The sequence below is a fragment of the Flavobacterium sp. I-STPP5a genome, from assembly GCF_009764685.1.
Lineage (GTDB): Bacteria > Bacteroidota > Bacteroidia > Flavobacteriales > Flavobacteriaceae > Flavobacterium.
In genome coordinates, this window is record NZ_VHLM01000014.1 from 1 (window position 1) to 57,671 (window position 57,671).

General features: G+C 34.2%; 51 protein-coding genes and 1 other RNA gene. 33 read left to right on the top strand and 19 right to left on the bottom strand.

The annotated features are described in order from the left end of the window. From FJV36_RS03535 to FJV36_RS03560, 6 genes are all read left to right on the top strand, one after another. The coding region (locus FJV36_RS03535; protein ID WP_158980836.1) for an MBG domain-containing protein at nt 1-3,347 on the top strand (3,347 nt) is incomplete at its 5' end. A gap of 165 nt (nt 3,348-3,512) precedes the next feature. Further along, nucleotides 3,513-4,346 (top strand): outer membrane beta-barrel protein, encoded by an 834-nt coding sequence (locus tag FJV36_RS03540; protein WP_158729336.1) that lies wholly within the window; start codon nt 3,513-3,515, stop codon nt 4,344-4,346. 598 nt (nt 4,347-4,944) lie between these two features. Further along, nucleotides 4,945-8,394 (top strand): T9SS-dependent choice-of-anchor J family protein, encoded by a 3,450-nt coding sequence (locus tag FJV36_RS03545; protein ID WP_158729337.1) that lies wholly within the window; start codon nt 4,945-4,947, stop codon nt 8,392-8,394. A gap of 178 nt (nt 8,395-8,572) precedes the next feature. Next, the gene (gene rmuC / locus FJV36_RS03550; RefSeq protein WP_158729338.1) at nt 8,573-9,943 is read left to right on the top strand and encodes a DNA recombination protein RmuC; all 1,371 of its coding nucleotides are present in this window, start codon (nt 8,573-8,575) and stop codon (nt 9,941-9,943) included. A gap of 5 nt (nt 9,944-9,948) precedes the next feature. Next, nucleotides 9,949-10,314, top strand: a complete 366-nt coding sequence (locus FJV36_RS03555) for a 6-phosphogluconate dehydrogenase (protein ID WP_158729339.1) — start codon at nt 9,949-9,951, stop codon at nt 10,312-10,314. After that, on the top strand, nt 10,315-10,869 hold the full coding sequence (locus tag FJV36_RS03560; RefSeq protein ID WP_158729340.1) for an acyl-CoA thioesterase: 555 nt from the start codon (nt 10,315-10,317) through the stop codon (nt 10,867-10,869). Nucleotides 10,870-10,967: 98 nt separating this feature from the next. Here the strand turns inward: FJV36_RS03560 and FJV36_RS03565 are convergent, their stop codons facing one another. Next, nucleotides 10,968-11,882 (bottom strand): TIGR01777 family oxidoreductase, encoded by a 915-nt coding sequence (locus tag FJV36_RS03565; RefSeq protein ID WP_158729341.1) that lies wholly within the window; start codon nt 11,880-11,882, stop codon nt 10,968-10,970. Between the two features lie 119 nt (nt 11,883-12,001). Here FJV36_RS03565 and FJV36_RS03570 point away from each other — a divergent pair, with 119 nt between their 5' ends. The 9 genes from FJV36_RS03570 to FJV36_RS03610 all read left to right on the top strand — a co-directional run bounded on the left by FJV36_RS03570 (nt 12,002) and on the right by FJV36_RS03610 (nt 20,102). Next, complete coding sequence (locus tag FJV36_RS03570) at nt 12,002-12,661, top strand: TetR family transcriptional regulator C-terminal domain-containing protein (protein WP_158729342.1); 660 nt, start codon at nt 12,002-12,004, stop codon at nt 12,659-12,661. Then, nucleotides 12,661-13,968 (top strand): AarF/ABC1/UbiB kinase family protein, encoded by a 1,308-nt coding sequence (locus FJV36_RS03575; RefSeq protein ID WP_158729343.1) that lies wholly within the window; start codon nt 12,661-12,663, stop codon nt 13,966-13,968. The genes FJV36_RS03570 and FJV36_RS03575 overlap by 1 nt, the downstream gene beginning before the upstream one ends. Beyond that, nucleotides 13,968-14,102 carry a DUF2256 domain-containing protein gene (locus FJV36_RS03580; RefSeq protein WP_144888895.1) on the top strand — a complete coding sequence of 45 codons (135 nt, stop codon included), beginning with the start codon at nt 13,968-13,970 and terminating at the stop codon, nt 14,100-14,102. Before FJV36_RS03575 ends, FJV36_RS03580 begins: the two co-directional genes overlap by 1 nt. Then, on the top strand, nt 14,078-15,382 hold the full coding sequence (locus tag FJV36_RS03585) for a DASH family cryptochrome (RefSeq protein ID WP_158729344.1): 1,305 nt from the start codon (nt 14,078-14,080) through the stop codon (nt 15,380-15,382). The genes FJV36_RS03580 and FJV36_RS03585 overlap by 25 nt, the downstream gene beginning before the upstream one ends. Nucleotides 15,383-15,387: 5 nt before the next feature. Further along, nucleotides 15,388-16,875, top strand: coding sequence for a cryptochrome/deoxyribodipyrimidine photo-lyase family protein (locus FJV36_RS03590; protein WP_158729345.1), 1,488 nt, complete (start codon nt 15,388-15,390; stop codon nt 16,873-16,875). Nucleotides 16,876-16,905: 30 nt separating this feature from the next. Beyond that, on the top strand, nt 16,906-17,190 hold the full coding sequence (locus FJV36_RS03595) for a TIGR03643 family protein (protein ID WP_158729346.1): 285 nt from the start codon (nt 16,906-16,908) through the stop codon (nt 17,188-17,190). Nucleotides 17,191-17,239: 49 nt separating this feature from the next. Beyond that, nucleotides 17,240-17,923: an SDR family NAD(P)-dependent oxidoreductase gene (locus FJV36_RS03600; RefSeq protein WP_158729347.1), complete on the top strand. Its 684-nt coding sequence runs from the start codon at nt 17,240-17,242 to the stop codon at nt 17,921-17,923. Between the two features lie 52 nt (nt 17,924-17,975). Beyond that, nucleotides 17,976-18,575: a GTP cyclohydrolase I FolE gene (gene folE, locus FJV36_RS03605; RefSeq protein ID WP_086453577.1), complete on the top strand. Its 600-nt coding sequence runs from the start codon at nt 17,976-17,978 to the stop codon at nt 18,573-18,575. Between the two features lie 108 nt (nt 18,576-18,683). Continuing rightward, nucleotides 18,684-20,102, top strand: coding sequence for an SDR family oxidoreductase (locus FJV36_RS03610; RefSeq protein WP_158729348.1), 1,419 nt, complete (start codon nt 18,684-18,686; stop codon nt 20,100-20,102). A gap of 63 nt (nt 20,103-20,165) precedes the next feature. Here the strand turns inward: FJV36_RS03610 and FJV36_RS03615 are convergent, their stop codons facing one another. The 7 genes from FJV36_RS03615 to FJV36_RS03645 form a co-directional block, all read right to left on the bottom strand. Next, entirely contained in the window at nt 20,166-21,461 is a 1,296-nt protein-coding gene (locus tag FJV36_RS03615) for a deoxyribodipyrimidine photo-lyase (protein ID WP_158729349.1), read from the bottom strand. Next, nucleotides 21,461-21,922 (bottom strand): SRPBCC family protein, encoded by a 462-nt coding sequence (locus tag FJV36_RS03620; protein WP_158729350.1) that lies wholly within the window; start codon nt 21,920-21,922, stop codon nt 21,461-21,463. Before FJV36_RS03620 ends, FJV36_RS03615 begins: the two co-directional genes overlap by 1 nt. A gap of 163 nt (nt 21,923-22,085) precedes the next feature. Then, entirely contained in the window at nt 22,086-22,526 is a 441-nt protein-coding gene (locus FJV36_RS03625) for a sterol desaturase family protein (RefSeq protein WP_144888901.1), read from the bottom strand. Nucleotides 22,527-22,571: 45 nt separating this feature from the next. Beyond that, nucleotides 22,572-23,411 carry a phytoene/squalene synthase family protein gene (locus tag FJV36_RS03630; protein WP_158729351.1) on the bottom strand — a complete coding sequence of 280 codons (840 nt, stop codon included), beginning with the start codon at nt 23,409-23,411 and terminating at the stop codon, nt 22,572-22,574. Nucleotide 23,412: 1 nt separating this feature from the next. After that, nucleotides 23,413-24,888: an NAD(P)/FAD-dependent oxidoreductase gene (locus FJV36_RS03635; protein WP_158729352.1), complete on the bottom strand. Its 1,476-nt coding sequence runs from the start codon at nt 24,886-24,888 to the stop codon at nt 23,413-23,415. Between the two features lie 36 nt (nt 24,889-24,924). Then, on the bottom strand, nt 24,925-25,821 hold the full coding sequence (locus FJV36_RS03640) for a MerR family transcriptional regulator (protein ID WP_158729353.1): 897 nt from the start codon (nt 25,819-25,821) through the stop codon (nt 24,925-24,927). 87 nt (nt 25,822-25,908) lie between these two features. Further along, nucleotides 25,909-26,853, bottom strand: a complete 945-nt coding sequence (locus FJV36_RS03645) for an ion channel (protein ID WP_158729354.1) — start codon at nt 26,851-26,853, stop codon at nt 25,909-25,911. A gap of 198 nt (nt 26,854-27,051) precedes the next feature. Here FJV36_RS03645 and FJV36_RS03650 point away from each other — a divergent pair, with 198 nt between their 5' ends. From FJV36_RS03650 to FJV36_RS03660, 3 genes are all read left to right on the top strand, one after another. Then, nucleotides 27,052-27,945, top strand: a complete 894-nt coding sequence (locus FJV36_RS03650; RefSeq protein WP_158729355.1) for a dienelactone hydrolase family protein — start codon at nt 27,052-27,054, stop codon at nt 27,943-27,945. A 133-nt stretch (nt 27,946-28,078) separates the two neighbouring features. After that, entirely contained in the window at nt 28,079-29,368 is a 1,290-nt protein-coding gene (locus FJV36_RS03655; protein ID WP_158729356.1) for an amidohydrolase family protein, read from the top strand. A gap of 156 nt (nt 29,369-29,524) precedes the next feature. Beyond that, a complete protein-coding gene (locus tag FJV36_RS03660) occupies nt 29,525-30,133 on the top strand; it encodes a YkgJ family cysteine cluster protein (RefSeq protein ID WP_158729357.1) in 609 nt (202 codons plus the stop codon). A 65-nt stretch (nt 30,134-30,198) separates the two neighbouring features. Here FJV36_RS03660 and carB read toward each other — a convergent pair whose 3' ends face one another. Both carB and rpmH read right to left on the bottom strand, forming a co-directional pair. Further along, a complete protein-coding gene (gene carB, locus FJV36_RS03665; RefSeq protein ID WP_158729358.1) occupies nt 30,199-33,051 on the bottom strand; it encodes a carbamoyl-phosphate synthase large subunit in 2,853 nt (950 codons plus the stop codon). 151 nt (nt 33,052-33,202) lie between these two features. Next, nucleotides 33,203-33,364, bottom strand: a complete 162-nt coding sequence (rpmH, locus tag FJV36_RS03670; RefSeq protein WP_008464848.1) for a 50S ribosomal protein L34 — start codon at nt 33,362-33,364, stop codon at nt 33,203-33,205. Nucleotides 33,365-33,527: 163 nt separating this feature from the next. On the opposite strand from rpmH, the gene FJV36_RS03675 reads away from it, so the two are divergent. Beyond that, entirely contained in the window at nt 33,528-34,043 is a 516-nt protein-coding gene (locus tag FJV36_RS03675; RefSeq protein ID WP_158729359.1) for a DUF2892 domain-containing protein, read from the top strand. 152 nt (nt 34,044-34,195) lie between these two features. Next, complete coding sequence (locus tag FJV36_RS03680) at nt 34,196-34,888, top strand: thioredoxin family protein (protein WP_158729360.1); 693 nt, start codon at nt 34,196-34,198, stop codon at nt 34,886-34,888. Nucleotides 34,889-34,913: 25 nt separating this feature from the next. Here the strand turns inward: FJV36_RS03680 and FJV36_RS03685 are convergent, their stop codons facing one another. Beyond that, nucleotides 34,914-35,582: an alpha/beta hydrolase gene (locus tag FJV36_RS03685; protein ID WP_158729361.1), complete on the bottom strand. Its 669-nt coding sequence runs from the start codon at nt 35,580-35,582 to the stop codon at nt 34,914-34,916. A gap of 115 nt (nt 35,583-35,697) precedes the next feature. Here FJV36_RS03685 and FJV36_RS03690 point away from each other — a divergent pair, with 115 nt between their 5' ends. Beyond that, nucleotides 35,698-36,417 (top strand): pirin family protein, encoded by a 720-nt coding sequence (locus FJV36_RS03690; RefSeq protein WP_158729362.1) that lies wholly within the window; start codon nt 35,698-35,700, stop codon nt 36,415-36,417. 13 nt (nt 36,418-36,430) lie between these two features. Beyond that, a complete protein-coding gene (locus FJV36_RS03695) occupies nt 36,431-36,715 on the top strand; it encodes a GNAT family N-acetyltransferase (RefSeq protein WP_158729363.1) in 285 nt (94 codons plus the stop codon). 55 nt (nt 36,716-36,770) lie between these two features. Here FJV36_RS03695 and FJV36_RS03700 read toward each other — a convergent pair whose 3' ends face one another. The 3 genes from FJV36_RS03700 to FJV36_RS03710 all read right to left on the bottom strand — a co-directional run bounded on the left by FJV36_RS03700 (nt 36,771) and on the right by FJV36_RS03710 (nt 40,299). Beyond that, nucleotides 36,771-38,405 carry an ABC-F family ATP-binding cassette domain-containing protein gene (locus tag FJV36_RS03700; protein ID WP_158729364.1) on the bottom strand — a complete coding sequence of 545 codons (1,635 nt, stop codon included), beginning with the start codon at nt 38,403-38,405 and terminating at the stop codon, nt 36,771-36,773. Nucleotides 38,406-38,613: 208 nt separating this feature from the next. After that, the gene (locus tag FJV36_RS03705; protein ID WP_158729365.1) at nt 38,614-39,789 is read right to left on the bottom strand and encodes a GlmU family protein; all 1,176 of its coding nucleotides are present in this window, start codon (nt 39,787-39,789) and stop codon (nt 38,614-38,616) included. A 258-nt stretch (nt 39,790-40,047) separates the two neighbouring features. After that, entirely contained in the window at nt 40,048-40,299 is a 252-nt protein-coding gene (locus tag FJV36_RS03710; RefSeq protein ID WP_086455156.1) for a type B 50S ribosomal protein L31, read from the bottom strand. Nucleotides 40,300-40,541: 242 nt separating this feature from the next. Between FJV36_RS03710 and FJV36_RS03715 the strand changes: the two genes are divergently transcribed. From FJV36_RS03715 to FJV36_RS03745, 7 genes are all read left to right on the top strand, one after another. Next, nucleotides 40,542-41,072 (top strand): DUF4199 domain-containing protein, encoded by a 531-nt coding sequence (locus tag FJV36_RS03715; RefSeq protein WP_158729366.1) that lies wholly within the window; start codon nt 40,542-40,544, stop codon nt 41,070-41,072. A gap of 6 nt (nt 41,073-41,078) precedes the next feature. Further along, nucleotides 41,079-42,035: a glycosyltransferase family 2 protein gene (locus tag FJV36_RS03720; protein WP_158729367.1), complete on the top strand. Its 957-nt coding sequence runs from the start codon at nt 41,079-41,081 to the stop codon at nt 42,033-42,035. 129 nt (nt 42,036-42,164) lie between these two features. Beyond that, the gene (locus FJV36_RS03725; protein ID WP_158729368.1) at nt 42,165-43,892 is read left to right on the top strand and encodes a phospho-sugar mutase; all 1,728 of its coding nucleotides are present in this window, start codon (nt 42,165-42,167) and stop codon (nt 43,890-43,892) included. After that, complete coding sequence (locus tag FJV36_RS03730; RefSeq protein ID WP_086454838.1) at nt 43,892-45,727, top strand: ABC transporter ATP-binding protein; 1,836 nt, start codon at nt 43,892-43,894, stop codon at nt 45,725-45,727. Before FJV36_RS03725 ends, FJV36_RS03730 begins: the two co-directional genes overlap by 1 nt. 110 nt (nt 45,728-45,837) lie before the next feature. Then, nucleotides 45,838-46,485 (top strand): hypothetical protein, encoded by a 648-nt coding sequence (locus tag FJV36_RS03735; RefSeq protein ID WP_086454837.1) that lies wholly within the window; start codon nt 45,838-45,840, stop codon nt 46,483-46,485. A 2-nt stretch (nt 46,486-46,487) separates the two neighbouring features. After that, a complete protein-coding gene (locus FJV36_RS03740; protein ID WP_158729369.1) occupies nt 46,488-47,624 on the top strand; it encodes an aspartyl protease family protein in 1,137 nt (378 codons plus the stop codon). Nucleotides 47,625-47,676: 52 nt separating this feature from the next. Continuing rightward, complete coding sequence (locus FJV36_RS03745) at nt 47,677-48,378, top strand: hypothetical protein (RefSeq protein ID WP_158729370.1); 702 nt, start codon at nt 47,677-47,679, stop codon at nt 48,376-48,378. A 9-nt stretch (nt 48,379-48,387) separates the two neighbouring features. Here FJV36_RS03745 and FJV36_RS03750 read toward each other — a convergent pair whose 3' ends face one another. The 3 genes from FJV36_RS03750 to FJV36_RS03760 form a co-directional block, all read right to left on the bottom strand. Continuing rightward, a complete protein-coding gene (locus tag FJV36_RS03750; protein ID WP_158729371.1) occupies nt 48,388-49,110 on the bottom strand; it encodes a hypothetical protein in 723 nt (240 codons plus the stop codon). Between the two features lie 106 nt (nt 49,111-49,216). Then, nucleotides 49,217-51,685 (bottom strand): TonB-dependent receptor, encoded by a 2,469-nt coding sequence (locus FJV36_RS03755; RefSeq protein WP_158729372.1) that lies wholly within the window; start codon nt 51,683-51,685, stop codon nt 49,217-49,219. 11 nt (nt 51,686-51,696) lie between these two features. After that, the gene (locus FJV36_RS03760) at nt 51,697-53,394 is read right to left on the bottom strand and encodes a M23 family metallopeptidase (RefSeq protein WP_158729373.1); all 1,698 of its coding nucleotides are present in this window, start codon (nt 53,392-53,394) and stop codon (nt 51,697-51,699) included. A gap of 174 nt (nt 53,395-53,568) precedes the next feature. Between FJV36_RS03760 and FJV36_RS03765 the strand changes: the two genes are divergently transcribed. From FJV36_RS03765 to rny, 4 genes are all read left to right on the top strand, one after another. Continuing rightward, complete coding sequence (locus tag FJV36_RS03765; protein ID WP_158980838.1) at nt 53,569-53,859, top strand: hypothetical protein; 291 nt, start codon at nt 53,569-53,571, stop codon at nt 53,857-53,859. Between the two features lie 5 nt (nt 53,860-53,864). Beyond that, nucleotides 53,865-54,158: a cell division protein ZapA gene (locus FJV36_RS03770; RefSeq protein ID WP_158729374.1), complete on the top strand. Its 294-nt coding sequence runs from the start codon at nt 53,865-53,867 to the stop codon at nt 54,156-54,158. A gap of 51 nt (nt 54,159-54,209) precedes the next feature. Next, a non-coding RNA gene (ssrS, locus tag FJV36_RS03775) (6S RNA) lies at nt 54,210-54,316 on the top strand. Between the two features lie 49 nt (nt 54,317-54,365). Next, the gene (rny, locus tag FJV36_RS03780; protein WP_158729375.1) at nt 54,366-55,931 is read left to right on the top strand and encodes a ribonuclease Y; all 1,566 of its coding nucleotides are present in this window, start codon (nt 54,366-54,368) and stop codon (nt 55,929-55,931) included. A gap of 79 nt (nt 55,932-56,010) precedes the next feature. Here the strand turns inward: rny and xerD are convergent, their stop codons facing one another. Next, nucleotides 56,011-56,907, bottom strand: coding sequence for a site-specific tyrosine recombinase XerD (gene xerD, locus FJV36_RS03785; RefSeq protein ID WP_158980840.1), 897 nt, complete (start codon nt 56,905-56,907; stop codon nt 56,011-56,013). A gap of 81 nt (nt 56,908-56,988) precedes the next feature. Further along, nucleotides 56,989-57,519: a DUF3575 domain-containing protein gene (locus FJV36_RS03790; protein WP_158980842.1), complete on the bottom strand. Its 531-nt coding sequence runs from the start codon at nt 57,517-57,519 to the stop codon at nt 56,989-56,991. Between the last annotated feature and the right edge of the window lie 152 nt (nt 57,520-57,671).

Consider the following 57,671-nt stretch of genomic DNA (forward strand, 5'->3'; position numbering starts at 1 on the left):
TTACCCCAGCTTCACAAACCAATGTATCTTGTTTTGGTGGATCTAACGGTGCAGCTTCTGTTAATACGCCTACTGGAGGAACTGCTGGATATACGTACAACTGGACTCCTGGAACTCCTACTGGAGACGGAACAACTAGCATTACTGGATTAACTGCTGGAACATGGACTTGTACTGTAACCGATGCCAACAGTTGTACTACTACTCAATCATTCAATGTTACTGGACCTGCAGCAGCTTTAGCTGTTACCCCAGCTTCACAAACCAATGTATCTTGTTTTGGTGGATCTAACGGTGCAGCTTCTGTTAATACGCCTACTGGAGGAACTGCTGGATATACGTACAACTGGACTCCTGGAACTCCTACTGGAGATGGAACAACTAGCATTACTGGATTAACTGCTGGAACATGGACTTGTATTGTAACCGATGCCAACAGTTGTACTACTACTCAATCATTCAATGTTACTGGACCTGCAGCAGCTTTAGCTGTTACCCCAGCATCACAAACCAATGTATCTTGTTTTGGTGGATCTAACGGTGCAGCTTCTGTTAATACGCCTACTGGAGGAACAGCTGGTTATACGTACAACTGGACACCTGGAACACCAACTGGTGACGGAACTACTTCTGTGACTGGATTAACTGCTGGAACATGGACTTGTACTGTAACCGATGCCAACAGTTGTACTACTACTCAATCATTCAATGTTACCGGACCTGCGGCGGTTTTAGCTGTTACAGCCGCTTCACAAACCAACGTATCTTGCTTTGGCGGATCTAACGGTGCGGCTTCTGTTAATACGCCTACTGGTGGAGCTGGTGGATATACCTACAATTGGACTCCAGGCAACCCAACAGGTGATGGAACCACGTCTGTTACAGGCTTAACATCTGGAACTTGGACCTGTGCTGTGACGGATGCTAATGGTTGTACCACAGAGCAAAGTTTTACTATTACACAGCCAACTGCTCTTGTGGCAACTGCTGCTGCACAAACGAACGTATCTTGCAATGGAGGTTCTAACGGATCTGCAACTGTAAACGTATCAGGAGGAACAAGTGGATACTCGTATGCATGGGCTCCGTCTGGAGGGACAGCTGCTACTGCAACTGGATTAAGTGCTGGCACATATACAGTAACAGTTACAGATGCTAATGGTTGTTCAACGACTCAAGGTTTTACCATTACACAGCCAACAACAATTGATTTCACAACAACTGTTTTATCTGGGTATGATTACAATACTGGATATAGTCAGAGTATTGTAGCTTCAGGAGGAACAGGTACTAAAACGTATGCAGTTATAGCGGGAAGTTTGCCTTCTGGTTTTTCACTATCAACAGCTGGACAGGTAACAGGTATTTCAACTCAAATTGCTGATAGTAATTTTACCGTTAGTACTACTGATGCTAATAATTGTACTGCTACATTTAATTATGTATTGAAATTAAACCAAATCCCAGTTACTGTAACTGCAACACCTTCTCAAACTAAAGTATATGGTGAAAGTGATCCTGTTTTAACATATACAGTGTCACCAAGTTTGCTTTCTGGAGATTCTTTTACAGGATCTTTAACAAGAGTTAATGGTGAAAATATTGATAATTATGCCATTAATCTAGGTTCGCTTTCAGCTGGGTCTAAATATTTAATTACTTATGCTGGTGCTAACTTTACTATTACCGCAAAACCAATTACAGTAACGGCAACTGCATCACAAACAAAAGTTTATGGGGAAATAGATCCTGTTATTGCTTATACCGTTTCACCAAATTTAGTTGGTAGTGATTCTTTTACAGGAGCTTTAACAAGAGTTGCTGGAGAAAATACAGGAACTTATGGCATTAACCAAGGAAGTTTGAGTGCGGGATCTAATTATACCATTAGTTATGCAGGTACTAATTTTACTATTACTGCAAAACCAATTACCGTAACAGCAACTACATCACAAACGAAAGTTTACGGAACAACAGATCCTTCTTTTGCGTACACACTTTCACCAAGTCTAGTAGGTAGTGATGCCTTTACAGGAACTTTAACAAGAACCGCAGGAGAGAACATTGGGAACTATGCTATTACACAAGGAAATTTAAGTGCAGGTTCCAATTATGATATTTCGTATGTAAGTAAAGATTTTAGTATCACAGCCAAACCTATTACAGTTACGGCAGATGCTTCACAAACTAAAGTATATGGAACTGCAAACCCAGTTTACTCTTATACTGTTTCGCCAAGTTTAGTAAGTGGCAATTCTTTCACGGGAGCTTTAACGAGAGCCGCTGGAGAAAATATTGGAAACTATGCTATCACACAAGGTAACTTAAGTGCAGGAGCTAATTATAACATTACTTATGTAAGCAAAGACTTTACTATTACGGCAAAACCGATCACAGTAACTGCAAATGCTTCACAAACCAAAGTATATGGTACAACGAATCCGGTTTACTCTTACACTGTTTCACCAAATTTAGTTAGTGGCGACTCTTTCACTGGAGCGTTAACAAGAACTGCTGGAGAGAATGTGGGAACGTACACCATTGCACAAGGTACCTTAAGCGCCGGTGGAAATTACACCATTACGTATAACGGTTCTAATTTCACTATTACGAAAGCAGATCAGGTAATTACATGGAATCAGACTTTAGGATTTGGTTGTAATGGAGAAACTAGTATCGTTTTGACTGCTGTTTCAAATAGTGGTTTAGCAGTAAATTATGCTTCTTCTAACGCAAACATTGCTTCTGTTTCTAATAATTCATTATTTTTCCAAAATTATGGTTCTGCAACTATTACAGCATCGCAAGCAGGAAACATGAATTACAACGCAGCTCCGGCAGTTATTTTACCAGTAGTAGCTAGTCAGCCCAACCTAATCAGAAAACAATTTGAAAATATTATATTCTTTGACAACAGTTCGAAGAATTTCAAATCGTACAGCTGGTATAAAAATGGGATTTTAGTTCCAGGACAAACTTCACAGTATTTTAAAGAAAATAGTGCTTTGAATGGAACTTATTACGCAGTAGCAACAAAACTGGACGGAACATTAATTACAAGCTGTCCGTTAACTCTCTCTCCAACAATAGAAGAAGAATACATGAGAATTGTTCCAAACCCTGTTAGAAGCAATACGACTTTCCAATTAATGACTAATATTAGTGCAAGTAGAATACAGAATGCACGTGTTGAGGTTTTTAACTTAACAGGGAACTTGTTAACTACTTTAAATACAAGTCAAAACAATATTGACATGATAGCTCCGATTGTTGAGGGAATTTATATTGTAAAAATAACCTTAGCAAATGGTACCTATTTTACTAAAAATCTTTTAGTAAGAAAATAAAATAATTTACAGAATATGACATCCTCATTTTTAATGAATGGGGATGGATTATTCTAATTTAAAAAACAAGTATAAAATCGCCATTATCAACAAGTTTGCGTGAGCAATAACCAATAAATTAAAGGCGATGAAATATAGAAACGCTAAAAAATAAATTTTATATCTATGAAATTCAATATTAAAAACATAATAGGAACTATAGCTTTCTTAATTTCACAAGGTATAGCTGCACAGTTTTATGTAGGCATACAATCGGGAATCGGAAATATTCAGAGTGACATTACTGGTATACAAACCGGTAATCGCCTTGGTGGAGCTATAAAGGCAGGTTATATTTATTCTTTAAATAGTCATTTTGGAATTGGTACCGGGTTAGAGTTCTCGCAATACAAGCAAGAAGTTTCTTTTTCTAGGCCTACCGCAACGCTTTCAAATTTTGAAGTTGATGCTTCCACCTCGGCATTTGTATATAACATGACTACAAACAATTATAGAGAAAAACAAACTTTACAGGCTGTGCAAATTCCTCTTTTTGTGCAGTATAAAAAAAACATAAATACTGGTATTGACTTTAATTTTAGAGCTGGTGCTAAATATTTTTTACCTGTAAACTATGAAATTGATGCAACTGCCGATTATGCAAATGGTACTGCTTATTATCCTGATGTCAACCTTACTATTGGTGATTTACCAGAATATGGTTTTGGTAAACAAAATAATTATTCCGCATCAGGAGAATATAAAACAAAAGGAATTATAATGAGTTCTTTCGAGTTAGGATTTACATTTGATATGGGAAAAAAGAGTTCATTATATGCAGCCATGTTTCTGGAAAATGGATATGGTACAATTTTAGACCAAAACAAGAATGAATCTTATATTGGTTACAGCCCAACATCTTCAGCTGATAGGAAAGCTAATGGCTTGTATAGTACTAATAAAGATGCTGAAATAAAACCGGTAGCTTTTGGTGTAACACTAGGATGGAATTTTAAATAATCTCATTTTGAAAATAATACAAAAGGTCTTGACTCAAAATCAAGGCTTTTTTTTTGCAAAAAACATCTTTTCAAAGTGGTTAAAATGTAATTAAAATTTGCAGAGGGTATTACCATCACTTCGGCCTCTATTCATGTGAGATTTCTTAGTATTAATAATTTTGAAGAGACCCCTGAAGTGGAAATTACCCAAATCCAAGTCAAAGAATTATTACCTTTATATCGGCTATGAATTCTGAATTTCAAGTAATCAATCTTTCTGATCAAGTACTAAAAACTTTTTAAACAGATGCTGGTGTCAACAATATAATTGAATTGCAAAACTTGAGTATTACCATTTATTTTATAAAACAAATTAGTATTCTTAAAGCAAAAACACACCGAATTATAATTAAAAAAAAACTCTATTTTCAATTTAAGTTGTTTAAGAAAATCTTGAACAGCTTTTTTTATTATAAGGAAACCTCACTAATTGAAAAAGATCTGATACTTTTAATAACTTTCTAAATACTCCAAAATTTAATTAAAAACCTGTAACATATAATATTGGCTTAACTTTGGGAATTGTAAATTTGCAGGCTAATTACAATTGTAACCCAATGAAACACAATTACACATGGAACCATATTATGGTTTTATTTATTTTTTTTATGGGCTTCACGCCAAATCTTGAAGCACAAGTAACCCAACCTACACCTCAAGACTTACCTTTTACTCAAAACTTCTCTACACTTGATGCCACATCAACTACCTATTCAGCAGGATTTCAGGGGTGGAAAACAGCTACAGCTCCATCAGGAAGCAGTTTACCCGGAGGTACAACGGCATACCTTACTACTGGTGTTTTACTTGCAGATCAACAGTTAGTATCAAGTAGTAGTGCTAGCAACTCTTCTGGCAGTACTCATAACTATAATGGAAAGATTGGTATATTAAACACTGGTAGTAATGACTTTGCCATTGGTTTAGCTATCAACACAGCTGGCAAATCAGGCATTGAAGTGCAATACAATGCTATGACAATTCGTAATCCGTATAGTGTTCCCCCATCCACGACAAATACAAGGATCAATGAAATGTCCTTACAATATAGAGTAGGCACGACTGCCGATTTTATAACAGTGCCAAATAGTGCTTATCAAAATAACTCCACAACACAAATTACTACTGGAGTAACTACACCACAAAATCCGCAACTTATAAAGGTCATTCTCCCTGATGTATGCAATAACCAAGCTTTAGTTCAAATCAGGTGGATTTCAAGACAAGTTTCAGGAGGAGGTGCCCGTCCATCTTTTGCAATTGATGACATTAGCATTCAATATGACAACATCCCTCCGGTATACACCACTGGATTCCCAAAAATAAGTGCTATTCTGGCAACAGGTTTTGATTTTGTAACTAAAATCAATGAACCTGGTAAAACTTTTTATGTAGTTCTTCCTGCTGGTAGTGCTACACCTAGTATAGCGCAAATAAAAGCTGGAACAGACGCTACCAATACTGCTGCTACAAAAGCTGGATTTATAAATATTATTGATGCAGCGACTGAATATACACAAAGTATAACCGGTTTATCTAGTGGTACATCCTATGAGTTATATGCCATTTCAGAAGACAAATATGTCAACGCACAAGCAAATAGTACGATATTAAATGCAACAACATCTACAGTGGCTGTGCCTTCAATAACAATAACTGAAAGCAATTTGAATTTTGGTTTGTTTGACCAAAACACAAGCAGTACACCATTGCATTATGAGCTACAAGCTCAAAATCTTAGTAATGATGTAACTCTTTCGATAACTGGAAATTTCTTAATTTCAAAAACAGAAACCGGTACTTATCAAAATAATTTAAGCTATACCGTAACTGAGTTTGATAATGGGGCTGCGCCAAAAGTCTTTGTAAAATTCACACCAACAGCTACAGGAACGCTAACAGGAACCATTACACATCAAACAACTGGTGGATCTAATAAAACAGTTTCGTTATCAGGGATTGGAATCAATCCTTATTCCCAAGATTTTAATGATCCAAATGTATTTACCAATAGCGGATGGACTTCCTATAGCGTAGCCGGCGATAAGGTGAAATGGAGCAGTACAACAACTCGCTTTAACAGTTCTCCTGCAGCAGTAGAAATAAATGGTTTTACAGAAAATGGAGCAAGTAAAGATTGGTTGATTTCGCCAGCCATGCGTTTAAATACATTTGATAAGTTCCCATTATTATCTTTTTATAGTCGAAAATTCTTTGCGGGAACCACTTTAAAACTAATGGTATCTACCAATTATGATGGAAAAAGCAATCCTGAAACTGCGACTTGGACTCCATTAAATGGTGATTTTCCAACGACAACAGGAACTTTCAAACAGTCGCAATTTATCAATCTAGAGGCCTATAAATCCAACGCAACTTATGTGGCATGGGTTTATGAAACAGCATTTAATGGCACCGGAGAAAGCGCTGAGTGGACTATTGACGATGTGAAAATTACAAATGAAACTGCGTTTGTTTCTGCACTACCCTCTCTAAATTTTGGCGCAGTATCGCAAAACACGGTATCAGAAAGTAAATCATTTAACTTTATGGCCGGCGGTTACGGTGCCATTACATTGACCGCTCCAGTATTTTATCAGTTAAGTATAGATAACACCAACTTTCAAAGTACAACAGCTCTAACTGCTGAACAAGCACTTGCCGGGACTACAATTTACGCTCGATTTGCACCTACAACAAAAGAATTGAATAGCGCTGGAGTATTACAAATAAATGGTACAGGATTGAATACCCAATCAGGAATGTTAATTGGATCATCTTATCCTAAAGACGAAACTTTTGATATTGTAACTTACAATTTGGAATTTTTTGGAACGGATATAAAAGACGATAAAGGAACTGAATTTGGTCCAACAAATGATATCCTTCAAATAGATAATGTTGCAAAAGTAATGAACACAATGAACGCTGATGTTTACGCAGTTCAAGAAGTGTCAGATGATGCCGCATTAGAAACTTTGATCCAAAAAATAAGCATCAACGGGAAAACTTTTGCAAAATCAGTTTCTCCTGTATGGTCTCGTTCCTATCAAGCACCAGATCCTAACTTTCCTCCACAAAAACTGGTAGTACTATATAATACACAAACTACAACCGTAAAGAAATCTCGTGTCATGTTTAGCAAACTTTACGACGAAGTACGTGCTGGAACTAAAACGTTACCTAACTACCCAAGTACAGGTGATAGCTTTTATTCTTCAGGTCGTTTGCCGTATATGGTTGAAATAGAGACAAACATCAACGGAATTAAAAAAGATCTTACCATTATCAATCTTCATGCTCGTGCAAACAGCGGTAGCGATATTGCTAGATACAACATGCGTAAGTATGATGTAGAATTGTTAAAAGACAGTCTTGATGTAAATTATCCTGATGCAAATATTATTCTTCTTGGCGATTACAATGATGATGTTGACCAATCTGTAATTGCAGGAAATCCATCTTCTTATCAAAAATTAGTAGAAGACACCGCAAGATATAATACACTAACATTAGATATTAGTAAAGCTGGTGCATTTAGTTATTTGTCATCTGGAGGATTTTTAGATCATATTTTAGTATCTAATGAACTCAGTGATGAGTATGTTACAAATTCTACCGTAGTATATGATCCTAGAAATGATGTTACTAATTATGTTAATACAACTTCAGATCACGGTCCTGTGATAGCTCGTTTTGAATTAAAAGCTGATCCTGTATTAAGTCTAAATGATGTTTTACCAACGAATAAAACAATCATAAAAATGTATCCAAACCCAGTATCTGATATATTAAACGTTTCATTAGATTCATTTGAAAATGAAAACGTGAAACTTCAACTTTATGATGTTTTAGGAAGAGCCATTGGAATGCCAATACAATTGAGTCCAAAATCAACTAGAGATAATTCCTCTATTGATGTATCTCAATTACCTACAGGTATTTACATCTACTCGCTTTCGGTTGGGAATAAAATTATTCAAACTGATAAAATCATAAAAAAATAATCTAAAGTAGACCCATAGAAAAAGCCAGATTTCATGTATTTGAAATCTGGCTTTTTTGTTACAATGAAACTAAAAACAAGTTAATACAATTGCGAATTATTTTGAAACAGTTATTTGATTTTGTATCTAAATAGCTAGAAAGTTTTTCTTAATTTTACAGTCTTACAAAAGAAATTTTATGTCAACTTTACTTCCTTTTTTAATTATTTTTTTGGTTGCATTAGGTCTCGGAATTTTTCTGGGAAAACTCATTTTTTCTGCTCGATTTCAGTCTGAAAAAATTGGATTAGAAGAAAAACTAATTACATACACCAGCCAATTCAATCAACTTAAGGAGCAAGTTCAAGTAGACAAAGTAACTTTTGAAAAACAACTGGAGAGCGCCACAATTGCTAAAGAAGCAATTCGGAATGAAAAAGACAGTTTAGCGATTCAACTTTCAAAAAAAGAAGTAGATTTTGAAAATCTTTGGGAACGAAATAAAGAACAAAAAGACGAAGTAGAAAAACTACAAGAAAAATTTACCAAGGAATTTGAGAACCTTGCCAATAAAATATTAGACGAAAAATCGAATAAATTTACGGAGCAAAACAAAGAAAACATGAAAAACATCTTGTCTCCGCTACAAGATAAAATTCAGTTATTCGAAAAGAAAGTAGAAGATACACATAAAGAAAGTATTGATTATCATGCAGCTTTACGCCAACAAATTCTGGGCTTACGCGAAATGAATATTCAAATGAGCAAAGAAACCATCAACCTTACCAAAGCATTAAAAGGCGATAGCAAAATGCAAGGAAATTGGGGCGAATTAGTTTTAGAACGCGTTCTAGAAAAGTCAGGCTTAGAGAAAGGTCGTGAGTATGAAGTACAACAAGCCTTTACCACCGAAGATGGAAACCGCGTTTTTCCTGATGTTGTAATTAATTTGCCCGACGGTAAAAAAATGATTGTCGACTCTAAAGTGTCCCTTACGGCTTACGAAAAGTACATAAATGAAGAGGATGATGCAGTAAAATCTGGATTTTTACGCGAGCATGTCAATTCTATTAAACGTCATGTGGAGCAACTAGGAAACAAAAATTATCATGACCTATACCAAATGGAAAGTCCTGATTTTGTTCTGCTTTTTATCCCCATAGAGCCAGCCTTTGCAATGGCGCTTAATGAAGATACTACGCTATACAACAAAGCATTCGAAAAAAACATAGTCATTGTCACTCCAGCCACTTTATTAGCTACTTTACGAACTATTGATAGTATGTGGACCAACCAAAAACAACAAGAAAATGCACTTGAAATTGCGAGACAAGCTGGTGCACTTTATGATAAATTTGAAGGTTTTGTTGCCGATTTAATAAAAATTGGTAAAAAAATAGACGAAAGTAAAACTGAATATTCAGGTGCTATGAACAAGCTAGTTGATGGAAAAGGTAACTTAATTGTCAGCGTCGAAAAATTAAAGAAAATGGGAGCCAAAGCTAAAAAAGCACTTCCAGAAAGCATAATAAACAGAGCCGAAAAAAACGATAATCAATTACTAAACTAAATAAAATGAGAAAATTTTTAATGATAACTTTAGCGGTTATACTACTAGGTCTTGTATCCTATTTTACTTTTTTATACACAGCAACATATAGTGAAGGTGTACGATCTGGTGAATTAATTAAAGTTAGTAATAAAGGAGTGGTTTTTAAAACTTGGGAAGGAGAAATCAGTCAAGGTATTTCTGGAGCGCAAATTTTCACCTTTTCTGTATTAGATAGTAATGACAAGGTTATAACTGACTTACAAGAGTTTGAAGGACAATATGTTCAAGTAAATTATGTAGAACGTTACCGTACTTTTCCGTGGTGGGGAGACACGCGCTATTTTATTACTGAGGTTAAAAAAGTCAACTCGCCATTTAAAATAAAATAAATGGATCAGACTTTTAAAACTGTTGCTTCCTCAAACATAACTATTTCTGAACTCATGTTACCATCGCATACCAATTTTAGTGGTAAAATACATGGTGGTTATATATTGTCGCTTTTAGATCAAATTGCTTTTGCTTGCGCCTCAAAATTTTCAGGAAATTATTGCGTAACTGCATCAGTTGACACCGTCAATTTCTTAAAACCCATTGAAGTTGGTGAACTAGTGACCATGAAAGCTAGTGTAAATTACGTGGGTAAAAGTTCTATGATTGTAGGCATCAGAGTAGAAGCAGAAAACATTCAAACCGGAAAAATAAAACACTGCAATTCTTCTTATTTTACTATGGTTGCTAAAAATAGTACAGGGGAAAGCGTGACCGTTCCAGGCCTTATTTTGTCAAACCAAAATGATTTGAGACGCTATTTTAATTGCGTCAAGCAAATTGCCTTAAAAAAAGAAAAAGATTTACACGAAGAAGTTTTTGATCATAATTCTCCAGCAGCCATTGCTAGCCTTGATGGCCACAATGTAAAACTCAATATAAAACTTCACTGATAAGCTTCTTAAAAAAAAGATCAATCAGAATTTCAACAATGAAACTATCTTAAATAGGGAGTAAAATATTTAAACAAAAAAAATGTTAACTGATTATCTTATTTTGTTAAACAATTCCTTAAAGCGCCCTCAAGATTTTTAAATTGAAATTGAAAACCAGTTTGCTCTATTTTTTCAGATGAAACTCTCCTGCCGGTAAGTACTATTTTAGACATTTCGCCCATAACAAGTTCAAGAACAAACGTGGGTACATTGGGCAACCAAATAGAATATCCGTAAACACAGGCAAGTGTTTTTGAAAAAACAGTATTTGTAGTATTATCCTGGATAGCTGCATTGTAGGCTCCGTTCATGGCTTCATTTTGCATGGCATGAAAATACATCTCACACAAATCATCTACATGAATCCAAGGCATATACTGTTTTCCTGTTCCAAGTGCAGATCCTAACCTCAACTTAAAAACCGTGGCAAGCTTGTTCAAGACACCATCGTTTTTTCCTAATACGAGTCCGGTTCTTATTTTTACCGTTCTTATATTTCTATTTTCAATAAAATCTATCGCATCTTCCCATTTTTGACAGGTATAACCCAAAAAATCATTTGCAGGATTCATGGTTTCTTTGCAAATCTCCTCTCCATTAATAGCACCGTAAATACCAACTGCAGAGGCCGATATAAATGCGTCAAGCTTTTTATTGTGTTTCTTGATCGTAGTGTATAATAATAAAGTAGATTGTTCCCTACTTTCAATTATGGCAGCTTTACGTTTTGCAGTCCATCTTTTCTCAGCGATGTTCTCTCCAGCAAGGTGTATGATAAAATCTGCTCGCAGTACTGCTTGTTCATCAATGGTTTGATTTTCAACGTCCCACTTATAATAAAAAACCTTTTCAAGGTTAGGTCTTAAAGTCCTCGTCAAAATAGAAACTGTAAACCCTTTAGATAAAAGCAAACTTGTCAATTGTTTTCCTATAAAACCTGTTCCGCCACTTAATAATACGTTCTTTTTCATAATAGTGTAAAGCTAATGTTTTTTTGAAGATATAAAATTATAATAAATTTTGTTTAACTTTATTAATATATAGTTAAACATTCACTACCTTTATACCTTAATTTGAAATACACACTAAAATGGCTACTAAGAAAACAGCAATTACAAAAGATAAAATAGTTTCATTGTATATGGATTATGTACTAGAACACAGTGAAAAACCTAAGTCCGTATATACTTTTAGCAAATCAAATGATTTTACCGAGACTGATTTTTATGCCTACTTTGGGACAATTGAAAGTATCGAAAAAGAAATTTTCAAAATGTTTATAGAAAAAACAGTCGAACTTCTGCATAAAAACAAAGAATACGAAATGTATGATATGAAAACTAAAATGCTTAGTTTCTATTTTACTTTTTTTGAGATACTTACTGCTAATAGGAGTTATGTAATTTTAGTTTTAAAAGAACATAATGACCAACTTAAAAAAGTAATGCAACTCTCTGGATTGAGAAACAGCTTTAAAAATTTCTTAACAGAAATTATCGCTGATGATTTTAGAACTCAACAAGAGCGTTTGCAGAACTTTCAAGAAAAAGCTTTTCAAGAAACGTCTTGGATACAACTTTTATTAACCTTAAAGTTCTGGCTTGATGATGCTAGTCCAGCATTTGAAAAAACAGATATCTATATTGAAAAGTCCGTCAAAGTGACTTTTGAGTTAATGAATATTGCTCCAATAGACAGTTTAATCGATTTTGGAAAATTTATTTTCAAAGAAAAAATATACAACAAGTAATGAAAACAATAGACTATATCCCCACCTCAAAAATTGAGCGGGCAACAAAACTGGTACAAACAGGAGCAAAAGTTGGTGTAAACTACCTAAAATATTATGGTGGTAAAATGGTCAACTCTGATATGACTCGTGATCAATTGAATGAAGATAATGCCGAGGATATTTATGATGGACTTAAAAGCCTAAAAGGAAGTGCACTTAAAGTAGCCCAAATGTTAAGCATGGATAAAAGTTTTTTACCACAAGCTTATGTTGAAAAATTCTCATTATCTCAGTTTTCAGTTCCGCCATTATCTGCTCCATTGGTTTTAAAGACATTCAAAACTAATTTTGGTAAAACACCTTATGAAATATTTGATGAATTTAATGCTAACTCTGTAAATGCAGCTAGCATAGGACAAGTACACGTTGCGGTTAAAGACGGTAAAAAATTAGCGGTAAAAATTCAGTATCCTGGTGTGGCCAATAGTATATCATCTGATTTGTCTATGGTAAAACCTATAGCTATACGAATGTTTAACCTGCAAGGGAAAGATTCTGATAAATATTTCAAAGAAGTAGAAGATAAATTGATTGAGGAAACTAATTATTTATTGGAACTAAAACAAAGCCAAGAAGTAGTTGAGGCCTGTCAAAAAATTGAAAATTTAGTTTTCCCTAGCTATTATCCTGAGTTTTCATCAGAGAAAATCATAACCATGGATTGGATGACCGGAAAACACTTATCTGAGTTCACAAAAATAAACTCAGATCAAGTAGCAGCTGACAAAATAGGTCAAGCTTTATGGGATTTTTACATGTACCAAATTCATATTCTGAAAAAAGTACACGCAGATCCACATCCAGGAAACTTCTTGGTAGATGAAAACAACAATCTTGTAGCGCTCGATTTTGGATGCATGAAAAAAATTCCTACGGAATTCTACATCCCTTATTTTGAGCTTATTGATAAAAAAGTAATCAACGACCCTACGATATTTAATGCTAAATTATTTGAACTTGAGATTCTAAGAACCGATGATACCGCTGAGGAAATCGCTTATTTTACAACCATGTTTCATGATTTGTTATCCTTATTCACTCAGCCATTTCAAGCATCAACATTTGATTTTTCTGATGTAACATTTTTTGACAATATAGCTGCATTAGGCGAGCGTTTTTCTAAGGATACTAACTTGAGAAAGATGAATGGAAACAGAGGTTCAAAACATTTTATATACATGAATAGAACTTTTTTCGGGTTGTACAATTTAATGTTTGACTTAAAGGCTACAGTAGTTGTCAATGAGTTTGAAAAATACAAATAGTGAAAAAAGAGCATTTACCCTCAAAGATGTGTCTAGTTTGTAATAGGCCCTTCAACTGGCGGAAAAAATGGGAAAAGGTTTGGGAAGACGTAAAATATTGTAGTGAAAAATGCAGAAGAAACAAAAAGGTTTAGTTTGGTTTAGAAATGATTTAAGAGTTCAGGATAATGAATCACTTAAGAATGCCATTGATACTAATGAGACAGTTGTTGCTGTATATTTTTTTGACCCAAGACAGTTTGAAGAAACGCAATTTGGATTTAAAAAAACAGAAAAATTTAGAGCCAAATTTTTAATTGAATCTGTGGTTGCTTTACGCAAAAATCTAGAAAAACTAGACATTTCATTATTAGTTTACCAACAAAAACCTGAAGATGTAATTCCAGATTTAGTTCAAAAAAAAGAAATTAATTCCCTTTACTTTCAAGAAGAATGGACTAGTGAGGAAAAGCAAGTAGAACTAAATATTAGAGAAAAAACAGAGGCTTCAGTAGAATTTAGAACTTCTTACAACCAATTTTTATTTCATCCTGATAGCATTCCGTTTGATATTGAATCGATACCCAATGTTTTTACACAATTTAGAAATAAATGCGAAAAATCAGCTCGGATAAAATCTTTATTCGTTCCAAAAGCAAAATCAAAAGAAAACTTGGTGCCAAATGACACTAAGATTCCTACTCTACAAGACTTGGGATTAGAAGATTTTGAATTAGATTCAAGAACTGCTTTTCCGTTTTATGGCGGTGAAGATGCAGCTTTGTCTAGATTACAAAGCTATTTTTGGGATAGCGAAAAGTTAAGTGTGTACAAACTCACTCGCAATGGATTGATAGGCGCCGATTTTAGTTCGAAATTTTCACCTTGGTTGGCCAATGGTTCTATTTCGGCTAAAACCATTTATTGGGAAATTCAACAATATGAAAAAGAGGTGGAGAAAAATGAGTCTACATACTGGTTAATTTTTGAGTTGATTTGGAGGGATTATTTCAAATACATTTCATTAAAAAACGGGAATTCTATATTTAAACTTGGTGGGATTTTAAACCGAGATTATGAATGGAAAAATAATAAATATGCAATTACTAAATGGATAAATGGTACTACCGAAGAGTCATTTGTAAATGCAAATATGATTGAACTAAAAGAAACGGGCTGGATGAGTAATAGAGGCCGACAGAATGTTGGGTCTTATTTTGCCAAGGAACTATGTTTGGATTGGCGTATTGGAGCTGCCTATTTTGAATCGCTACTACTTGATTACGATGTCCACAGCAATTATGGTAACTGGATGTATGTTTCTGGAGTGGGTAACGATCCTAGAGATCGAAAGTTCAACATCAAGTTACAAGCATCAAATTATGACGGACAATCCAAGTTTCAAAATTTATGGTTGCAAAACAAACTATTCTAATATAAATGAATACCAATAAAAAAAATATCAATGTAGTCTGGTTGAAAAGAGACCTTCGTTTGCAAGATAACGAAGCTATTTTCAATGCAACAAAAACGGAAATACCTACTTTGTTGTTATATGTATTTGAAAAATCATTAGAAAATGATACGCATTACAGTACAAGACATTGGAATTTTATTAAACAATCTATAGTAGATTTAAACAAGCAATTAGAAAAATCTAACACAAAAATATTAGCAGTTTCGTCAGAGGTGATTCAAGTATTCAATTTTCTTGAAGAAAATTATAAAATAATAACTGTCTATTCACACCAAGAAACAGGAATTAAAATAACCTATGAACGAGATAAAACCTTCAAGAGATATTGTAAAAACAACTTTATTCAATGGGAAGAAAATATCAATAATGGTATTTTTAGAGCTTTAAAGAATCGTTCCAACTGGGTACAAGACTGGGAACAGTACATGAATTCACCTTTATATCATTTTGATTTTGATCCTGACAAATACATATCTGCAGAGGAAATTAACGAAATAGAAAAAACATTAGAAAAACAAAATCTAGAAACCGTACCAGATACCATTTTTCAAAAAGGAGGTACCACAATGGGGCGTAAATATCTAGAAACATTTTTTAATGAAAGGTATTTTAATTACGGTTCACATATTTCCAAACCATTATTGGCAAGAAAAAGCTGTAGTAGGTTATCCCCTTATATTGCATGGGGAAATTTATCAACACGTGAAGTATTGCAAAAAGCTGCTACTTTTAGATTACAATGTAGTGAACCTAAACAAATAGACTCGTTTGTATCACGATTAACATGGCAAGCTCATTTTATTCAAAAGTTTGAAATGGAGGAAATTATGGAGTTTGAGAGTGTAAATAAAGGTTTTCATTCTTTGCAAAAAAAGGTGAATTTGAACTATATAGAAGCGTGGAAAACGGGTAACACTGGATTCCCACTTATTGATGCATGTATGAGGTGTTTAAATGAAACTGGTTATTTAAATTTTAGAATGCGCGCCATGTTGGTTTCGTTTTTTACACATAATTTATGGCAACCTTGGCAAGAAGCTACGCATCATTTATCACAAATGTTTTTAGACTTTGAACCGGGGATTCATTTTCCGCAATTGCAAATGCAAGCAGGAGAAACAGGTATCAACATGCTACGCATTTACAACCCAATAAAAAACAGTTATGAACACGATCCCGAGGGAGAGTTTATAAGAAAATGGGTTCCTGAATTGCAAAACATTCCGCGTAGCTTTATCCATGAGCCATATAAAATGACATATCTTGACCAAAAGTTTAATGATTTTGAAGTTGGTGTTGATTATCCAAAACCAATCGTAAACATGGAGAGAACTAGAAAATTTGCAAGTGATTTTTTATGGAAGATGAAAAAAAATCCGCTTGTAAAAGAAGAAAGTTCTCGCATTCTAAAATTGCATACTATGGCCGATATAGGCGAAAGTGAATCCTAGACTAAAAGATATTAACAAAAATATTCTATCGTGACTGAAAAAAAAGAACTTACTGATTTAGAAAAAGACCGAGTTATAGAAATGGCTTGGGAAGACCGAACTACGTTTGACGCTATTTTATTGCAATTTGGACTCAAAGAACAAGAAGTAATTAACTTGATGCGCACCGAAATGAAACCCTCAAGTTTTAAAATGTGGCGTGAAAGAGTGCAAGGAAGAAAAACGAAGCATGAAAAACTAAGAGATTTTAGAGAAGGACGATTTAAATGCACCATGCAAAGACAAATCAACAACAATAAGATTTCAAAACGATAATTTACATACAACTACAAAAATATATTTTAATAACTGATTGATATTACACATGAAAAACATAGTAATCATTGGGGGAAGCAAAGGTATTGGTAGTGCTATACTATTACAACAATTAGAAAGCAATATCATATACAACATAAGTAGAAACAAACCTGAAATAACCCACCCCAACTTGAGACACTTTTCAATAAATGTTCTACAAGATACTTTGCCTGATATAGAAAACGTAGATACTTTAATCTATTGTCCTGGTTCTATAAATTTAAAACCAATAGGAAGTTTAAGTATTGACGATTTTAGAAATGATTTTGAAATAAACGTAATAGGGGCAGTAAAAGCTATTCAAAAATACTTACCCGCTTTACGAAAAGGAACTAATCCGTCGATTGTTTTATTCAGTACGGTTGCTGTAAAACTAGGAATGCCGTTCCATGCGAGTATTGCAACGGCCAAAGCAGGTATTGAAGGCCTTGTGAAATCATTAGGAGCTGAATTAGCATCTGTGATTAGAATCAATGCTATTGCGCCTACAATTACCGAAACGACGTTAGCAGCTGGAATATTAAGAAACGATCGTTTGAAAGAAAATATGGTAGAACGCCACCCCATGAAAGGATATTTAAAACCTGAAGAAGTTGCGAATATGGCTAACTTCCTGATTTCTGAAAATGCAAAATCCATATCAGGCCAGATATTCGAAATGGATTACGGCATCGTATCTTTTAAAATCTAAAAATAATTCACCCAAAATAAAAATTGAAACCCAGAATAGAATGATCAAAGAAATGAAAAGTTACGAAAAAATTGAACAGTACGATACCGAAATAACAAACGCATTGGCGGATAATTATAAAGTAATAATCGAAAATTTAGGTGAGGATGTGACTCGCGAAGGTCTAGAAAAAACACCTGAACGCGTTGCAAAAGCAATGCAATATTTAACACATGGGTACGGCTTAGATCCTTTAGAAATTCTAAAATCTGCTATGTTTACTGAAGATCACCAGCAAATGATTGTTGTAAAAGATATTGAAGTATACTCTATGTGTGAGCACCACATGCTTCCGTTTTTTGGAAAAGCGCATGTTGCTTATATTCCAAACGGTAAAATTGTAGGTTTGAGTAAAATACCTAGAGTTGTTGATGCGTTTGCTAGAAGAATGCAAGTACAAGAACGATTGACGGACCAAATTAAAAACTGTATTCAAGAGGCCTTAAATCCGCTAGGAGTTGCCGTAGTGATTGAAGCACAACATATGTGTATGCAAATGCGTGGAATTCAAAAACAAAATTCTGTAACAACTACTTCTTCTTTTACAGGTGCTTTTGAAAAAGACAAAACTAGAAAAGAGTTTATCAGTTTGGTATCTAATAAACTAAGTTAATTGTATCTTTATATAAAAATTACAGTTCTACCATAAATTCACAAAAGGAAATTACAAGATTTAAATATTGCGTAGTTTCCTTTTTTTGTTAACCTAATTTATAAAGCCATGAAAATTCTCTTAACTGGTGCCACAGGATACATAGGAAAAAGACTTTTACCCTTATTAGTAGAACAAGGTCATGAAGTAATATGTTGTGTACGAGATAAGAATAGGTTTTATTGCCCTATTGAATTTCAAAGTAAAATTACAGTAATTGAAGTTGATTTTTTAGACGAACTCTCGGTTCAAAATATTCCTAATGCCATAGATGTAGCGTATTATTTGATACACTCCATGTCAGGATCTGCAACAAACTATGACGAATTAGAAAGTTTATCAGCAAGAAACTTTGTTTCTAAGTTAAACCAAACTAGCGTGCAGCAAGTGATTTACTTAAGTGGTATTGTAAACGACCAAGCCTTGTCAAAACACCTTTCTTCCCGAAAAAAAGTAGAAGATATTTTGACCACCGGAACATTTGCTACCACTACCCTACGGGCTGGAATTATAGTAGGATCTGGTAGCGCCTCATTTGATATCATCAGGGATTTAGTCAATAAACTACCTGTAATGATCACTCCAAAATGGCTCAATACAAGATGTCAACCCATAGCTATCACAGATGTGTTGGATATTTTAATGCGATCCTTATTGAATCCAAAAACGTTTGATCAAAGTTTTGATATTGGTGGACCAGATATTCTAACGTATAAAGAGATGCTTTTAGGTTTTGCTGCAGCCAAAAATTTAAAAAGATGGATTTTCACAGTACCCGTAATGACTCCTAAGCTTTCCTCCTATTGGTTATATTTTGTAACTTCTACATCCTACAGATTGGCATCGGCACTGGTGAGTAGTATGAAAGTGGAAGTGGTGTGCAATGACAATAGAATTAATGACATCGTGCAAGTAAAACCTATGACGTACCAACAGGCATTAAAACGAGCTTTGATAAAGGTGGACGAAGATAAAGTAGCTTCCAGCTGGAAAGATTCTATGATTAGCGGGCGTTTCAACACCAATCTTTCTAATTATTTAAAAGTCCCCAAGAAAGACTGCTTTATTGATCGTAGAAAAATGGAAATCATTGACCGAGAATTTACCATAAGTAGAATTTGGTCCATAGGAGGCGAAACAGGTTGGTATTATGGAGATTGGCTCTGGGATTTACGAGGTTTTATTGATAAACTATATGGTGGTGTAGGTTCCAGACGTGGACGAACCAACAGACATGACATACATGCTGGTGATGCTCTTGATTTTTGGAGGGTTTTGTATGCCAATAAAAAAGAGGGAAAACTAATCTTATTTGCCGAAATGAAACTTCCAGGTGAAGCTTGGCTCGAGTTTAAAATAATTGGAAATACCTTATATCAATCGGCAACATTTAGACCTGATGGAATATGGGGTAAATTGTATTGGTACAGCGTTGTTCCTTTTCATGGATTTATATTCAAAGGAATGCTTCAAAAATTAATTTACTAATTCTGTCAAAAATCAAAAACAATACGCGCTTAAAAACTTCAAACACGTATTGTAAAATGTAAACTATTTTAAAATTCCTGCTTTGTAAGTAGCAATAGCTCTATCTCTAGCCATAGCGTGCTCTACCATAGATTTTCCGTATCCTAAATCAAATTCTTTAATCCATTTTCTAATGTAAGCTCCTTCCTCATCAAACTTTTTTTGTTGAATATCTGGATTAAAAACTCTAAAATATGGCGCTGCATCACAACCAGTTCCAGCGGCCCATTGCCAGTTGCCTACATTTGCAGACATGTCGTAATCTAATAATTTTTGTGCAAAATAGGCTTCGCCCCATTGCCATTCAATTAATAAATGTTTGCATAAAAAACTAGCCACAACCATACGAACTCTATTGTGCATGTAGCCGGTCTCATTAAGCTGACGCATCCCTGCATCAACCATAGGATAACCTGTTTTTCCTTCGCACCAACGCTTAAAATCGGCTTCGTCATTGCGCCATTCAATACCGTCATACGCTGACTTGAAATTACGATTGACAACTTTTGGGAAACTGTAAAGAATTTGCATAAAGAATTCTCTCCAAATCAATTCACTTAAAAAAACATCATTTTTATGAAAAGCCCAATTGACTAATTTGCGCACACTAACAGTCCCAAAACGCAAATGAGGAGACAAATAAGAGGTTTTATCCATAGCCGGAAAATCTCTTGTATCCTGATAATTTGATATAAACTTGAGATTATGCGGCTTAACAGTGATAGCGCTTTTTTCAAAACCAATTTCGGCCAAAGAAGGCATTGCATAGGTATTCTTATGAAAATTAGAATACAATGATTCCGTATCATACTCCACAACGGGCGCCATCGTTTTGTATTTTTCTAACCATTTATTTTTAAACGGTGTATATACGGTATAAGGCAACCCATCAGCTTTTGTGATTTCTTTTTCTTCGAAAATTACTTGGTCTTTAAAAGCTTGTGCTTTTACGTTACTTTGTTCAAGCAACTCACAAATGGCGGCATCACGCTCTAGTGCATACGGCTCATAATCTTTGTTATAAAAAACATTTTGAATATCGTATTCTTCTAATAGCGATTTCCAAACGACATGAGTTTGTCCTTTTTTTACAAGAAGTGAACTCCCTATTTGCGCTAATGCATCCTGAATGGTACTTAATGATTGATGTATAAAGTTGACCCTTGCATCATTAACTGGCAGTTTATCCAGAATAGCTTCATCAAAAATAAACAAAGGAATTACAACATCGCTTGACTGTAAGGCCTGAAATAAGCCTGCGTTATCGTCTAGTCTTAAATCCCGTCTAAACCAAAAGAGAGATACTTGTTGCTTGCTCATTATTTTGAATTAAAAATTTCATCAACCTTTGTTACACGGTATTCAAAAATTGATTTTAATTTATTTTTCACTACTAATGCGTTCATGATGCGACCTAAAATGCCTAATGGCAAGCCATAATGCACCACATCAGTCATTTTTGTTCCTGTTGGGGTTTCCTCAAAAAAATGTTTGTGGTGCCAAAAGCTGTAAGGTCCAAAACGCTGCTCGTCTATGAAATAGCTATTTTCTTTAACTTGAGTTATGAGGGTCATCCAAGATAATGTAATACCAAAAAGTGGTGTTACTCTATATTGTATAACTTGTCCGGCATACATTGATTTTTGATCAAAATCAGTGATTTGAAAACCCATTCCTTCGGGTGTAATTTTTTGAAGGTTTTTTGGGTTCGAAAAAAAAGTCCAACATTCAGCAACAGATGCATTGACATGCTGAACGGTTTCTTGTTTGTATATTTTCATAATGGCTTTGTAAAAGAAATTGGTTTTTTTGTGCGCGTGAGGGATAGTAGTGGAGCTCTTTTTTTGGGTTGACTTTTTTTGTCAAGCCAAAAAAAAGCGGGAACGGATATCCCGACCCCGCTGTAACGCTAGTGGAAGCGAGGTCACGCCCCAACGATTTTTATTAGATTTTGTAGTATTTGAAGGGTACAAAAAGCATCCCGAAACACTCTCCGTGTTCTTTACCTAAATGCTTGTGGTGTACTTTGTGTGCTTTGCGCAAACCTATTAAATACTTATTGTTTGTGTGTTTGAACCACTTAAAACGCTGATGAATAAGGACATCATGTATTAAAAAATAACACAAACCATAAAACATAATCCCTAGACCTATGAAAAATCTATAATTCAATCCGCCTTCAACTCCGTAATAAAAAAGAGCAATGCTTGGCGCTGCAAAAATCACAAAAAAGATGTCGTTTCTCTCAAAGATGTTTGCGTATTTTGGCTGATGATGATCTGCATGAAAATACCACATGGAACCGTGCATTACATACTTATGGGTACACCAAGTAATCCCCTCCATGGTTAAAAAAGTACCAAGAAAAATCAAAAAAAATATCATTTTATTATGTATTTAAGTGTAACAATTTTTTATTAATGCTGAAAATTATACTAGTTTTAATTTATAAGACACAAAAGATTTGGCTAGTAAACCTGCTTTGGTGTAGTTAGAAACCCTAATACGAGCGCTACCAATTTCGTGATACGGCGTATTTTCAAGTTTTTTTAATAATTTTTTGTAGTAAACAAATGCGGTGTAAACACCAAACTTAGCTTCGATTGGCAATTTCACAATCCCTTCGTAAGCCACTCTGAAATCTTCTTCAATTTCAGTAATGATGGCTGTTTTTGCCTTTTCGTCAAATGAATTTAGGTCTACTCCTGGAAAATAATTTCGGTTCAATACCAAATTATCATCTTTTAAGTCCCGTAAGAAATTCACTTTTTGGAAAGCCGATCCTAATCGCATGGCTTCATCCTTGAGTTGATCATAACGCTCGTTATCTCCGGCTACAAACACTTTGAGGCACATGAGGCCTACTACATCTGCTGATCCGTATATGTAAGCATCATATTCTTCTTTACTATCATAATCAGATTTGATTAAGTCCAATTTCATGCTACGTAAAAAGGCCTGAATTAAATCGTCAGTAATATTATATTGCTTTACGGTTTGTTGAAATGAATTCAAGATGGGATTCAGACTTATACCCCGATCAAAGGCTTTATAGTATTCGTCTTCAAACTCTGTGATTAAACTTTCCTTGTCAAAACCATGAAAGGTATCTACAATTTCATCTGCAAAACGCACAAAACCATAAATGCTATAAATGGCGTCCCTAATGCTTGGTGACAACATGTACACCGCTAGTGAGAACGAGGTGCTATAATTTTTGGTAACTAACTTGCTACATTTGAAAGATACATCGTCAAATAATTGCTTCATACTATTGATCTGAAAATTGCTTATTAATTAATTCCGACACTAATTTTCCAGAAATTAATGCGGGCGGAACACCTGGTCCAGGAACGGTCAACTGGCCTGTAAAATATAAATTTTTAACCTTTTTACTTTTTAACTTTGGTCTCAAAAACGCTGTTTGCAAGAGTGTATTTGCCATTCCATAGGCATTACCTTTATATGAATTATACTCTGAAACAAAATCATTTTTACAAAAAGACTCTTTAAAAATAATACTTTCTCTAACATTTTGCTGTGTTAAAGTTTCAAAACGCTTGATAATTATTTCAAAATATTCCTCTCTTAAAGCTTCAGTATCATTTATCCCTGGTGCTAAAGGTACAAGAAAAAATCCAGATTCCATACCTTCAGGCGCAGCAGTCTGATCTGTTACCGATGGGAAATTTGCATAAAACAAAGGCTCTTTAGGCCATTGAGGTTCATCATAAATATCCTTGGCATGCTGATAAAAATCAACATCAAAAAATAAAGCATGATGCGATATGTTATCTAATTTTTTGTTAAAGCCTACATAAAATAATAATGATGATGGGGCAAAAACTCTACTGTCCCAATATTTTTCTGAATACCCTCGGTATTTTTGATCTAATAATGTCTCTGTGTGGTGGTAATCAGCACCACTCAAAATTAAATCAGATGCTATGCGCTCTCCGTTTATTTGAAGTGCAACTGCGGTTCCGTTTTCAACTATTATTTTGTCAACTCCCGCATTGGTTACAAATTGTACTCCTTGTTCTTTTGCAAGATTTACCATGGCTCTCACCACATCAAACATTCCAGTTTTTGGGTGCCAAGTTCCCAATCCGAAATCAGCAAAATTCATAAAACTGTAAAAAGAAGGCGTATCTGATGGTTTTGCACCGAGGAATAAAACAGGAAACTCTAAAATCTGGATTAGCCTTTCGTTTTTAAATTTCTTGCGTACATCTCTACTTATGTTACTAAAAAATTCACCTACTTTTAATGCCGTTTCGGTAGTGATTAACTCTAGAGCAGAAACTCCTGGACGATATACTAAATCTTTAATAGCGATATCATAGTTGCTTTTGGCGCGAGCCATAAATTTCTGCAACTGTTCTCCGCTTCCCTTTTCGATGGAATCAAAAGTGGCAACAATTTCATCTAAATTATCAGCAATAGTAATGAAATCATTGATTCCGTAGTATACCCTATATGCTGGTGCTAGTTTTATTAACTCATAATAATCAGTAGTTTTTTTGCCAAAATCAGCAAAAAATCGCTCAAATACATCAGGCATCCAGTACCAACTTGGCCCCATGTCAAATGTAAAACCGTCTATTTTAAGTTGTCTGGCTCTACCCCCTAATGAATCATTTTTTTCATAAACGGTAACATTATGACCACTTTGTGCTAAATAGGAAGATGCAGCCAAAGCCGAGAAACCTGATCCTATTATTGTTATTTTTTTTATATCTTTCATTTGTCTAGCAAATATAATAATTGTTTGAACAAAATATTAAATCCAATCAACTAATTCTGAAATAGAATTAAAAATTGTTATTTGTTCTGGAAGTTCGTCCTTTTTTATAAACTCAACCATTCTACCAATATACCATAATTCTGTGGAGTCATCTAACAATTCTTCTGACATTTTCTGGATATAATTATCCAGAATATCTCGTTCCGGCTGCACCGTCATGTAAGACACGTATACTATCGAGTTAAAGTGTTTTTTCAAATCTTTAAGGTTTTCAATAGGCATACTTTCGCCAAGATAAATCGTCTTGTACCCGTGCAATAGTACTTCATAGTTTAAATACATCAAACCTAGCTCATGAATCTCGTTCATAGGCAAAGACAAAACAAAAACTTTATCGTTCTTGGTTTGCTTCAAAACTTGAAGTTTCTCTGTATTAATTAGCAATTTTTGTTTAATTAAATAACTAATAAAATGCTCGTGAGCAGGTGTAATGGTATCTGATTGCCATAAAAGTCCTAATTCATTCATCAATGGAATAAAAACCTGATGGAAAATCTCCTTGAACGATTTTTCAGCAATTAACCAATTATATGTATTAAAAAACAACTCTTGATCAAAGTTCATCATGGCCATCTTAAACTCGCTGATGGCGTGGCTTTTCGCAGTTTTGCTAGAAATTATTTCACGTACAAGCGACGGGATTTTTTCCTGAGGATAGGTTGCAATTTTTGATATCTTGTACCCATAATCATGGAGCAAGGTTATATTTAAAAGTTTTTGTAAACTAGCCAAATCATACAAACGAATGTTAGTATCTGTACGCATGGGCTGAAGAATATCGTAACGTTTCTCCCAAATTCGTATCGTGTGAGCTTTTATCCCCGAAAGGTTTTCAAGATCTTTGATACTGAATACATTTTTTACATTGTTCATCGTTTTTCAATATTTATTGAACAAATGTAAAATAAATTTTATTATAAACGGCACTAAATAGATCAAAACAAGCAAAAACAGTCGTATTTACTTTAAACTTACGTGCTTTACTGCATTCAAAAGGTCTAAATGAAGAATTGTCTTAGAATTATCTTCATTTCTAGTATACATAGGTTCAAATTTAGCCCCATATATTACCTCATCAAAAGTGTACGAGGTTCGAATTGCAACAGTGTTACTAAACATATCATCAAATGCGGTAACCATTACAATAAGTTCTCCATTAATTTCTTGAAAATCTTCTTTTACATATTGAAATAAGGGGCTGCTCTCCGTGATTGGATGCACAATGGTCCAACTTAAAGTTAGTACATTTATTTTCTCTAATTCTAAGTCAAGCGCAAAGAATTTATTAGTAAGAACACCATTTTCATGAATACTTATACCAAGTGTCATCTTAGCCTGCGCATCAGTAAGGTTTGTATTTTTAAAAGGCGTTACCCTAATCATCAAAGCTGTGCCATCGCGATAAGGTGCAATAAGAGCATTGTGCGAAAATTTCAAAAAAGCAGTTGGTTTACTAAAACGTCCAAAAAACAAACCTGTAGCAATAGCAAAACTTAGCAAACCAATTAATGCCTCGGCTGCAGCTAATAAACTACTCAAAAAACCCACAGGACTAATATGACCATACCCTACAGTGGTAAAGGTTTGAGCACTAAAAAAATAAGCTTGACCAAATTTTCCCCAATCAGATCCTGCAACATCAATACCGTTTAAGTGTTCGATACCAATTGCATAATATAAAAGTGCAAAAACAAGATTTATTCCAATATAGAATAACAAAAGTATGGAAAGAAACCGCCAACGTGGCATATCAATCATGGTGTGGTACCAGCTGATTCGGCTCCAGAAAAACATTCCGCTTTTTACCACATTTGCAGTTCCATCTTTATTAATAAAACGACCTCCGTAATTATTAGCATTCGTACCAAAACCAGTATTTTGTTGTGCTTCACCCTTTAATTTCATAGCTTGTGGTCTAAAAATAGACAAGAAAACCTCTTGAAGAATTTCCTTGAATATGTTATTGAAACACCAAAAATAGAAATATTAAAAATAAGTAAGTAGCTGTAGCGTGTAAAAACATTTTTTATCAATTAATCCACTAAGATTTACAACGGTAATTCTATACCGCTTTTTTTATACATTAGTGCAAACTAAAAAACTATGACAAAAATAACCAAAGACGATATTAGTCAAGAAATATTTGACTTGGATGACGATTACGCACACAACAAAATTGACCGTCGCGGATGTGTAGAAAAACTATCCTTCTTTGCTGTTGGTACCTTAACGCTTCCATCATTATTGAGTTTCATGTCGCCTAATTATGTGGATTCAATTTTGATACAACCCGAAGACCCCAGAATAAAATCGGGATTTATTACTTACAACTCAGATAAAGGTGGCGGACCAATAAAAGGACTTTTATCTCAACCTACAGGAACAAAAAAGAAATTACCCGGAATTATTGTAGTACATGAAAACCGAGGACTTAATCCTTACATTGAAGATGTAGGCCGTAGAGGAGCAGTTGACGGATTTATTACGCTAGCGCCAGATGCTTTATCTCCATTAGGTGGTTATCCTGGTACTGATGATGCAGGACGCGAACTTCAAAAGAAACGTACGCGAGAGGAAATGCTTGAAGATTTTATTGCTGCTTACCATTTTTTAAAATCGCACAAAGATTGCAACGGACATATAGGAGTTGTTGGTTTTTGTTTTGGAGGTTGGATTGCGAATATGATGGCCGTAAAAATACCAGAACTTGGTGCCGCAGTACCTTATTATGGAGGGCAACCCACAGCTGCTGAAGCCGAAATGATTAAAACTCCTATCCTAGCCCAATACGCTGGCTTAGATACCCGTGTGAACGAAGGTTGGCCTGCTTATGAAACCATCTTAAAAAAGAACAATGTACAACATGTAGCCTATTTTTACGATGGTGTTAACCATGGTTTTCACAACAATACTACTCCAAGGTACGATGAAAAAGCTGCTACTTTATCTTGGACCAGAACCATTGATTTTTTCAAGCAGGAATTAAAGAAGAAATAATGAAATATGAGATAAAATTCCCAAATTATCTTTGGGAATTTTTGTTTTGGTCTATAAAGATAAGTTCTTAAACTATTCAACTGAACGTATCGACAACGTGAATTCCGAACAAATAAAAAGAATTAAATCAAAAATGAAACTAAAAATACTATCCATCTTTGCTGTTTTATGGAGTATTAATGGAATGGCGCAAGAATCCAAAGGATTGATCATAAAAGACATTAATATAATAACAATGACCAGTCCAAATGTTACTGAAAGAAAAAGCGTTTTAATTGAAAATGGCAAAATTGTAAAGATTGATGATTTCAAAAAACTTTCAAAAAAATCAAACCTTGAAATAATTGAGGGTTACAACAAGTTCTTGATGCCAGGATTAGCTGAAATGCACAGCCATGTCCCTGCAGAAAAAGATGTAGAGAATTATCTTTTGGAAAATATTGCCGCAGGAGTAACTCACATTAGGATTATGAATACTAAAACACCACAACTCCTGCTAAAAAATAAAATTGAAACCAATTCAAAGATTGTAAATCCTAAAATACATTACAGTCATATTATATCCCGTGAGGATAAATATACAGAACCGCAATTTGACAGTTTGATGGTTGCAATAAAAAAGAATAATCTTAATTTTATAAAAGTTTTTAGCATAGCTAATGAAGAAGTTTTTGACAACTTGATGAAATCGGCCAATAGAAATTCTGTTATCGTTTGTGGACACTATCCTAAGGATGTTGCACTTGAAAAAGTACTGCAATCCGGCTACAAAAGCATTGAACATCTTGCTGGCTACGAAAAAATTAATAACCAAAATACTCTTGCAAATGCAATTCTATTAACCAAAAAATATAGCGTTTACAACTGCCCTACCCTAGATTGGGATATTATGTCAGTAAAACTAAGTTATCCGAATGACTATAAAAATAGACTAGTTTATTTTAATGCTCCTAAAACGTATCTCGAAAAATGGGAAAAAGAATTAAACGATTACGTAACTGCAAAAGGGAATGACCAAATCATACAAGCTGCAGAAAAATACAAACCTCAATTTCAATACAAACAAAAAATTCTAAAACAACTCAATGATAACAAATGTCTTTTGTTACTAGGTAGTGACCCAGCAGGGACCTTTCAAATGAACGGATTTAATATGTACGAAGAAATGGTAAACTGGTCAAATGCTGGAATTGATACTTTTACTATTTTAAAATCGGCCACTTCAACGCCTGCATCCTTCTTTGGTGAAACCAAAAATTGGGGAACAATAGAACTAGGCAAATCTGCTGATTTAATAATTCTAGATAAAAATCCATTACAAGATATTACAAACATAAAAACAGTTGCAATCACAATCATTGAAGGTAAAGTTTATGTAAAATCAGACCTACTAAAAAAATTAGAATCAAACTCTAAAAATTAAAAAATGCGCAACCTGTAAAACTTTGCTAGGCTTACCAAAAAAATAAACAGCAAGCTAAACAAAAATTAGTAAAGCACACCCATTACATCACAACTCACAAGTAAATCCCAATTGTGACTCTACTGGTTTTTAATAGCCTACCTTACCAAGAAACTCATGGCTATAGCGCACAAAGTTCAATTGGTAGAAGCATTATTTGACCGTCTTGAAAAGGAAATTGTAGTCTTTCAGGCTCAATCACAATTAAACTGTTGTAGCGGTTGCGGCGCATGTTGCAGTACTCCTGAAATAGAAGCGTCGCCATTAGAGTTTTTGCCTTGGGCACTGCATTTATTTCTGAATGGAGAAGCCGAAAAAACGCTGGAGACTTTACAACATAAATCTAGTACTTTTTGTTACTTGTATCAACCTTTAACATTGGTAGATCGATCTATGGGTCGTTGCAACAATTACCGATACCGCGGTTTGATTTGTAGGCTTTTTGGGTATGCAGCCACAAGAGACAAATACGGTCAGCTACGATTAGCGACTTGCAAAATCATAAAAGAAGGACAAAACGCGCACTACAAAACTACTGAAGAAGCTATAAGTAAAGGGCTTTACATTCCTGTTTTTACAGACTATTACATGCAACTTTCCCAGATTGATGCACGCCTAGGAACTACTATGATGCCTATCAATAAAGCATTAAGCACAGCCATTGAAGAGGTCCTACACTATTATGCCTATCGCCCTTTTCCAAAAGATTTGGGAAATATTGCTTAATCCAAAAACACAGTCCCACAAAAAAAGCCCCATTTGGGGCTTTTTCAATAAAAATATTTAGAGTTTTATTTACTTAAATACATTTTTCTTCTAGAGTACAATTCATAAAACTGATCGTCTTTCAAGTCATCAATAAATAAAATGCTTTCCCCAGTTGATTTCATTTCTGGTCCTAAAGCTTTGTTCACATTGTGGAACTTACTAAAAGAAAACACGGGCTGCTTAATGGCAAATCCTTTCAACTGAGGATTAAAATCAAAATCAGTTACTTTATTGTGGCCTAACATCACTTTTGTTGCATAGTTCACATACGGTTCTCCATAGGCTTTTGCAATAAACGGCACAGTACGAGAGGCTCTTGGGTTAGCTTCTATAATGTATACAATATCATTTTTTATCGCAAACTGAATGTTGATTAATCCAACTGTTTTAAGTGCCAATGCAATTTTTTGAGTATGATCTTTTATTTGTTGCATCACAAATTCACCTAAGTTGAATGGCGGCAAAGTAGCATTACTGTCGCCTGAGTGTACACCGCAAGGCTCAATATGTTCCATAATTCCTATGATGTATACATTTTCACCGTCGCAAATAGCATCAGCTTCAGCTTCAATAGCACCATCTAAGTAATGATCTAAAAGTAATTTATTACCTGGAATGGTTTTCAATAAATTAATTACGTGTTCCTCTAGTTCTTGCTTGTTGATCACAATTTTCATTCCTTGCCCTCCTAAAACATAAGAAGGACGAATCAATAATGGAAAATCCAGTTGGTCTGCCAATGCCGATGCTTCATCAGCAGTTTCTGCAATACCAAACTGTGGGAACGGAATAGCTAATTCTGTTAAAAGTTCAGAAAAACGCCCTCTATCTTCGGCTAAATCCAGTGCATCAAAACTAGTTCCTATGATTTTGATTCCGTACTTAGATAATTTTTCAGCTAATTTCAAAGCCGTTTGACCCCCTAGCTGAACAATAACTCCTTCTGGTTTTTCGTGTTGAATGATATCATAAATATGCTCCCAAAAAACAGGTTCAAAATACAATTTATCAGCTGTATCAAAATCCGTCGAAACCGTTTCGGGATTACAGTTGATCATAATGGTTTCGTAACCACACTCTTTGGCAGCAAGTACTCCGTGCACGCAAGAGTAATCAAATTCTATACCTTGCCCAATTCGATTTGGCCCTGAGCCCAAAACAATAATTTTCTTTTTATCGGTAACAATACTTTCATTATCCACATAACGTGTTCCGTCAGCTTTTTCAATTTCAGCTTCAAAAGTAGAATAGTAATACGGTGTTTTTGCTTTGAACTCAGCAGCACAAGTATCTACCAGTTTAAATACACGGTTGATATTCATCGTAGTTCGCAGTGAATGCACTTGGCTTTCTAAACAACCCATCATGTGCGCAATTTGTCTATCAGCAAACCCTTTTTGTTTGGCTTCAAGCAATAATTCTCTTGGCAAAGTTTCAACTTTATAGTTTGAAATTTCTTTTTCTAAAGTATAAAGTTCTTCATATTGCTTTAAGAACCACATGTCTATTTTTGTGATTTCATGAATGCGGCTCAAAGGAATCCCCATGGCAATAGCATCATAAATCACAAACACACGATCCCAACTTGCAAAAGTTAGTTTCTCAATAATTTGTTCATAGTTGGTGTATCCTTTTCCGTCAGCTCCTAAACCATTTCTTTTTATTTCCAATGATTGAGTGGCCTTATGAAGCGCTTCTTGAAACGAACGCCCAATTCCCATCACCTCACCTACAGATTTCATTTGAAGTCCTAATGTTCTATCAGCTCCTTCAAACTTATCAAAGTTCCAACGTGGTATTTTTACAATTACATAATCCAAAGTTGGCTCAAACAAAGCCGAAGTAGATTTTGTAATTTGATTTTGCAATTCATCTAGATTGTAACCCAGAGCCAGTTTAGAGGCGATTTTTGCAATAGGATATCCTGTTGCTTTTGATGCCAAAGCAGAAGAACGAGACACACGAGGATTGATCTCGATAGCTACAATATCCTCTTTTTCATCTGGCGAAACAGCAAATTGTACGTTACATCCACCCGCAAAGTTCCCTATGCTACGCATCATCAAAATAGCATAATCACGCATTTTTTGAAACGTTGTATCAGATAAAGTCATCGCTGGCGCAACTGTAATGGAATCTCCGGTGTGAATCCCCATCGGGTCCATATTTTCGATAGAACAAATGATAACGACATTATCATTTTTGTCTCTCAAAAGTTCCAATTCATATTCTTTCCAACCCATCAAAGCTTTGTCAATCAAAACTTCGTGTATAGGAGAAGCTTCTAAACCTCTAGTTAAAAGTTCATCAAAATCTTCTTTTTTGTATACAATTGCTGCTCCTGTCCCTCCTAATGTAAACGATGGACGAATCACCAATGGAAAACCAAATTCCTGTGCAATTTCTTTTCCTCTTAAGTAAGAAGTACATATTTCAGCAGGTGCCGATGGTACATTTATTTTTTTAAGCAATTGTTTGAACTGCTCTCTATCCTCAGTAATATTAATGGCATTAACATCTACACCAATTAATTTCACATCAAAATCTTTCCAAATTCCCTTTTCTTCAGCTTCTAGACATAAATTCAAGGCCGTTTGCCCACCCATCGTTGGTAAAACTGCATCAATTTGAGGATGTGCTTTTAAAATTTCAATGATTGACTTTGTGGTCAATGGCTTCAAATAAACATGATCAGCCATTGAGGGATCAGTCATAATGGTAGCCGGGTTAGAATTGATTAAGATGACCTCAATTCCTTCTTCACGAATAGAACGTGCCGATTGTGAGCCTGCATAATCAAATTCACAAGCTTGACCAATAACAATAGGGCCAGAACCTATTATCAAAACGGATTTTATAGATGTATCTTTTGGCATTTTATGTAGTGTTGAGTAGTTGTTGTTTATAATTATTAAAAGTATCAAAAATAGACACTTAACCGTAAAATAACCTGTTCTTTTTTAACGAATAGGTATAAAAAAAGGCGATACTAAAAAAAGTAACGCCTTAATTATGTTTATAAAAACATTATTTTTTGTGTCTTGGTTCACTAGAAACAGTCAATTTATGTCTTCCTTTAGCTCTTCTACGCGCAAGAACCTTTCTTCCATTAGCAGAAGCCATTCTGTCCATAAATCCGTGCTTATTTCTTCTTTTTCTTTTCGATGGTTGAAATGTTCTTTTGCTCATTGCTTTGTATCTTTAAAATCTTATTTATATGTCTACTAATTTGAATAATTGTTTATTCGAAAACCGAGTGCAAATATACAAAGACTTTTTTTCCTCACAAGTAGTTTTGCAAAATTATTTTCAATTCATTTTACTATATTTGTAATCTTAAATTAAACATACTATGTTTCACAGAAATATCAAACTTATTATTGCCGGACTTATCATAGTTACTGGCATTTGGCAATTTACAGAGAGTAATATTGGTAACGGAATTTTTCTTTTACTAATCAGTGTTATCCCCGTATTTTTATACTTTAAAAATGAATTTATCCTTTTAGCATTCCTAAAATTAAGAAAACAAGACTTTGAAGGTGCGAAAAAATGGTTAGCATACATTAAAAATCCAGAAACAGCATTGGTACAAAAACAACAAGGATATTTCAATTACCTACACGGAATTATGCTTTCTCAAACCAACATCAATCAAGCTGAGAAATATTTCAAAAAAGCAATTGAACTTGGTTTATCTATGGATATGGATTTGGCTGTAGCCAAATTGAATCTGGCTGGAGTAGCCATGACGAGACGTCGTAAACTGGAAGCAACCACATTATTGAACGAAGCTAAAAAATTAGACAAACAAAACATGCTGAAAGAGCAAATTGTAATGATGAAAGAGCAAATGAAAAAGATGTAACTCTTTTTTTTTAATAAATTAACTATGAACCACTTACAATTGTAAGTGGTTTTTTTATACACATAACAGTTTGTCGATTTTTTTGACAATTGAACGATTTTTTTTAACATTAATAAAATTATTAACATACTTTTAGTTAATAATTAAAATATATGTGGAGAAAATCATACTTACTGTTATTTTTCCTCTTTACCACAGGCAACTATGCACAAGATAGTATTGTCTATTTTTCCGATGCCGTAAAACGAAATATTAAACCTTATCGACTAGCCAGCGCAATTGCTTTTGAAAATAAAGACTTCAAAGAGGGTAAGCGTTTATTTGACTCTTTAGTCCAGTACAAATTAAATGGCACTCGATTTGATGATTTTACAATAAAAGGATATAATTCTAAAAAAGTAATACTCCATAAAATAAACAAACCCTTTTTATTAGTCACTTATGCCAGCTGGTGCGTGCGCAACAAAGGAGATGCTCCAGCATTGAATACACTAGCAAATAAATATGCTAATGATTTACAAATTGTCATTGTCTTTTGGGACAAAAAGAAAAATTTAAAAACAACGGCAAATCAATTTAATTCTAAAATAAAAATTTGCTACGCTAATGAAGCTTACCAAAATGATTTTAAAATAGTAGCTACTTTAAAACACACCTTGGGAATACCAACCGTTTACTACATAGACGAAAACAAAAAGGTGGTAGCCATTAACCGCATTAAAAATCAAAATAAAATAAAAATTTCCAAAGACGCAGCATTCGCAATGAGTTATTCCCTTTTTGAAGATATGATTCGAACAACAAACACTAAATTAAGCTTCAACACAACTCCAAGAAAACTTTAAACACACTTTTTTTTACAAAAATGCTTTAAAACGCATAACTATCCGTAATTATAAGTGGTAATTTCTCATTTAACCATTTGTATTTGTTTAAAATCATAATGTGAGTACCTCCTTTTACAACAATACATTTTTTTATATTTTTTATAGGAAAAACATCGTCTTGATCTCCATGGATGTGAATGACACTTTCATCGATTGCGACTCTATCCCAAAGCACCACTTGCTCTACCGCCCAGGTTAAATAACGAATATCCCTTACCGATAAAAATTTCTCATACAACTTGAGCCTTTGATTCACTTTTTTACCAAAAGAGAATTTAGCTAAAGTTTCAATATTCAAAATCAAGTTCATCGGGATTAGTTTATAAGCCTTAGTAGATTTTGCTACCTTTAATCGAAGAGGGAATTCAGTATTACTCTTGACACTGGAAATAATAATAACTTTGCTAGCCGCAATATGTTTTGCCATCTCCTGAACTAAAATACCTCCAAAAGAAACTCCTATTAAAACAGGATTTCTATGAACTATTTTATCTGCTATTCTCTTAGCGTATGCTACCAAGGTTTCATTATCAAATGGGATTTCCCACTCCAAGTAATGCATTTCAAAATCTGTCTCAGGTAATTTTATACGCTCAAAAATAGTTGTACTAGCTGCCAACCCGGGCATAAAATAGACATGTATTTTACTCATAATTGCTTTTAACTTATTTATAACATCTTTAGGGATTATTATCCCGAAATTTGTTTAAAATTAATTTTTTTTTTAGAAAATACACCTACATCCAATCATATATTAATATTAAATTATGACTTCGCAACTATATAAAGCAAATACAAGAGGTACTGCCGATTTTGGCTGGCTTCAGGCTAATTTTTCGTTTTCATTTGGAAATTATTTCAATCCAGAGCGTGTACAATTTGGAATGTTACGTGTACTTAATGACGACACGATAGCAGAGGGTGCTGGTTTTGGCACGCACGGTCACGCCAATATGGAAATCATCACTATTCCGCTTGAAGGTGGCTTGATGCACAAAGACAGTATGGGTAACGAAGGTGTTATTCGCTTTGGCGAAGTGCAAGTAATGAGTGCCGGTAGCGGAGTTGAACATTCTGAAATGAATGCCAGCAAAACAGAACGCGCTAAAACGTTACAATTATGGGTTTTTCCGGATACAGAAGAAGTAACACCACGCTACGACCAAAAATCATTTGATCTAGAAGAACACAAAAACACTTTCGTAAACGTAGTTTCACCAAAGGATCATAACAATGGCAACGCGCTTTGGGTGCACCAAAAAACTTTTTTTAACTTAGGTATTTTTGACGAAAACACAACGGCAAACTACCCCATTCATATTACAAACAACGGAGTTTACTTGTTTTTAATAGAAGGTGAAATTGAAATAAACAACCAAATTCTAACTGCAAGAGATGCTATCGGAATAACCGCGACGACTGCGATTGACATTAAAATTAATAGTACTGCTAAAATACTGTTGATTGAAGTACCAATGCAGCAGTAACTATCCTATTTTTATGGAAATTAAAGACAATACCTTTTCGAGACAATTTGAAACCAATAGCCCACAAGGCTTACTCGCTGTGGAGTATTCTTTTCAGGAAAAGAAAATCTTTCTCACCAAAATTCACAAACCAGAAGGATTTAATGATGAAGATTTTTTGAATGATTTTCTAAAAAGTATCTTAGAAAATGCCATTGAGCAAAAGTGGAAAGTAGTTCCTATTTTACCACGAATTGTACAGTTTTTTAAAAAATTTCCGCAATACAAAGAACTACTTCCTCCGGGGATTAGATTATAAACAAAAAGCGACTGCATTATTCCTGCAGTCGCTTTTCTATTTTAGATCGAAAATTTTACTTTTCAATTTCACGCATATTTTCCATTTTCTTATTGACTAAGAAACCACTAATATCTTCAAAGTGCTCTACAACACGTTTGTTTCCAAATTCAAATACTTTAGTCGCCAATCCGTCAAGGAAATCACGATCATGCGAAACCAAAATTAAAGTACCATCAAAATCACGTAAAGCATCTTTGATAATGTCTTTGGTTTTCATGTCTAAGTGATTTGAAGGCTCATCCAGAATTAATAAATTCACTGGCTCAAGCAACAATTTAATCATCGCCAAACGCGTTTTCTCACCACCAGAAAGTACTTTTACTTTTTTGGTCACATCGTCACCATGAAACATGAACGCACCTAAGATATTTTTGATTTGAGTTCGCACATCCCCTACTGCAATGCCGTCAATTGTTTCAAAAATAGTAGCATTTTCATCTAATAAAGCCGCTTGGTTTTGGGCAAAATAACCAATTTGTGCGTTGTGCCCAATTTCTACACTTCCAGAATCAATACCAATCTCTTTCATGATAGCTTTAATCATGGTCGATTTACCTTCACCATTTTTACCTACAAAGGCTACTTTTTGACCTCTTTCGATCACTAGATTAGCATCTTTAAAAACCACATGATCGCCATACGATTTTGACATTTCTTTTACAATCACAGGATATTGTCCGGAACGAGCTGCTGGCGGAAATTTCAAACGCAAAGCAGAAGTATCAACCTCATCTACTTCAACAATAACTAATTTTTCTAACATTTTAACTCGCGATTGAACTGCATCTGTCTTAGAGAAAGTACCACGAAATCTATCAATAAAAGCTTGATTGTCTGCAATAAATCGTTGTTGCTCATCATACGCTTTTTGCTGGTGAACACGACGATCTTTGCGTAGCTCTAGGTAATGGGTGTACTTTGCTTTATAATCGTAAATACGTCCCATTGTTACTTCAATAGTACGATTGGTAATATTATCTACAAAAGCTCTATCGTGGGAGATCACCACAACCGCTTTAGCTGAATTAATCAAAAAATCTTCTAACCATTGAATACTTTCGATATCCATGTGGTTGGTAGGCTCATCTAGTAAAATCAAATCCGGTTTTCTCAAAAGAATTTTAGCCAACTCAATTCGCATTCTCCATCCTCCTGAAAACTCCGAAGTTTGACGACTGAAATCAGCACGTTCAAAACCCAAACCAGTTAAGATTTTCTCTACTTCGGCTTCGTAATTGACTTCTTCAATAGCGTAAAACTTCTCGCTTAAGTCTGAAACTCTTTCGATTAATTTCATGTACGCATCACTTTCATAATCCGTTCGAATAGTCAACTGTTCGTTGATTTCATCAATCTCGGCTTTCATTGAAAAAATTTCTCCAAAAGCTTTTGATGCTTCCTCCATAACAGTAGCGCCATCAGTTGTTAACAAATGCTGAGGCAAATAAGCTACTACTGCATCTTTTGGCGCAGAGATATTTCCTGTTGAAGGCTTACTTTGTCCTGCAATAATTTTAAGTAAGGTAGATTTACCCGCGCCATTTTTACCCATAAGGGCGATTTTGTCATTTTCATTAATGGCAAAAGAAACATCACTAAAAAGCGTTGTACCACCAAATTGCACCGAAATATCGTTTACTGTAATCATTATTTGAGTTTAAAGTTTAATATTCAAAAGCATAAAGGAATCAATATTTTATAAAACCTCTTTTTTTGAAGGTGCAAAGATAGATTAAATAAGGAATTGAGCAATTATTAATTTATTATGCCCGAAACTAAAAACCGCTAATTCACGAATATAAAATTTGTGAATTAGCGGTTGTTTAATGGCTTTCTATTTTTCAAACAAAAAGTATTTATTCTTTTCTCCACTTTTTGGTTTCCTCAAAAACATGTTCTAAAATAGCCACTTCACGCTCGTCAAACTCCATATCTCGGCGACTCATTACCAAGCGCGCTGTTTCAAAAGCTTTTTTAGTGATGTACGTTGTAAATCCAGCGGCGCCACCCCATGAAAAACTTGGTACAAAATTGCGTGGAAAACCACTTCCAAAAACATTAGCACTCACACCTATCACTGTTCCTGTATTAAACATCGTATTAATACCACATTTACTATGATCGCCCATCATCAAACCACAAAACTGAAGTCCCGTTTTAACAAATCCTTCGGTTTCATAACTCCACAACTTTACTTCCTCATAATTGTTTTTCAAATTTGAGTTATTGCTATCAGCACCAATATTACACCATTCTCCAAGAACTGAATTTCCTAAAAATCCGTCATGACCTTTATTAGAGTAGCCAAATAAAACTGAATTATTAATTTCGCCACCTACTTTACAATAAGGACCAATAGTGGTTGCACCATATATTTTGGCTGCTAATTTCACTTTTGCATGATCACATAAGGCAAATGGACCTCTTATTACAGAGCCCTCCATAATTTCTGCATCCTTACCTATATATATAGGCCCAGTTGAAGCGTTCAAAGTTACAAACTCTAACTTGGCCCCTTCCTCAATAAATATATTCTCGGGTGCAATTACATTTACACTCTTTGGAATAGGTTGTGACTGCCTGTCTTCGGTTAAAAATTCAAAATCTTCTCGAATAGCAGCATTATTTTTAGCAAAAATATCCCAAGGATTGTGAACCGTCAAACAATCTTCAGTGTACTCAAGTATCTCATAAGTATCAAAATCTACTTCTTCTTGCTCCTCTGTTGTGTAAAAAGCGATTACTTCATCTCCTTTAAAAATAGCTTGATTAGACTCTAGGTTGCTTACCATCTCTGCTAATACCGCATTAGGAAGATATGATGCGTTAATCATTACATTGACTTCAAGTTCCACCATTGGATATTTTTCTGACAAATATTCCTCTGTAAGGGTCGTGGTTGTAGAGCCTAAATATAATTCCCATTTTTGCCTAATAGTCATGATCCCAATCAAGATATCAGCAACAGGACGAGTAAACGTAAAAGGCAATAAGGCATTTCTTGAAGGTCCGTCAAAAAGGATGTAATTCATGGTGTAGCGTTTCAGATGTTAAGAAGGTTCAAAGTTACAAAGTTTTAAATAGCTATAAAAATAAAAGGCCAACTAAGGATTTATCAAGTAAATCGTAATATGCATTTTTTAAAACCATTAAGATGTTAAGGTAATTAAGGTTCTTTCAAAAATAAAAGTATTAGAAACCAATTAGTGCAAATTACCGCTCCAAATTGGTATCAAATAAAAAACCCCGCAATTAATTGCGAGGCTTCTGTATGTTGTAAACAGTTAAAATTATTTAACGTGTTTAGCGTATTTAGTTTTAAATTTATCAATACGTCCTGCAGTATCGATAAGTTTAGATTTACCTGTGTAAAAAGGGTGAGATGTTCTAGAGATCTCCATTTTTACAACTGGGTATTCAACACCATCAACAGTTATTGTTTCTTTAGTATCTGCAGTAGATTTAGTGATAAAAACTTCTTCATTTGACATGTCTTTGAAGGCTACTAATCTGTAATTTTCTGGGTGAATTCCTTTTTTCATCTTGTAAATCTTTTTTATTTGTTAATTATAAGTTGCTTTGAAGCTTTTCTTTTTACAGAAAAGGTATAAACTTCTCATAACTTTTTGTTTTTATACTTTTATTTTGAGTCTGCAAATTTACACTATTTTTTCAATAAACAAATCTTTGTTTGACTTTTTTTATATGAACTCAAAAAACGTTTTTTAGCGTTGAATATATTGGGAATTGTTATATTTGTAGATTAATTTAAAAACCAACTAAAATGATCAACGAAATTGTTAAAAAAAACGGATTAACCTACGGTGCGATAATTGGTATTGTATTATCACTCATAACTGCCTTAATGTATGCAATTGATATTGAATTATTCATCGCTTGGTGGACTACACTATTAAGTTTTTCAGTCTTTTTAATCATTTCTATTATCTTGCTTTCAAAAACAAAAAAAGATTTAAATGGTATATTTCCTTTTAAAGATGCCTTTACTACTTATTTTATTTCATCGCTTGTAGGCTTGCTAATTTTTGTAGTTTTTAAAATTATCCTGTTTAATTTTATAGACCCAACTTTGAAAGATACACTTTTAGATTTATCAATAAAATATTTAGTTAGTACCTCTGAAAAATTTGGTGTCCCAGCATCTTCATTAAACGAAACAATTTCTAATTTAAAAGAGACTGATCCTTATTCAATTGTAGAACAATTAAAAGGCACGGTTTTCTTGCTGTTTTTTTCTGCTCTACTTGGTTTAATTTTAGCAGCATTTTTTAAAAGCAAATCTACACAAGAATAAAAATTAATGAATTTATCTATACTAATTCCTCTTTTAAACGAAGAGGAATCACTAAATGAGCTTTACACATGGATTATCAAAGTGATGCAATCCAACAATTACACGTATGAAATCATTTTTCTGGATGATGGCAGTACAGATAATTCTTGGACACTCATAGAAGGCTTTTCAAAAGAAAATCCTCATGTGAAAGGAGTCCGTTTTATGAAGAACTTTGGAAAATCGCAGGCATTGCATGCTGGTTTTGCTAAAGCACAAGGAGATGTTATTATTACCATGGATGCTGACTTGCAAGACAGTCCCGAGGAAATTCCGGGATTGTATGACATGATTACCAATGGGAAATATGATTTGGTTTCGGGTTGGAAAAAAAAGCGCTACGACTCAGTAATGGCTAAAAACCTCCCGTCAAAACTATTTAATTGGGCGGCACGAAAAACATCAGGAGTTGAATTAAATGATTTCAATTGCGGCTTGAAAGCATACAAAAATATTGTAGTTAAGAATATCGAAGTTTCGGGTGAAATGCACCGTTATATCCCGGTATTGGCCAAAAATGCTGGTTTTGGCAAAATTGGCGAAAAAGTTGTACAACATCAAGCCCGAAAATATGGTGAAACTAAATTTGGGATGGAACGTTTTATTAACGGATTCTTAGATTTGATTACGATTTGGTTCTTGTCTCGCTTTGGAAAAAGACCCATGCACCTTTTTGGTGCCATAGGATCTTTGATGTTCATTATAGGATTTATGCTTGCTGGTTACATCGGTATTTCAAAGTTATACCACATGTACAACGATATGCGTTATAGCCTAGTGACTAATAATCCTTGGTTTTATATTGCCTTAACCACAATGGTCTTGGGAACACAATTATTTCTAGCGGGATTTCTAGGTGAAATCATTTTGAGAACAAAAAACAATGAAGAGCGCTATAAAATTGCGAGTAGCGTAAACCTGTAATTTAAGATAAACAACATACAACGCGATGATTATAGCCCTGATAGCAGTGAAAATCCTTTTATGCGCCGCGGCGAATAAAAGATTGTAACGAATAGCAGGAAATAGCTCCTAAAAAATAAAAAAAATAAGATGGAAATCAAACAAAACATTTTAGACGCTGTAAACGAATGGCTAACCCCAACATTTGATAGCGCTACACAAGTGGCTGTAAAAGAATTGATGACTACTTCACCAAAAAATTTAGAGGAAAGTTTTTACAAGAACTTAGAATTTGGTACTGGAGGAATGCGCGGTGTAATGGGCGTAGGAAACAACCGTATTAATAAATATACACTTGGAAAAAGCACACAAGGATTGTCAAATTACTTGCACACTACTTTTCCGAACCAACCATTAAAAGCAGTTATTGCTTACGATTGTAGAAAAAACAGTGATACGCTTGCAAAGGTGGTTGCTGATGTTTTTTCGGCAAACGGGATTGAAGTATATTTATTTTCGGAATTGAGACCTACACCAGAATTGTCTTTTGCAGTAAAACATTTGGGATGCCAATGCGGAATTGTACTTACGGCATCTCACAACCCACCTGAATACAACGGATACAAAGTATACTGGCAAGATGGTGGTCAAATTGTTCCGCCACAAGACAAAGGTATTATTGATGTTATTGAAAAATTGACCTACGATCAAATTCAGTTTACAGCAAATGAAGATTTAATTCATTATGTTGACACCGCTATTGATGCCGCATTTATAGCCTCATCTATTGCAAATGCAAGTTTTAACACTTTGCAAACAGCAAAAGACGATTTAAATATTGTGTTTACCTCATTACATGGTACCTCAATAACTATCATCCCTGAAACTTTAGCTCAAGCTGGTTATAATAATGTACATATTGTTGAGGAACAACGCGTGCCAAATGGAGATTTCCCAACAGTAAAATCGCCAAATCCTGAAGAGCCAGAAGCATTGACGATGGCACTTGAATTGGCAGATAAAACCCAAGCAGATATTGTTGTGGGTACTGATCCAGATTGTGACAGATTAGGAGTTGCTGTGCGAAATAACGAGGGTAAAATGGTATTGTTGAACGGAAATCAAACTATGGTTTTGATGACCGCATTCTTGCTAGAGCAATGGAAAAAAGCTGGAAAAATTAACGGAAAACAATTTATTGGTTCTACGATTGTATCGACTCCTATGATGATGGAACTTGGCACCAATTATGGCGTAGAATGCAAAGTAGGTTTGACCGGTTTTAAATGGATTGCCAAAATGATCAAAGATTTCCCAGAACTAGAGTTCATAGGTGGTGGCGAAGAGAGTTTTGGATATATGGTGGGAGATGCTGTACGCGATAAAGATGCTGTTGCAGCAACACTTTTGGTTTGCGAAATGGCGGCTCAAGCCAAAGCCAATGGAAGTACTGTATACCAAGAACTAGTTAAATTGTATGTAGACAACGGTTTTTACAAAGAACACTTGGTATCAATCACTAAAAAAGGAATGGAAGGTTTGCAGGAAATCACACAAATGATGATTGACTTACGTGAAAATCCTTTGAAAGAAATCAACGGCGAAAGAGTGATCATGGTAGAAGATTACCAATCAAGTATTGCTAAAAACTTATTGGATGGTACTGAATCAACCATGACGATTCCAAAATCTAATGTATTGATTTACTATACCGAAGACGGTTCTAAAATATGTGCTCGACCAAGTGGTACCGAACCAAAAATTAAATTTTATATCAGTGTAAATACTACACTAAATGCTGTTGAAGATTTTGAAGAAGTAGAAGCAATTCTGGACCAAAAAATCGCCAACATTATTACTGCAATGCAATTAAACTAATGGATCCAAACATAAAAAAATTAATACCTTTTACAAAACCCTATCAATCACATATTATTTGGAATGTGATTTATAATATTTTGTATGCTTTGTTTAGTACAATATCTTTATTGACCTTATTTCCAGTTTTGCAGGTGCTTTTTAGGAAAACAGAAGATGAAGAAGAATTTACTCAACCTGTATACAAAGGACTAGCTTATCTTAAGGAATATGTAATAGAATATATAAACTTTAAAGTTTCATCTTTACAAGAAAATGAAAGCACTGAGGTTGTTTTATTGCTTGTGGTAGCCATGGTCATCACTACGTTTTTCATTAAAAACTTATTCAACTATTTGGCTTCCTATCACATCATGCACTTAAAAAACGGTGTATTGAAGGATTTGAGAAGATCTATGTATGCCAAAATTATTGAATTGCCTATCTCCTACTATTCTGAAAAAAGAAAAGGTGATATGATGGCGCGCATGCTAGGCGATGTCAACGAGGTTCAAAACTCATTTTTCTCCATTTTAGAATTGGTAGTAAAAGAACCTTTAACTATTATTTTTGCATTGGGAACGATGTTTGCCATAAGTGCCAAATTAACATTATTCGTACTGATTTTCATGCCTATTTCGGGTTACATCATTTCTAAATTAGCTAAAAATTTAAGAAGCCAATCCAGAGAAGCACAAAAAGAAAGTGGCTCTTTAATTTCTGTAGTTGAAGAAACTTTAGGTGGTTTAAAAGTTATAAAAAGCTATAATGCCGAACCTTCTTTTAAAGGTCGCTTTAATGAATCTGTCACTCGTTTGTTAAATTTAAACAACAGTATCGGAAGCCGAAATAACTTAGCCACACCATTAAGCGAATTTCTGGGAGTAACTACGATTGCAATTTTGCTTTTTTACGGAGGAATTTTAGTTTTAAATGATAAAACAATTGATGGCGCTTCGTTTATTGTGTATTTAACAATGGCATTCAATATTTTAACTCCAGCCAAAGCCATTTCAAAAGCATCTTATTCTGTGAAAAACGGTTTGGCTGCTGCTGAACGTGTTTTTGAGGTTTTAGATGTGGAAAACGAAATCACATCTAAAGAAAATGCTGTTCAAAAAGATGCATTTGAATCGGATATCACTATTTCAAACATCAACTTTAAATACGAAGACGAAAAAGTGCTAAAAAACTTTTCGTTGCAAGTAAAAAAAGGACAAACGGTGGCGCTTGTTGGACAATCTGGTAGCGGAAAAAGTACCATTGCTAATTTACTAACTCGTTTTTATGATGTAAATGAAGGTACGATTTCAATTGACGGAACAGACATTAAGGATCTTGATTTGCAATCGTTACGTGGTTTAATGGGATTGGTAACACAAGACAGTATTTTATTTAATGATACCATCAAAGCCAATATAGCATTGGGAAAACCAAATGCTACCGATGAGGAAATTATTGAAGCTTTGAAAATTGCGAACGCCTTTGAGTTTGTACAAGATCTACCAAAAGGAATTCACTCGAACATTGGCGACAGTGGAAATAAATTATCTGGAGGACAAAAACAACGTTTGTCTATCGCTCGTGCAGTTTTGAAAAATCCACCGATTATGATTTTGGATGAAGCAACCTCAGCATTGGATACCGAAAGCGAAAAATTTGTTCAAGTTGCACTTGAGAACATGATGCAAAACAGAACTTCAATTGTTATTGCTCATAGATTATCCACAATTCAAAAAGCAGATGTCATTGTCGTGATGCAAAAAGGAAAAATTGTAGAGCAAGGAAACCACGAAGAATTGATTGCGCTGCAAGGTGTTTACAATAAACTAGTGAGTTTGCAATCGCTTGAGTAGTTAAAATCGACAACTCAGCATTGAGGTAAGACATTTCAGTATATATTTTTTAAAGGTTACGTAAGATAGCAATATATTTACGTAACCTTTTTCATTTAAAACAATCTGTTATGCTATTCAAAATTATCTTAGTGCTGCACATTCTTTCTGGTTTTACCGGTTTACTATTGGGTACCGTTGTTTTAATTCGTAAAAAAGGGGACCGAATTCATAAAAGAATTGGTTTGATTTTTACCGTAGCAATGGTCAGCACCGGATTGTGTGCTTTTTACTTATCTTACGTACATCCTAATTTATTTCTTTTTATCGTGGGTGTTTTTACAATTTACTTGGCGGTTTCGGGGTACAGAATGATACAATTAAAAAAAGCCCATTTGGGTCAGAAACCGCAACTTGGCGATGCATTGTTAACGATTGCCATGTTGATTTGTTCAGCGATTTTTTATTACATTGGCATTCGTTATGTATTAGCCAAACAAGTTTTTGGTATCGTATTTCTACTATTTGGAACTGCTAGTTTACGATTGTGCTACATAGAGTATAAAGCCTACATAGGCAAAGTTACCGATTCTTTATACAGTTTAAAAAATCATATTGGCCGCATGACAGGTGCCTATATTGCTGCGTTTACGGCTTTTATTGTAGTCAACAATACTTTTTTACCAGATGTGGTTGCTTGGAGTTTACCTGGCATTTTAGGCGGTATTTTTATTTCACGATCGATTAAAAAACTAAAATCAAATCCAAAAAATATTTAGTTATGAAAAGAATTTTTGCAGCAATATTATTCTTGAGTTTTTCAGTTGTCAATTACGCTCAAAACACAAAAATAGATTCGATTCCGTTTAGCTTAAAATCAAGTTTACTGATTTTTAAAGGAAAACTAAACGGAGTACCAACCGACTTTATGTTAGACACTGGTGCTGCATTGGGTGTGGTTCCAACAAGCAAAGCGAGCGCGGCTAATATTAAGATTTCTGGAATAAAAAATATCACTGATAGTAACGAAAATCAAAACAGCATGCAATCAGCAGTTATAGAAACGGTTACTATTGGTACATTTAATATACATAACGTAAAAAGCATCGTACATGACATGCCTTTTCTATCTTGCACAGAAACCTATTTGCTTGGCGCCAATGCCATTAATAAACTAAATTGGAAAATTGATTTTGACAAAAAACTGTTATACGTTTCTGACGCTGTGTTTGAACCCTCTATCGAAATGCTAGGAGTACCAATTGTTTATAAAAGCAACAGGCATTTTACTGCCATTACGATTCAAGGTACTACATTAAAAAATTGTTTGATCGATACTGGTTACAACGATTTTCTTGAAGTTCCAACTAATGAACCTGTACTTAAAAAGCTGAAAAAAGACCTTAAAAATGATATTATTAGTAGTTCAAGAATAAGCATGAGCCTTTCTGAGATGAAAATAAATACTTTTGAAACGCTTTCCTTTGACAACTTAGTACTTGGAAATAAACGCTTTGACAATGTAAAAACAGATAGTAGACCCGATATTGAAAAAAAGATAGGAATTAAATTTTTCTCCCAATTGACTTCTGTTACAGTAATGAATAACAGTACGTCAACCTATCATTTGCAATTGTCTAAAAAACCTATTTCCTTGCAATTGAGTTTTGATGCTGATGTGTTTCTGAAAAATGGCAAATTGGTAATCACCGGAAAAAGCAATCTAGCAGAAAGCACAGCAAAAGACTTAACAATTGGAGAAGAAATTCTATCAGTTAACGGACGCAAAGCAGCCGACTTTAAAAATGAATGCGATTTTATTTCTTGGCGTATAGAAGCTAATACAAATGACACAATGGAACTAATACTGGCAAATGGCAAAAAAATAACGCTAAAAAAACAAATTCTTAAATCGTAAGTAAAAAAAATTGATGAACTTTACATAAAAGCATTTCCTATAAATTAAAGCTATGTATGTTAACAACGCATCGATTAAACTTCCAGATGACCCAAACACAGTAGTTTGGAAATACCTAGACTTATCTAAATTTCTAGATTTATTGCTTTCGCAAAAGCTATTCATGTCGCGCTCTGATAAGTTTGAAGATCAATACGAAGGTACTTTTAGTGAGCCCACTTTTGAAGAAATCAAAAAATTATCTCAAGACAATCCTGATTTTTTAAATTATTACAAAAAACATCGGGAAAAAGTAGCTATTAGCAGCTGGCACATTAATGAATACGAATCGTTTGCTATGTGGCAAATATTTACACAAAATACAGAAGGGCTAGCCATTCAATCTACAATTGGACGTTTGCAACAGTCCCTTCAAATAGAAAAAGAGTATCAGCAATACATAGGAGAGGTCAACTATATCGATTATAAAAAAGAACACATTCCATTTGACGACTTGTTTTTTCCTTTTTTATTTAAAAGAAAAAGTTTTCAATATGAAGGTGAAGTACGCATCATAACTGATATTGGCGAAACCGAAGTTAAGATTAATGAAGGTTTGAAAATTAACATTGATATCAATACCTTAATTGAAAAAATATACATTCACCCAAAATCCGAAAACTGGTATAAAAACTTGGTAATCCAATTAGTAAAACAACTCGGATTTGATTTCACTATTGAAAAATCCGATTTAGAAAGTGATATTTTGATTTAGAAAAACCAATTAAACTGGCTCGTAAGCATTAATTTTCCACTCGTTACTAGTTAAATCTGCATAATAATAATGAACCAAATCATTTTTATCAAACTGACCGTTTTTATTGGTATCCTCTACCGTTCTAAAATACAAACGATTGCGAGAGGCTAGAAGTTTCCAATCTATTAATTCCTGAAAGTCAGGCGAAATTTTAGTGAGTCGCTCCCCGCTTATGGTGCTCAAATGCAAGGATTTTATATCACTGGTATCTAATTTACCATCTTTATTGGTATCCATATCAACCATAGTATACACCATGATTTGGTTTTTAGTTTTATCGGCAACTGTTTTTAAATAAGTAGCCGTTTGAATCAAAATAGGCTTTTCAGTCAATTTCCGAATAGAATCTGAATTTACTTTTTGGAATTTTAAATTTTGCAAATAACCTGTAATTTCATATTCTCCATAATTTGAAATCGTAAAACTCAAATCATTCACACTAGAGGAGCCGTAGCGTGATTTAACTCCACGATCACGAATACTCAAATCAGCAACAGGGTGAATTAAATAATCCGTACCTTCCATTTGCCAAGGCAAATCAGCAATTTGTATTTGGGTTGAGTCTGCCTTTACAATCGACTTTGCTTTATTAGTTGCATCGTAAGTTACTTTTGGCGTTGCTGCATCCTCTTTACAACTTGCTAAAAATAGCAATGCAATTCCTAAACAAGTGAAATGTATTTTTTTCATGTGCTGATAGTATTAAAACTCAAATGTAATCATTTTTAAAAATAGCTTCCTTATTCTAAGTACAATTTAACGAATAAATAGAATGAATTCGACTGTTGAAAGCACCTTACAACTTAGCAGTCAATTTCACATTAAAAACTCGTATGGTCATGTAGTTTGGTATTGCATATTGATTTTTAGAGTATACATCCCTAACCCAGGTATTTGTAATGGCATTTTGATTGTTAAAAAGATTAAAAATTTCTAATCCTAGAGCTAATTCTTTACAATTTTTAAATAAACCCGAGCTTCTTTTCCTTGTGGTGTTATCAATAAACACTTTAGAAAAGCCTACATCAACCCTGCGGTAGTCATTCAATCTGTTTTGATACAAATAAGGATTTGCATAAGATGGTGATCCTCCTGGTAATCCTGTATTGTAGACTAAATTTAAATATAACTTTAAACTTGGAATATTTGGCATATAATCCTGAAACAAAATACCAAATTTCAATCTTTGATCTGTGGGTCTGGCAATAAATCCTTTATCATTGCTGTTTTCCTCTGTTTTTAAATACCCAAAACTAATCCACGATTCGGTTCCAGGTACAAACTCACCATTCAAACGCACATCTACACCTTGGGCGTAAGCCACTGCACTGTTATTAGCTGCATACCGTATGCGTACATTATCAATCGTGTAAATATTAGCATCCGTTATAGATTTGTAATATACTTCAGAAAGCAACTTAAAAGGACGATCCCACAATTTAAAACTATAGTCATTCCCTAAGACAATATGAAAAGATTGTTGCGCTTTAGTATTGGGCTGTACAATGCCGTCTCCATCCCTAAGCTCTCTATAGAAAGGCGGTTGATGATAAAGACCTCCAGAAATACGAAAAACAACATCTTGTTTCCAATTTGGTTTAATGGCAAACTGAGCTCTTGGACTTATCGTAAATTGAGACTTCCCCAATGTACTAGCACCAGAAACTTCCCAATTGTGCATTCGGATTCCTGCATTATACCAAACTTCATTCGTTCCTAAATTTGATTTTAAACTCCATTGTCCGTAACCTGAAAACCGATTTATAGAATTGAAATTTGTAGCTCGTATGTCTTGATAAGGAACCAACGGTCCCGTGTAAGGAGTATAAGGCTGATCGTTTTTTGGCAAATTTAAAATAGGTGGATTCAATGCAAAACCAGCAGAATCAATGACCTCCCACTCTATTATTCTATCTCTAATAGATTCACGAGTATACTTAACACCCCATTCTATTTGGCTGTTTTTCCAGTCCTGAAATCCTTTTATTTCAGTATTTACAATTAAGGCATCAAGATCATTCCTCGCGTGACTTAGCTGTGATCCAATACCTCTTGTGAATGAAACGTCACCTAGAGTTTCTGAACCAATATTAGTATCTACTTCACCTAGTCTATATTGCGCCAATATATCAAAATATTCTTGTTCTAACGTATGGAAGATGGAACCTATAAATTTTAACGTAAAATTATCCGAAACATTAAAGACTGATTTTATTGCTCCAAAATAAGTATCGTATTTGTCTTTCTCTTGTCCATCATAAAAAACCGTAAGTGCCATAGGGCTGTCAAGTGTTCCAAAATTTGAAACGCGTGATAAAGGACGATATTGGTATTTATTTTGAGAAATGTTTCCTAAAAAACTCCACTGCCATTTAGCCGAAGCCTGATAATTAATATTGGTTTGAATATCAGCAAACGTTGGTGTAAAATTAGTTTGCGTTTCCTGACTGTTCACAAGTAGTGAATTATTTCTATAGCGTAATCCTGTTACAGCTGACCATTTTTTATCTTTAGAAACCGCATCAACAGCTATGCTTCCGCCAAGAAAACTAGCTTCAAGGCTTGCGCCAAAAGTGGTTGGCTTTCTATAAGTAATATCTAATACCGAAGACAGTTTGTCTCCGTACTTTGCTTGAAAACCTCCAGCAGAGAAATCGACATTATGAACCAAATCAGTATTGGTAAAACTCAAACCTTCTTGCTGACCTGAGCGAATCAAAAATGGACGATAGACTTCAATCTCGTTTACATAGACTAAATTTTCATCATAATTCCCACCACGCACAGCATATTGGGTGCTTAACTCATTATTGGAATTCACACCTGGCAAGGATTTTAAAATATTTTCAACTCCTGCATTGGCACCCGGAATTTTTCGAATCATTTCGGGTTCTAGATTTACTATTCCCTGAACCACACTCCTATTCCCAGTCACTACAACAACCTCTCCCATTTGCTCTGCCTGACTGTTCATTATAGGGTTAAATTCCTTTTGTTCATTAGCCTGAAGTATAAAAACAACAGTGATTTTTTTAAGAGAAACGTGTGTAAAAACAACTGTTACTTTTTGATTTGCCGGGACTTTAACATCATAGAAACCATTCTCATTAGACTGGGTATTAAAACCGTCAAATGTAATATTGACATTCTCTAAAGGTTGTTTGCTTTCATCCAAAACAATACCTCGTATTCTTGCCGTTTGTGCAGTTGCAGAAAAACCAAGACAAATAATCGATAAAAAAAGAAAGAATTTAGTAGTACTCAATTGATTTTGATTTATTTTTTCTGACCTCTATAAAAACGCGTTTCAAAAGTAGTTGAATTCCCCATATTATCAACTACATCAACTTTTAAAACATTAGAACCATCTTGCAAATATTCATCTCTTAAAAAATGCGTGATTTTGCGGGTTTTATTATCATATTCAAAAAGCACCCATTTTCCATTCAAGTATCCGTTGTAGGTTTTAATTCCAGATAAAGCATCACTTATAGTAAGCTGCAAAGACTTTTGCTCATTAATCCATTTGCCTTCAATAGGATTAGCCATCGTTACTATAGGCGCCACCGTGTCTGATACCAACTTGTAATTTCCTAAAACCTTTACTTTCGTAGAAAAAACACTATCCTTTCTGTAAGTAGAATTGTAACTTACTTTACCGCCTTGCACTTTGCCAATAAACATTTTTTGACGTTGCTCTTCAGTACTTTTTGTATCTTCAATTGTAATTGTAAAATTGGAATGAACTGGAACAGAATCATCATGCAAAAATAAAGTATCATTAACCACATTAAAATTCATATTGAAATCTTCATAAAAAGTGCCTGCAGGAAAAAACACCGACATGTTTCCAAGTTCAAAATTACTGTCATTTACCGCTTTTACAAAATATTTCGACTGCGGCTGATCAGTGCCAATAATTGTAGGTAACAAATCATAATGTATGGGTATAGAAATGGTTCTCATGTTACCAAAATAATCTGAAACTTCAATTCGATATAATGAGGCTAAGTTAGGAGAGACCTGCAAAACTCCTTTATTTTCATCGGCTTGTATAAAACGTAAATCATAAGGAGCTTTCATAAAAAGTTTTTGCACCCTTTGCTGCATTTTTTTATAACGAGAATAATCAATTAAAGCATTGATATACCTCATATCAGTAAAAGAATAGGTGTTAAATTCATAACCAAAATTTGGTTTACCGTTCAAAAAAGTCTGAACCCTATAAATACCATTATTATTAAAAGATACATCATCAACGTCATGAGCCGTTATACCGAAACCTATAACACCATTAGAAACAACTTTATCAGACAAGTAAGTACCATCTTTTTGTAAAGAAACATTTAATAACACAGGACGCTTAGCATTATTTACAGTGGTTTTACTATCTAATGGATAAACATAAACACCCGTAACAACAGGCTTTTTAGTGTCTTTTAAAAAAGTATCAAAACCAAAAAGTAGTGGGTTAATAACAAATTCTGTTTTTGTATTTCGAAATTCAAAATGCAAATGTGGACCTTCAGAAGCTCCTGTATTACCAGACAAAGCAATCACATCTCCTTTTTTTACCGGCAACTCTTCTGGTTTTAAAAACATTTCAATCTCAAAAGACTGTTCTTTATAGTGGGTGTTTTTAATATACGATTCAATTGCGCCATCCGCCGTTTTTAAATGCCCATAAACAGAAGTATACCCATTAGGATGATTAATATATATTGTTTTTCCATTACCAAAAGTAGAAATTTTAATCCTAGACACATATCCATCGGCCACGGCATAAACCTTTAAACCCTCCTTTTGTTGGGTTTTCAAATCAAAACCCGCATGAAAATGATTGGGCCTCAACTCACCAAAATTCCCAGACAATTGCATTGGAATATCAAGAGGTGAACGAAAATAATCTTTTGGATAGTCATTTTGAGCTTGAATAGAGCAGCAAAACAACACAAAAAGGACAAGAAATCTCATAATTTACATTTTGGCTAAGATAAAAAAAAACAACAGAAACTAAATGCGAAAAACAAAAACGTACTGCCTTGAAAATTAGTATTTTAATTTATTTAATGCAAAAAAAATAATAAATTATTGCAAAATTAAAAAGGAATAGTAACTTTGTAAGATATGTAATGAAAAGGAGAAATAATGAGTACAATTGCAGAAATTATTGATACTCTTGAAAATAAGGTTCTAAAAATTTTCGGTAAAATGAAAATTTTAAAAGAGGAAAATCAAGATTTAAAAAACAAATTAATAAGGTCTGCAAACATAATACAAACTCAATCAAGAGAGATTGAGGCACTAAAAATGCAGTATGAAGCACTCAAGATGGCAAACTCATTACTGGGCAGTGACGAAAACAAAAGAGATACAAAGCTAAAAATAAATTCATTAATTCGGGAAATTGACTACTGTATAGCTCAGCTATCAGATTAAGAAATATGGACGAAAAGCTAAAAATTAAAATATCAATTGCAGATAGAATCTATCCTTTAACGGTAGATCTTTCACAAGAAGAAGGACTAAGAAGCGCTTCAAAAAAAATTGATATAATGATTAAGCAATTTGAAGAAAACTATGCTGTACGTGATAAACAAGATGTTTTAGCCATGTGTGCGTTACAATTTGCATCGCAAACAGAACAAAAACAAATTGACAATCAAAAAAATGGCGAAGAAACCATGGAGCGCATTAAAAAAATTAACGCGCTTTTAGACCAATATCTCGACAAATAAACGTTCTTTACAAAAACTAAGATACTGCCTACATTAGTTCATATTTGGTAAACTCAACACTAACAATTTAGAATGAGCAAATCATCGTTACTATAGCAAGCCAATTCAGTTTGGAAGCTTGAACAACGAGTTAGCTCAAAACTTGTCTTTTCGAGTTTATACAATCAATCTAATGTAGGCTTTTTTTATACATAAATTTTAACAAACATGGACAACATATTAACGATCGTTATTACAGGAATTATAGGTATCGCAGCTGGTTTTGGGATAGCAAAACTAATTGAGAAAAGCAATATTTCTAACCTTATAAAAAATTCAAAAAAAGAAGCTGCATCTATACTAAAAGATGCAAATCTTGAAGCAGAAAACATCAAAAAAGATAAAATTCTTCAAGCAAAAGAAAAATTTATTGAGTTAAAATCTGAGCACGAACAAGTAATCTTGGCAAGAGATAAAAAAGTAGCTGACATCGAAAAAAGAATACGCGACAAAGAGTCTCAAGTATCAAATGAACTATCAAAAGCTAAAAAGGTAAATGATGATTTTGAAGCTAAAACCCAAGAATACAGTTCGAAAATTGAAAATTTAGAGAAAAAACAAACAGAGATTGATCGTTTACACAAAAGTCAACTACAACAACTTGAGGTAATTTCAGGTCTATCTGCAGAGGAAGCAAAAAACCAACTCGTAGAAGGACTAAAGGCTGAAGCCAAAAGTAAAGCCATGTCTCACATACAAGACACTATTGAAGAAGCTAAACTTACGGCACAACAAGAAGCCAAGAAAATCATCATTAACACGATACAAAGAGTAGGTACTGAGGAGGCTGTTGAAAACTGCGTATCGGTATTTAATATTGAATCTGATGATGTAAAAGGTAGAATTATTGGCCGTGAAGGTAGAAACATACGTGCTCTTGAAGCCGCAACCGGTGTTGAAATTATTGTAGACGATACTCCTGAAGCTATTATTCTTTCTTGTTTTGACCCTGTACGTAGAGAAATTGCTCGTCTAGCCTTACATAAACTGGTTACCGACGGACGAATTCACCCAGCACGAATTGAAGAGGTGGTTGCTAAAACAGCCAAGCAAATTGACGATGAAATTATTGAGGTTGGAAAACGTACTGTAATTGATCTTGGTATTCATGGTTTACATCCTGAATTAATCAAAGTTGTGGGTAGAATGAAATACCGTTCTTCTTATGGACAAAATTTACTACAACACTCGAGAGAAGTATCTAAACTATGTGGAATCATGGCAGCGGAACTAGGATTGAATGTAAAACTAGCTAAAAGAGCCGGATTATTGCACGATATAGGTAAAGTACCTGATACTGAAAGTGATTTGCCACACGCTTTATTAGGAATGCAATGGGCGGAGAAGTACGGGGAGAAAGAAGAAGTTTGCAACGCAATTGGTGCTCACCATGACGAGATCGAAATGAAATCTTTACTTTCACCTATAATCCAGGTTTGTGACGCTATTTCAGGAGCACGACCAGGAGCACGTAGACAAGTACTAGACTCATACATACAACGTTTAAAAGACCTTGAAGAAGTTGCCTACGGATTTAATGGTGTAAAAAATGCTTATGCTATTCAAGCCGGTAGAGAGCTTCGTGTAATTGTTGAAAGCGAAAAAGTTTCTGATGAAAATGCTGCTAGTTTATCTTTTGATATTTCACAAAAAATTCAAACCGAGATGACCTATCCAGGACAAGTAAAAGTTACTGTAATTCGTGAAACAAGAGCTGTAAATATTGCCAAGTAAAATATTTAATTCTATTAAAAAATTCCAAATGCCAATACTAATTTATTGGAATTTGGAATTTTTTTTTGAAGTTCAATTTCTACTTCCTAGGGTGAAAACTATTAATTACTTCAGTCAAAAATGTTCGATCAAGATGCACGTATATTTCAGTGGTTGTAATAGACTCGTGTCCTAACATGAGTTGTATAGCACGTAAATCGGCACCATTTTCTAGTAAATGAGTTGCAAATGAATGCCTAAGTGTATGAGGACTTATGGTTTTATTGAGATCAATAGAAACGGCTAAATTTTTTATAATAGTAAAAATCATAGCCCGTGTAAGTTGTTTTCCTCTTCTATTTAAAAAAAGAGTATCCTCAAAACCTTTTTGAATAGTGATATGGGTTCTTACGGTATTTTTATAAAGGAGAATGTATTTTTGAGTAACATTACTAATTGGGACTAAACGTTGTTTATTTCCTTTACCCGTGATTTTGATAAAGCCTTCCTCAAAAAACAAATCCGATATCTTTAATGTTACCAGCTCCGAAACCCTTAAACCGCAACCATACAATGTTTCTAGCATAGCACGATTGCGTTCTCCCTCATTAGTAGAAAGGTCAATTGCCTGTATCAAACTATCAATTTCTTCTACTGTAAGCGTGTCAGGAAGTTTCCGTCCCGTTTTGGGTGTTTCAATTAGCTCCATAGGATCATCGTTGCGATAATCTTCAAAAACTAAATATTTAAAAAAGCTTTTTAAACCCGAAATAATTCGAGCCTGCGATCTCGGATTTACCTCTTTGGCAACACTGTAAATAAATTGCTGGATGATTTCGTCAGTTATTTTTAGAGGAGAAACAACAATTTCATTTTGGGATAAAAAAAGCAATAAACGCTCTAAATCAAACGAGTAATTTTCTACCGTATTCTTTGACAATCCACGCTCAATCTTTAAGTACGATTGATAACTTTTTATAATACTGTCCCAATTCATACTTACAAAGAAACGTATTTTTTAAGCATAAAAAAACCTCCATTTTTAAGAGGAGGTTTCTATACATTAGTCTCAATTTACTTAAAAAGCATAGCCTAAACCAAATCCAAAATTTGGTAAAACACCACTAGCTTTCAAAGAAGAAGTTGAAGAATTTGAATCTTTATAATTAAAATTGTTATAAGCTACACCTAAATTTAAGTCAAGTGAAAAACCACTATCCCAAATCCATTGGTATCCTCCTTTTGCTCCAACTTTAAATGATCCAAATTTTGTTTCTTCTGTTGTTGTACTCGAATTACTATTTCCTAACTCTACTTTACCTGAAGAATACCCAGCTTGACCACCAGCATAAAACCCCTTTAATGCTTCATTAAAATAATAACGATATTGAACTTCACCTCCCAAGTTTGAATACTTAGCATCTCCAATTTTAAATCCACCAATTCCAGCTCCCACTAAAAAAGATGTTTTCTCACCTAGTTTAAGTTCGTAACTTACTAAATCAGTACCACCTAAAACAGATAAAGGATTAACTTTAATGACATTTTCTTGTGCATTAGCAAATCCGAAAGCAAATACAGCCGCAACTGTTAAAATAATTCTTTTCATTTTGTTGTTTTTTTGTTTAATTATGTATCATATATATATAAACCGTTATTTTTAAAAAAATTTTTAATAAGATTTTTATAGAATAAGAAGATAAAAAACTGTAATATTTCAGACACACATTAACCATAAAAACCTATCCATTAACAACTTAA

Excerpts from the sequence above, each read along its gene's own strand:
- FJV36_RS03540 (WP_158729336.1), top strand. The coding sequence starts at position 3,513 with ATGAAATTCAATATTAAAAACATAATAGGAACTATAGCTTTCTTAATT.
- FJV36_RS03545 (WP_158729337.1), top strand. The coding sequence starts at position 4,945 with ATGAAACACAATTACACATGGAACCATATTATGGTTTTATTTATTTTT.
- rmuC (WP_158729338.1), top strand. The coding sequence starts at position 8,573 with ATGTCAACTTTACTTCCTTTTTTAATTATTTTTTTGGTTGCATTAGGT.
- FJV36_RS03555 (WP_158729339.1), top strand. The coding sequence starts at position 9,949 with ATGAGAAAATTTTTAATGATAACTTTAGCGGTTATACTACTAGGTCTT.
- FJV36_RS03560 (WP_158729340.1), top strand. The coding sequence starts at position 10,315 with ATGGATCAGACTTTTAAAACTGTTGCTTCCTCAAACATAACTATTTCT.
- FJV36_RS03565 (WP_158729341.1), bottom strand. The coding sequence starts at position 11,882 with ATGAAAAAGAACGTATTATTAAGTGGCGGAACAGGTTTTATAGGAAAA.
- FJV36_RS03570 (WP_158729342.1), top strand. The coding sequence starts at position 12,002 with ATGGCTACTAAGAAAACAGCAATTACAAAAGATAAAATAGTTTCATTG.
- FJV36_RS03575 (WP_158729343.1), top strand. The coding sequence starts at position 12,661 with ATGAAAACAATAGACTATATCCCCACCTCAAAAATTGAGCGGGCAACA.
- FJV36_RS03585 (WP_158729344.1), top strand. The coding sequence starts at position 14,078 with ATGCAGAAGAAACAAAAAGGTTTAGTTTGGTTTAGAAATGATTTAAGA.
- FJV36_RS03590 (WP_158729345.1), top strand. The coding sequence starts at position 15,388 with ATGAATACCAATAAAAAAAATATCAATGTAGTCTGGTTGAAAAGAGAC.
- FJV36_RS03600 (WP_158729347.1), top strand. The coding sequence starts at position 17,240 with ATGAAAAACATAGTAATCATTGGGGGAAGCAAAGGTATTGGTAGTGCT.
- folE (WP_086453577.1), top strand. The coding sequence starts at position 17,976 with ATGAAAAGTTACGAAAAAATTGAACAGTACGATACCGAAATAACAAAC.
- FJV36_RS03610 (WP_158729348.1), top strand. The coding sequence starts at position 18,684 with ATGAAAATTCTCTTAACTGGTGCCACAGGATACATAGGAAAAAGACTT.
- FJV36_RS03615 (WP_158729349.1), bottom strand. The coding sequence starts at position 21,461 with ATGAGCAAGCAACAAGTATCTCTCTTTTGGTTTAGACGGGATTTAAGA.
- FJV36_RS03620 (WP_158729350.1), bottom strand. The coding sequence starts at position 21,922 with ATGAAAATATACAAACAAGAAACCGTTCAGCATGTCAATGCATCTGTT.
- FJV36_RS03625 (WP_144888901.1), bottom strand. The coding sequence starts at position 22,526 with ATGATATTTTTTTTGATTTTTCTTGGTACTTTTTTAACCATGGAGGGG.
- FJV36_RS03630 (WP_158729351.1), bottom strand. The coding sequence starts at position 23,411 with ATGAAGCAATTATTTGACGATGTATCTTTCAAATGTAGCAAGTTAGTT.
- FJV36_RS03635 (WP_158729352.1), bottom strand. The coding sequence starts at position 24,888 with ATGAAAGATATAAAAAAAATAACAATAATAGGATCAGGTTTCTCGGCT.
- FJV36_RS03640 (WP_158729353.1), bottom strand. The coding sequence starts at position 25,821 with ATGAACAATGTAAAAAATGTATTCAGTATCAAAGATCTTGAAAACCTT.
- FJV36_RS03645 (WP_158729354.1), bottom strand. The coding sequence starts at position 26,853 with ATGAAATTAAAGGGTGAAGCACAACAAAATACTGGTTTTGGTACGAAT.
- FJV36_RS03650 (WP_158729355.1), top strand. The coding sequence starts at position 27,052 with ATGACAAAAATAACCAAAGACGATATTAGTCAAGAAATATTTGACTTG.
- FJV36_RS03655 (WP_158729356.1), top strand. The coding sequence starts at position 28,079 with ATGAAACTAAAAATACTATCCATCTTTGCTGTTTTATGGAGTATTAAT.
- FJV36_RS03660 (WP_158729357.1), top strand. The coding sequence starts at position 29,525 with ATGGCTATAGCGCACAAAGTTCAATTGGTAGAAGCATTATTTGACCGT.
- carB (WP_158729358.1), bottom strand. The coding sequence starts at position 33,051 with ATGCCAAAAGATACATCTATAAAATCCGTTTTGATAATAGGTTCTGGC.
- rpmH (WP_008464848.1), bottom strand. The coding sequence starts at position 33,364 with ATGAGCAAAAGAACATTTCAACCATCGAAAAGAAAAAGAAGAAATAAG.
- FJV36_RS03675 (WP_158729359.1), top strand. The coding sequence starts at position 33,528 with ATGTTTCACAGAAATATCAAACTTATTATTGCCGGACTTATCATAGTT.
- FJV36_RS03680 (WP_158729360.1), top strand. The coding sequence starts at position 34,196 with ATGTGGAGAAAATCATACTTACTGTTATTTTTCCTCTTTACCACAGGC.
- FJV36_RS03685 (WP_158729361.1), bottom strand. The coding sequence starts at position 35,582 with ATGAGTAAAATACATGTCTATTTTATGCCCGGGTTGGCAGCTAGTACA.
- FJV36_RS03690 (WP_158729362.1), top strand. The coding sequence starts at position 35,698 with ATGACTTCGCAACTATATAAAGCAAATACAAGAGGTACTGCCGATTTT.
- FJV36_RS03695 (WP_158729363.1), top strand. The coding sequence starts at position 36,431 with ATGGAAATTAAAGACAATACCTTTTCGAGACAATTTGAAACCAATAGC.
- FJV36_RS03700 (WP_158729364.1), bottom strand. The coding sequence starts at position 38,405 with ATGATTACAGTAAACGATATTTCGGTGCAATTTGGTGGTACAACGCTT.
- FJV36_RS03705 (WP_158729365.1), bottom strand. The coding sequence starts at position 39,789 with ATGAATTACATCCTTTTTGACGGACCTTCAAGAAATGCCTTATTGCCT.
- FJV36_RS03710 (WP_086455156.1), bottom strand. The coding sequence starts at position 40,299 with ATGAAAAAAGGAATTCACCCAGAAAATTACAGATTAGTAGCCTTCAAA.
- FJV36_RS03715 (WP_158729366.1), top strand. The coding sequence starts at position 40,542 with ATGATCAACGAAATTGTTAAAAAAAACGGATTAACCTACGGTGCGATA.
- FJV36_RS03720 (WP_158729367.1), top strand. The coding sequence starts at position 41,079 with ATGAATTTATCTATACTAATTCCTCTTTTAAACGAAGAGGAATCACTA.
- FJV36_RS03725 (WP_158729368.1), top strand. The coding sequence starts at position 42,165 with ATGGAAATCAAACAAAACATTTTAGACGCTGTAAACGAATGGCTAACC.
- FJV36_RS03730 (WP_086454838.1), top strand. The coding sequence starts at position 43,892 with ATGGATCCAAACATAAAAAAATTAATACCTTTTACAAAACCCTATCAA.
- FJV36_RS03735 (WP_086454837.1), top strand. The coding sequence starts at position 45,838 with ATGCTATTCAAAATTATCTTAGTGCTGCACATTCTTTCTGGTTTTACC.
- FJV36_RS03740 (WP_158729369.1), top strand. The coding sequence starts at position 46,488 with ATGAAAAGAATTTTTGCAGCAATATTATTCTTGAGTTTTTCAGTTGTC.
- FJV36_RS03745 (WP_158729370.1), top strand. The coding sequence starts at position 47,677 with ATGTATGTTAACAACGCATCGATTAAACTTCCAGATGACCCAAACACA.
- FJV36_RS03750 (WP_158729371.1), bottom strand. The coding sequence starts at position 49,110 with ATGAAAAAAATACATTTCACTTGTTTAGGAATTGCATTGCTATTTTTA.
- FJV36_RS03760 (WP_158729373.1), bottom strand. The coding sequence starts at position 53,394 with ATGAGATTTCTTGTCCTTTTTGTGTTGTTTTGCTGCTCTATTCAAGCT.
- FJV36_RS03765 (WP_158980838.1), top strand. The coding sequence starts at position 53,569 with ATGAGTACAATTGCAGAAATTATTGATACTCTTGAAAATAAGGTTCTA.
- FJV36_RS03770 (WP_158729374.1), top strand. The coding sequence starts at position 53,865 with ATGGACGAAAAGCTAAAAATTAAAATATCAATTGCAGATAGAATCTAT.
- rny (WP_158729375.1), top strand. The coding sequence starts at position 54,366 with ATGGACAACATATTAACGATCGTTATTACAGGAATTATAGGTATCGCA.
- xerD (WP_158980840.1), bottom strand. The coding sequence starts at position 56,907 with ATGAATTGGGACAGTATTATAAAAAGTTATCAATCGTACTTAAAGATT.
- FJV36_RS03790 (WP_158980842.1), bottom strand. The coding sequence starts at position 57,519 with ATGAAAAGAATTATTTTAACAGTTGCGGCTGTATTTGCTTTCGGATTT.